The organism is Flavitalea antarctica (assembly GCF_054461535.1).
This window is the reverse complement of the sequence record NZ_JBTLQG010000031.1, coordinates 1-57671: the sequence shown is the minus strand read 5'-3', so window position 1 is coordinate 57671 and position 57671 is coordinate 1. Positions and strand designations below refer to the sequence as shown.

Annotated in this window: 40 protein-coding genes, 4 tRNA genes and 2 pseudogenes (1 of these 46 running past the window's edge); 43 read left to right on the top strand and 3 right to left on the bottom strand. The window is 43.1% G+C overall.

Annotation, left to right across the window (positions count from 1 at the left end; genetic code table 11):
* From ACX0G7_RS21340 to ACX0G7_RS21220, 25 genes and pseudogenes are all read left to right on the top strand, one after another.
* On the top strand, positions 1-1589 hold the 3' portion of the coding sequence (locus ACX0G7_RS21340) for a SusC/RagA family TonB-linked outer membrane protein (protein WP_458925550.1). It extends 1429 nt beyond the left edge of the window; 1589 of the gene's 3018 nt are visible here — the last part of the coding sequence; the start codon falls outside the window, past its left edge; it ends in the stop codon at positions 1587-1589.
* Positions 1590-1599: 10 nt separating this feature from the next.
* Entirely contained in the window at positions 1600-3063 is a 1464-nt protein-coding gene (locus ACX0G7_RS21335; protein WP_458925549.1) for a RagB/SusD family nutrient uptake outer membrane protein, read from the top strand.
* 163 nt (positions 3064-3226) lie between these two features.
* Positions 3227-5392 (top strand): DUF6259 domain-containing protein, encoded by a 2166-nt coding sequence (locus ACX0G7_RS21330; protein WP_458925548.1) that lies wholly within the window; start codon positions 3227-3229, stop codon positions 5390-5392.
* Positions 5393-5395: 3 nt separating this feature from the next.
* Positions 5396-7522, top strand: coding sequence for a DUF6259 domain-containing protein (locus tag ACX0G7_RS21325; protein ID WP_458925547.1), 2127 nt, complete (start codon positions 5396-5398; stop codon positions 7520-7522).
* Positions 7500-8279: an SDR family NAD(P)-dependent oxidoreductase gene (locus ACX0G7_RS21320; protein WP_458925546.1), complete on the top strand. Its 780-nt coding sequence runs from the start codon at positions 7500-7502 to the stop codon at positions 8277-8279. Before ACX0G7_RS21325 ends, ACX0G7_RS21320 begins: the two co-directional genes overlap by 23 nt.
* 2 nt (positions 8280-8281) lie before the next feature.
* A complete protein-coding gene (locus ACX0G7_RS21315) occupies positions 8282-9547 on the top strand; it encodes an MFS transporter (protein ID WP_458925545.1) in 1266 nt (421 codons plus the stop codon).
* Between the two features lie 310 nt (positions 9548-9857).
* Positions 9858-11201: a DUF4380 domain-containing protein gene (locus ACX0G7_RS21310; RefSeq protein WP_458925544.1), complete on the top strand. Its 1344-nt coding sequence runs from the start codon at positions 9858-9860 to the stop codon at positions 11199-11201.
* Entirely contained in the window at positions 11188-11715 is a 528-nt protein-coding gene (locus tag ACX0G7_RS21305) for a hypothetical protein (protein WP_458925543.1), read from the top strand. The genes ACX0G7_RS21310 and ACX0G7_RS21305 overlap by 14 nt, the downstream gene beginning before the upstream one ends.
* 124 nt (positions 11716-11839) lie before the next feature.
* Positions 11840-13009: a galactonate dehydratase gene (gene dgoD / locus ACX0G7_RS21300; RefSeq protein WP_458925542.1), complete on the top strand. Its 1170-nt coding sequence runs from the start codon at positions 11840-11842 to the stop codon at positions 13007-13009.
* Positions 13010-13146: 137 nt separating this feature from the next.
* Positions 13147-15330 carry a hypothetical protein gene (locus ACX0G7_RS21295; protein ID WP_458925541.1) on the top strand — a complete coding sequence of 728 codons (2184 nt, stop codon included), beginning with the start codon at positions 13147-13149 and terminating at the stop codon, positions 15328-15330.
* Between the two features lie 69 nt (positions 15331-15399).
* The gene (locus ACX0G7_RS21290) at positions 15400-16755 is read left to right on the top strand and encodes an alpha-L-fucosidase (RefSeq protein ID WP_458925540.1); all 1356 of its coding nucleotides are present in this window, start codon (positions 15400-15402) and stop codon (positions 16753-16755) included.
* A 39-nt stretch (positions 16756-16794) separates the two neighbouring features.
* Complete coding sequence (locus ACX0G7_RS21285) at positions 16795-19221, top strand: hypothetical protein (protein WP_458925539.1); 2427 nt, start codon at positions 16795-16797, stop codon at positions 19219-19221.
* 36 nt (positions 19222-19257) lie between these two features.
* Complete coding sequence (locus ACX0G7_RS21280; protein WP_458925538.1) at positions 19258-20130, top strand: AraC family transcriptional regulator; 873 nt, start codon at positions 19258-19260, stop codon at positions 20128-20130.
* A gap of 189 nt (positions 20131-20319) precedes the next feature.
* Positions 20320-22764, top strand: a pseudogene (ppsA, locus tag ACX0G7_RS21275) (phosphoenolpyruvate synthase).
* Between the two features lie 276 nt (positions 22765-23040).
* Positions 23041-24306 carry an L-fucose:H+ symporter permease gene (gene fucP / locus ACX0G7_RS21270; protein ID WP_458925537.1) on the top strand — a complete coding sequence of 422 codons (1266 nt, stop codon included), beginning with the start codon at positions 23041-23043 and terminating at the stop codon, positions 24304-24306.
* Between the two features lie 89 nt (positions 24307-24395).
* A complete protein-coding gene (locus ACX0G7_RS21265; protein WP_458925536.1) occupies positions 24396-26027 on the top strand; it encodes a UxaA family hydrolase in 1632 nt (543 codons plus the stop codon).
* A 10-nt stretch (positions 26028-26037) separates the two neighbouring features.
* A complete protein-coding gene (locus tag ACX0G7_RS21260; protein ID WP_458925535.1) occupies positions 26038-26829 on the top strand; it encodes an L-fucose dehydrogenase in 792 nt (263 codons plus the stop codon).
* A 15-nt stretch (positions 26830-26844) separates the two neighbouring features.
* Entirely contained in the window at positions 26845-28239 is a 1395-nt protein-coding gene (locus tag ACX0G7_RS21255; RefSeq protein ID WP_458925534.1) for an alpha-L-fucosidase, read from the top strand.
* 121 nt (positions 28240-28360) lie between these two features.
* Positions 28361-28735 (top strand): SDR family NAD(P)-dependent oxidoreductase, encoded by a 375-nt coding sequence (locus ACX0G7_RS21250; protein ID WP_458925565.1) that lies wholly within the window; start codon positions 28361-28363, stop codon positions 28733-28735.
* Between the two features lie 4 nt (positions 28736-28739).
* On the top strand, positions 28740-29489 hold the full coding sequence (locus ACX0G7_RS21245; protein ID WP_458925533.1) for a (Fe-S)-binding protein: 750 nt from the start codon (positions 28740-28742) through the stop codon (positions 29487-29489).
* Positions 29474-30853: a lactate utilization protein B gene (locus ACX0G7_RS21240; RefSeq protein WP_458925532.1), complete on the top strand. Its 1380-nt coding sequence runs from the start codon at positions 29474-29476 to the stop codon at positions 30851-30853. Before ACX0G7_RS21245 ends, ACX0G7_RS21240 begins: the two co-directional genes overlap by 16 nt.
* On the top strand, positions 30846-31442 hold the full coding sequence (locus ACX0G7_RS21235; RefSeq protein ID WP_458925531.1) for a LutC/YkgG family protein: 597 nt from the start codon (positions 30846-30848) through the stop codon (positions 31440-31442). Before ACX0G7_RS21240 ends, ACX0G7_RS21235 begins: the two co-directional genes overlap by 8 nt.
* A 115-nt stretch (positions 31443-31557) precedes the next feature.
* Positions 31558-32781, top strand: a complete 1224-nt coding sequence (locus tag ACX0G7_RS21230) for an alpha/beta hydrolase family protein (protein WP_458925530.1) — start codon at positions 31558-31560, stop codon at positions 32779-32781.
* Positions 32782-33090: 309 nt separating this feature from the next.
* On the top strand, positions 33091-33300 hold the full coding sequence (locus ACX0G7_RS21225) for a hypothetical protein (protein ID WP_458925529.1): 210 nt from the start codon (positions 33091-33093) through the stop codon (positions 33298-33300).
* Positions 33301-33520: 220 nt separating this feature from the next.
* Positions 33521-35923 (top strand): ABC transporter permease, encoded by a 2403-nt coding sequence (locus tag ACX0G7_RS21220; RefSeq protein ID WP_458925528.1) that lies wholly within the window; start codon positions 33521-33523, stop codon positions 35921-35923.
* Positions 35924-36043: 120 nt separating this feature from the next.
* Here the strand turns inward: ACX0G7_RS21220 and ACX0G7_RS21215 are convergent, their stop codons facing one another.
* A complete protein-coding gene (locus ACX0G7_RS21215) occupies positions 36044-36172 on the bottom strand; it encodes a hypothetical protein (RefSeq protein WP_458925527.1) in 129 nt (42 codons plus the stop codon).
* Positions 36173-36711: 539 nt separating this feature from the next.
* On the opposite strand from ACX0G7_RS21215, the gene ACX0G7_RS21210 reads away from it, so the two are divergent.
* Positions 36712-37170, top strand: coding sequence for a hypothetical protein (locus ACX0G7_RS21210; protein WP_458925526.1), 459 nt, complete (start codon positions 36712-36714; stop codon positions 37168-37170).
* 481 nt (positions 37171-37651) lie between these two features.
* On the top strand, positions 37652-37945 hold the full coding sequence (locus tag ACX0G7_RS21205; RefSeq protein ID WP_458925525.1) for a putative quinol monooxygenase: 294 nt from the start codon (positions 37652-37654) through the stop codon (positions 37943-37945).
* Between the two features lie 313 nt (positions 37946-38258).
* On the opposite strand, the gene ACX0G7_RS21200 is transcribed toward ACX0G7_RS21205, so the two are convergent.
* Both ACX0G7_RS21200 and ACX0G7_RS21195 read right to left on the bottom strand, forming a co-directional pair.
* A complete protein-coding gene (locus ACX0G7_RS21200) occupies positions 38259-38702 on the bottom strand; it encodes a nuclear transport factor 2 family protein (RefSeq protein ID WP_458925524.1) in 444 nt (147 codons plus the stop codon).
* Between the two features lie 321 nt (positions 38703-39023).
* On the bottom strand, positions 39024-39863 hold the full coding sequence (locus ACX0G7_RS21195) for an alpha/beta hydrolase (RefSeq protein ID WP_458925523.1): 840 nt from the start codon (positions 39861-39863) through the stop codon (positions 39024-39026).
* A 1258-nt stretch (positions 39864-41121) separates the two neighbouring features.
* Between ACX0G7_RS21195 and ACX0G7_RS21190 the strand changes: the two genes are divergently transcribed.
* From ACX0G7_RS21190 to ACX0G7_RS21115, 16 genes and pseudogenes are all read left to right on the top strand, one after another.
* Positions 41122-43554, top strand: a complete 2433-nt coding sequence (locus ACX0G7_RS21190) for a TonB-dependent receptor (RefSeq protein WP_458925522.1) — start codon at positions 41122-41124, stop codon at positions 43552-43554.
* A gap of 94 nt (positions 43555-43648) precedes the next feature.
* Positions 43649-44278: a Crp/Fnr family transcriptional regulator gene (locus tag ACX0G7_RS21185; RefSeq protein WP_458925521.1), complete on the top strand. Its 630-nt coding sequence runs from the start codon at positions 43649-43651 to the stop codon at positions 44276-44278.
* A 249-nt stretch (positions 44279-44527) separates the two neighbouring features.
* Positions 44528-47140 (top strand): PAS domain S-box protein, encoded by a 2613-nt coding sequence (locus tag ACX0G7_RS21180; protein WP_458925520.1) that lies wholly within the window; start codon positions 44528-44530, stop codon positions 47138-47140.
* 9 nt (positions 47141-47149) lie between these two features.
* Positions 47150-47623, top strand: a complete 474-nt coding sequence (locus ACX0G7_RS21175; RefSeq protein WP_458925519.1) for a sensor histidine kinase — start codon at positions 47150-47152, stop codon at positions 47621-47623.
* A 165-nt stretch (positions 47624-47788) separates the two neighbouring features.
* Positions 47789-49756, top strand: coding sequence for a PAS domain-containing sensor histidine kinase (locus ACX0G7_RS21170; protein WP_458925518.1), 1968 nt, complete (start codon positions 47789-47791; stop codon positions 49754-49756).
* Between the two features lie 125 nt (positions 49757-49881).
* Positions 49882-50664 carry a copper resistance protein NlpE N-terminal domain-containing protein gene (locus ACX0G7_RS21165; protein ID WP_458925517.1) on the top strand — a complete coding sequence of 261 codons (783 nt, stop codon included), beginning with the start codon at positions 49882-49884 and terminating at the stop codon, positions 50662-50664.
* On the top strand, positions 50661-50816 hold the full coding sequence (locus ACX0G7_RS21160) for a hypothetical protein (RefSeq protein ID WP_458925516.1): 156 nt from the start codon (positions 50661-50663) through the stop codon (positions 50814-50816). Before ACX0G7_RS21165 ends, ACX0G7_RS21160 begins: the two co-directional genes overlap by 4 nt.
* 83 nt (positions 50817-50899) lie before the next feature.
* A pseudogene (locus tag ACX0G7_RS21155) lies at positions 50900-51136 on the top strand (ATP-binding protein); the annotation flags it as partial.
* A 530-nt stretch (positions 51137-51666) separates the two neighbouring features.
* Positions 51667-52644: an HAD family hydrolase gene (locus ACX0G7_RS21150; protein WP_458925515.1), complete on the top strand. Its 978-nt coding sequence runs from the start codon at positions 51667-51669 to the stop codon at positions 52642-52644.
* A 313-nt stretch (positions 52645-52957) separates the two neighbouring features.
* Positions 52958-54505, top strand: coding sequence for an arylsulfatase (locus ACX0G7_RS21145; protein WP_458925514.1), 1548 nt, complete (start codon positions 52958-52960; stop codon positions 54503-54505).
* Positions 54506-54656: 151 nt separating this feature from the next.
* On the top strand, positions 54657-56072 hold the full coding sequence (locus tag ACX0G7_RS21140) for a DUF1254 domain-containing protein (protein WP_458925513.1): 1416 nt from the start codon (positions 54657-54659) through the stop codon (positions 56070-56072).
* A 184-nt stretch (positions 56073-56256) separates the two neighbouring features.
* On the top strand, positions 56257-56499 hold the full coding sequence (locus ACX0G7_RS21135; RefSeq protein ID WP_458925512.1) for a hypothetical protein: 243 nt from the start codon (positions 56257-56259) through the stop codon (positions 56497-56499).
* A 537-nt stretch (positions 56500-57036) separates the two neighbouring features.
* A tRNA-Ser gene (locus ACX0G7_RS21130) sits at positions 57037-57125 on the top strand.
* 12 nt (positions 57126-57137) lie between these two features.
* A tRNA-Tyr gene (locus ACX0G7_RS21125) sits at positions 57138-57220 on the top strand.
* 155 nt (positions 57221-57375) lie between these two features.
* Positions 57376-57448, top strand: a tRNA-Cys gene (locus ACX0G7_RS21120).
* 19 nt (positions 57449-57467) lie between these two features.
* Positions 57468-57540 (top strand) — tRNA-Phe (locus ACX0G7_RS21115).
* Positions 57541-57671: the final 131 nt, after the last annotated feature.

Sequence of the window (57671 nt, the reverse complement as noted above, 5' to 3'; positions counted from 1 at the left end):
GTAACTACAACTTCCCGTTTCCTGTTGCATCCGTGAGCAATACCTATGACAACAACTACCTGATTGAAAATATCTTCAATTATAGTCACAGTTTTAAAAGCCGTCACCGCATCAATGCTACGGCCGGCTATACCTGGCAGAAGAATGTTAGCCGTTTTTTCCAGCAAAGTGGTACCGGCTTCCAGTTTGATTTTGGAACTGATAACCTGGGAGCAGCCGCAGTCACTAACCCCAATGTCTCGCAAAAAAACGAGTGGGCCCTGCTCTCTTACCTTGGCCGGTTCAATTACATCTTAGACGATAAATACATTGTTACCCTCACGGGCCGGGCAGACGGATCTTCCCGGTTTGGGCCCAACAACAAGTGGGGATATTTTCCTTCTGGTGCGGTTGCCTGGCGGGTATCAAAAGAAAAATTCATGGAGGATATTTCCTTCATCAGTGATTTGAAATTGAGAGCCAGTTATGGCTGGACAGGCAACCAGGAAATCGGCTTGTACAACTCCATATCAAGGATGGGCTCTGTGACGACTGTTTTTGGTAACCCTCTTGTGGCAAATATAGCCTACGTACCAGTTTCACTGGCAAACCCGGATCTTAAGTGGGAAGTCAATAAGCAATTTGACCTGGGTTTGGATCTGGGTTTATTTCAAAACAAACTAAGCTTGGTATTGGAATATTATCACAAGCGGACAGACGACTTGCTGGCCAACTTACCCATTGCCGGCTCTTCCGGATTCTCGAGCATCCTGATTAATTCTGGAAGCATTGAAAACAAAGGATTCGAAGTGTCCGTCAATTCGACAATAGTGGATAAAAAAGATCTCAACTGGTCTGTTAATGCCAATTTTTCAAAAAATAACACCAAGGTGCTGGACCTGGCAGTAAGCAGCAATGAGTTTTTTGCCCCCAATCTGCCATCAGCCATCGACGCTCCGGTTAATATCATAAAAGAAGGAGAGGTGCTTTCCGCTTTTTATGGGTATAAGGAGGATGGGCTGACGGCTACAGGCGATATTAAATACGTGGACCTGAACAAAGACGGAAAAATTGATGGAAGTGACCGCACAATTTTAGGCAGTCCTTTTCCGGACTTTATCTATGGCTTTAGCTCCAATTTAACTGTAAAGGATTTTTACCTTACCGTTTTTTTGCAGGGAGTGTCAGGGGTACAGGTTTTCAACAGCAATGACTTTCTCCTTGCTAATTCATTTGTTCGTCCATCGCAGCAGTTGAAGGAGGTGACAGAACGCTGGACGGCTGCCAACCCCAATCCTAACGCTAAATACCCGAGGACAAGCGCCATCCAAAACCTGATCTCCGAGCGCTTTGTGCAGGATGCTGATTATTTGCGGCTACGCAATATTGTATTAGGGTATAACCTGCCGGTTGCTAAAATGAAGGTGGGTTGGCTTGATGCTGCCAGGTTCTATGTAAGTGCTCAGAATCTTTTCACCATCACCGATTACCATGGCTATGACCCGGAAGTTGCCAGCACCAGTTCTTCTTCCCTGGTGAAGGGTGTTGATCGATTTTCTTATCCTTCGGCAAAAACATTTACTGTAGGCTTTAACGTCACATTCAAATAAATTAAGTTTTATGAACACTACGAGAACAGCAAAAAAAATATTTACGGTGGTATGCCTGTTTTCAGGGCTGCTTTTTTCGGGTTGCACCAAGGATTTGGAAGAAGAAGTGTATTCATTTGTGGCTGTACCCAACTTTTGGAAAACGGCTGCCGATGCTGAAGCCGGTATAAAAGGCGTTTATGCAAGTTTTTATCCGCTTATGAATTCAAATTATTGGGTAGTTCTGGAGCAGCCAGCAGATTTTACAACTATCAATAGAAACGATACTCACCAACAGCTTGACCGCTGGGATCTACCATCAAATCATCCCTTTGTTACAGACCTGTGGAATGCTATGTACCAGCAGATTGCCAGGGCTAATGGCGTTATTGCTAATGTGCCTGGTATCAACATGCCGGATGCTGCAAAAAAAGGGGTTTTGGGAGAAGCGAAGTTCCTGCGGGCATTTGACTACTTTACCATCGTCAGGATGTTTGGAGCAGCTCCGCTCGCGCTTACTGTTGTGCAAGGTGCGGACTCGGCCTCATTACCAAAAACCCCGGTGGACGCCATCTATGCGCAAATCGAAAAGGACCTCAAGGAAGCAGAAGTGGAACTGCCGGCGACCCGGTCTGGTGCAGAAACTGGTCGTGCCACGGCTGGTGCTGCCAGGACACTACTGGCCTGGGTTTATCTAACCCAAAAAAAATGGCAGCTGGCTTCCGACAAAGCAAAAGAAGTGATGAGCAGCGGCCGGTATAGTTTGCAGGCAAAATTCGGCGATGTGTTCAGCGTAACCAACAAGAATAACAGCGAGATTATTTTTGCAGTACAGTTTGACGGTAGCACACGCGGAAGCAACCTTTCATCTTTTGCCAACATCGGCGGTTCGAATAGCCCTTATGCTGCAAACGGTGCATTAGTGTGGTCAGTAGATCCAAAGTCTGATATCTGGACAAAATGGGATGTCACAGAAGACAGAAGAAACTATTCGGTCTATAGTTCTGTTGTAGGAAGAAATGGAAATTTAATAACAGCAGATCCTAATTTTCCATCTTATGGCAAGTGGAGGGATCCTACCGAACCAAACCAAAACAGTTGCAAGATAAACCCTCCGCTGCTCCGGTATGCCGATGTTCTTTTCATCTTTGCTGAAGCTGAAGCGCAGGCAAAAGGAAGTCCGACACCTGAGGCATATGAAGCCTTAAATCAAACCATCCGCCGGGCCTATGCACTGCCCGTTACCGCAACATCAGCGAAAGATGTCAGTGGCTTAAGTCTGCAGGCCTTTACGGACAAAATCATAGAGCAACGCGGCTTTGAATTTACCATGGAGGGTAAGCGTTTATATGATCTGATGAGAACCGGAATTTTTCCGGCCAAAATTAAAGAGGTTGGAAAGCCTGCACCCAGGGGTAATCTTTTCCCGATACCGCAAAGCGAAATTGATGCCAACGAGGCCATCAGCAGTTCCGATCAAAACCCTGGTTATTGAGTGTCTTCCTGGTTGTTATTTCTAAACTAATTGGTAATAGTGGTGATGATATGATAAAATCTCCATTATTACCAACCTGGTCTCATGGAAGTCATAGAATCATAGAAACAGAACCAAAGCTACCGCGGGTAAGCATCATCGACCTGAAAATCTGTGCACGGTTATGAAGTTAAAAATATACTTGTTACTTGTTTTTTGTCATATTTCCTTTTTGCAATCAGGCGCACAAAAGACTTATGAATTAAAAAACGATCAGATAGAAATAATTATTGACGACAAGGCAAACCTTACAGCATTAAGAAATTTACAAACAGGTAAAAACTATGCATCGGGCAAACAACTTTGGAGAATGTACTATGATGATTCAAGACAAAAAGACAAGGAAATCCAGGCCGGTGATAGTGAACCAGATATTGAGCAACAAAATGATACAATTTCAATAACCTATCAACAATTAAGCTATAATGGAACGGCCATTTCATTCACCCTTAATTTGGAGATTACACTAGAAGATCATTTGGTTCGTTTTTCCTCCTCAATCGTAAATAAACAACCGCATACTATTATCAGAGAACTGCAATATCCACTGATAGGAAATTGCCAGCTATCCAAAGATCAGCAACTGTTAACGACTTATTGGGGTGGGCAGATTTATCAGAATCCGAAAAAGCAGATTGCTGCTTACAATGCAACATATCCCCCTTACTACCCACCATCGCAAAAGTTCCTCCAAATGGATCAGCGTTATCCAACCGGTTGGGCTGGAGGCGGCTTATCTGCTAATTGTTTTGCTTTCGTAGGGCAAAATGAAGGTTTATATTTTGGCAGTCATGACACTACCTTCCAGGATACCGGACACGGCCTTAGGCTTTATCCAGGCAAAGGATCTGTGTTTGATGAATTGGAAGCTGGCTTTTATAAATATCCCGGTTGCTTATATGGCGAGACCTGGTCATGTAATGCTAATGTTATCAGTCCTTATTCCGGCGATTGGCATCGTACCTCTAAAATATATAGGGAATGGTCTGATACCTGGTGGCATCATAATGATGAACCGGCGTGGGTTAAACAAATGAAAGGATGGCAGCGCATCATTATGAAGCACCAGTATGGTGAAGTGCTTTTTCCTTACAGTACTTTGAGTAAAAGGGTAAAATCAGTAGGAGAGAGTGTCGGTTTAAAAACCGTACTGATACACGGCTGGCATCTTGGTGGTCATGATAATGATTATCCCAATTATATTCCGGATTCGTTACAAGGTGGTGAGAAAGAATTTAAAAAGCAGATTGCGGATTTTCAAAAAGATGGTGGTGCAGTCTTATTGTACTATAGCGGCCGGTTGATGGATAAAACATCTGAGTACTATAAAGGTGAAGGCAAACAAATTTGTCTGCGAGACAACACAGGAGCTGAGATAAACGACTCTTACCGTTTTAAAGGGCCGGGTACATTTACCGGCACCTATAATTCCCGGACCTTTGCTATTGCTGATTTTCGGGAAGTTACCTGGTTAAATAGGCTAAAAGAGATGGCAGACCAGGCCATTGCCTATGGTGCAAAAAGTGTATTTTATGACCAAATGGGTTGGGGTGAGCCGGCAGACTGGGACCTGTCAAAAGAATTCCCTGTGCCTTACCTCTCCACTATAAAAGACAAAGCAAATGCACTAAAGCAGTTACATCAGTACATTAATGAAAGAGACAAAAATATCGCGTTAGGAATTGAGCTGCTCACGGATGTTACGGCACAAAATGTAGATTATATCCATGCGCGTTATGGCGCTACGGAAGTTTTGAACCCAGATTGGGAGCAGAGAGGCGAGCAACCCCGAAGGACCAATTTCATCGACTGGTTCCGTTTTACTTTCCCGGAGATTATTTTGTCGGACAGAGATATACGTGACGATTTTGACATTGAAAGAAGGGTAAATCACACAGTTCTTAAAGGCTTGCGTAATGATGTTGAAATTTACCGGTGCCGGGGATTAATTGACGAAACACCACATTACCAGCAATATCTTACAAAAATCAATAAGCTGAAGGAGCGGTTTGCCGAATTGCTTTTGCTGGGACGCTATACTGATACCGAGGGGTTGGAAACAGACAACAAACAAATAGAGGCAAGGCGTTTTGAAAATAAAAACAAAGCGGCTGTTGTTCTCACACAAAGCTTCCTTTCGTCAGCAACAACAAAATTGAAAATACCGGCAGGATATTATTACCGTGAATCTGGTTTTGTCGGTGGTGTTTTGGTTAATCCTGGTAAAGGTTTTATAGAGGTCAGTATAAAAAAGAATGGGCTGGCTGTAATTGTACTGGAAAAATTATAAAAAATGAAATTAATCGTTCCTGAATATTTGTTTAGTTTATTGATACTGTGGACTGCTTGTTTTATCTCAGCAAACACAACAGCCCAGACACGGTATTCATTGGAAACCGCGAATGCAAAACTTTCTGTCAATCCAGATGGTGTTATTTCAATTAAATCAGATAATACCGGGCAAATTATTAACGGCGATATCAGAACTCTCTGGTCTTTGTCTCTAAGAAATATGACAGAAGGCAGTGATGTAACTCCCAAAATTTACCAGGTTGCACCAACTAAAGAATTTGAAGTTAAAAAAACAGCCGGTAAAATTTTGATCAGTTATCACAACCTTTCAATTGATAAAAGAAAACTTCCAATTAACATCGTCCTAAGTATATCAGCTGAAAAGGACCATTTTTCATTTAGTGGCAATTTGCAGAGCGGCACAGAGGAGTGGCAATTGAGAGATTTTTCGTATCCGATCCTCGACAATGCTGGCCCGATGCAGCAAGATTTCAAGCTATATATTCCAAATGGTTTAGGACAATCGTTTGAAGCATTCGGGGCAGGCAAGCGAAGTTTTGATTATCCGAGTGGCAAAGGTAGTATGCAATGGCTTACTATTAATAATGGTACCACAGGCTTCTACCTGGCCAGTTATGATACTTCCCGCGGGAAAAAACGATTTGAAATTTCCTTCGATACAGTCCGCCGATTATATCATTCTTTGCTTACATTTCCAATTTACACTCAGAGCTTTGAACTGCCGCCGGTTGTTGTTACCTGTTATGAAGGAAAGTGGTATGAAGCGGCTAAGAGGTACAGGGCGTGGTATGACAAGAGTTTCAAAATTCCGGATTTACCTGGATGGGTTAAGTTGGATGCAGGTTGGGTGTTGGCCATACTCAAGCAACAGAACGGCTATGTCATGTGGAAATATTCCGATCTCGACAAGCTTTGTGATATTGCTGACAAGCTGAACCTGAAAACAATAGGACTCTTTGGTTGGGCAAACGGTGGTCATGACTACCTGTACCCAAATTATATTCCTGATGATTTAATGGGGGGAAGAGATGGTTTGCGGGATGCCATTCAGCGGGCACATAAACGAGGATTCAAAATCATCCTGTATGCAAATGGAACAATCATTGATGCATCTACTGAATACTACCGCTATAATGGCAATAGCACATTAGCACTCAAGGAAGATAAAGAAGCATATACAAGCAGTATACGTAAGTACAATAGTTCCACGCCGGTTGTATTTGTTGAAGCTTCATACAGTTCTTCTCTCTGGCGAAAGACAATGTTAGACCTCGCGCTGCAGGCGAATGAACTTGGTGCCGATGGTATTTTGTATGACCAGGTGGGAGTAAAGGGCGCAACACTTAATTTTTCTAAAATTCAGGATCATAAATTACCACAGGAGGCCGGTACTTTTTATCGTTATATGATGCTGAAACAGATTCGTACTCAACTTAAAAATATCAATCAGGATTTTGTGGTTATGACTGAGGGGGTAAATGATGGAGTATTTACTGATATTGATTATTACCACGGTTGGGGTGAAGGTTCTTTTATGGCGCCTGATGCCTGCCCGGAGCTTTTCCGGTATACATTTCCGGAATTGGTAAAAACGCAAAGGCATTCCTCCCCGATGTTACCAAGAACACAGGCAAATTACGCAGCGGTTTTTGGCTTACGACATGAAATTGAAATAAGATGGGAAGCAGATGTCGATTACATATTGAAAGGAAAACTGCCCGATCAGCATAGTTATTCAGACGAAGCTTATTATCCTCCGGATTATAAAACTATAAATTCCACTCCACAGGAAGTAGCAACCCGCTATGTTCATGAACTAGTCGCTTTTGAAAATAGATACGCTGAATTCTTTCGAATGGGGAAATTTGTTGATGAAGAAGGGTTTATTGTTACAGGAAAGGATATCGTAGCTAAGGGCTTCGTTAATAAAGACAGGCTGGGAATTGTGATATGGAACAAAAATGAAAATAAAGAACAGCCGTTTAAGATCTCGGTGCCTGGCTATAGGTGTATACTCAGCGCAGAGCCGGCTAAAGAAAAAGTAAAATCTACCAACTTAATGGAAGCCAATTCGATCCGGCTTCTTGTTTATACTAAAACTAAATAAAATGAATTTACCGTTAAAAGGAAAAGTTGCATTGGTAACTGGTGCTGCAAGGGGCCTCGGAAAAGGAATCGCCCTTGTATTAGCAGAGCAGGGGGCAGATATAATTGTTAATGATAAAAAGATGAATAATGAGGGCGAAGAAGTTGCCAGGGAGATAAAAAACTTAGGTAGGCGGGTGTTACTGGTGGAAGCAGATGTAAGCAAGGGCAAAGAAGTCGATGCTATGTTTCAGGCTATTAAAAAGGAATTTGATCAATTGGATATTTTGGTTAACAACGCAGGCACTTCGCAGGCAAAGGATATTTTTGAAAGTTCGCTTGATGATTGGCAGTATATAATTGATATGAACCTTACAAGTTGTTTTTTATGCTCAAAATGTGCAATGGAAATAATGGCTATCCAAAAATATGGACGCATTATCAATATTAGTTCTGTTGTTGGCGAAAGAGGTGCATTATTCGGACATGTGCATTATGCGGCTACCAAGAGCGGTATGTTGGGAGTAACAAAAACGCTGGCCAGAACAGGTGCTCCGCTTGGCATTAATGTGAACGCGGTAGCGCCTGGCGTGATAGAAACTGAACTATTGCTTAAAACGCATGGTGCGGAAGGGGTGGAGAAATTGAGTGCTACCGTCCCTTTGGGGCTTGGAAAGCCAAGGAGTATTGGATTAGGGGTGGCTTATTTATGTGGTGAGGGTGGTGATTATGTTACGGGCGCATGTTTAGATATAAACGGTGGTATCAATATGAGATAATAATGAACAAAAACAACTTCTATAAATGGGAATTATTAATCTGGCTTTGGCTGGCTTTCTTTTTTAACCAGGCTGATCGCCAGATTTTCAATGTGGTTTTGCCCTCTATCAAAACTTCACTGGGGTTAACAGATGCGCAATTGGGAATGGTTGCTTCTTTGTTTGTGTTGACAGTGGGCGTTTTCATTCCTATCGCTGGTTTTGTGGGAGATCTTTTCAGCAGAAAGAAGATCATCGTGTTCAGTCTTTTGTTTTGGAGCATTGCCACGGCACTTACCGGCACAAGCAATTCATTGCTGGCGCTTATATTATTCAGAAGTATTGCAGTGGGTGGTGGAGAAGCTTTTTATGCACCGGCTGCCAACTCTTTAATTGGACAATATCATCAAAAGACAAGAGCAATGGCTATGTCTATCCATCAAACTTCTTTATATTTTGGAGTTATTTTAAGTGGATGGTTGGGAGGTTATATAGGTGAGCACTACGGTTGGAAGACTACTTTTTATCTTTTTGGAGGCGTAGGTATTATCTTATCATTGCTGTTGGCGTTTCGTTTGCAGAAAACAACAAAGGCGATCTCGAACCTCACAGCGGAAGAACAAAAAGGGTTTATCAAAAAAGCATTCCTGGCGATTGCAAAAAATCCAACCGCCTTACTATTGATCGTCGCATTTGCGTGTATGGTATTTGTAAATGTCAGTTATCTCACCTGGATGCCCACTTTCCTTCATGAAAAGTTCGGTCTTTCATTAACGAACGCTGGGTTTTCTTCAATGTTCTATCATCACATTTTTGCATTTGCGGGTGTAGTATTTGGCGGATGGCTGTCGGATCGCGTTGCATTAAAACGGCCGAATAATCGTTTTTTTGTCCAGGCCTTTGGTCTTCTGCTGGGTGCTCCCTTTATTTATTTAATGGGCCAGGCTGATAGTACTATTGCTACTTATATCTTTCTCGGAGGCTTTGGTTTCTTTCGGGGTGTTTACGATGCAAATATTTATACCACTTTATTTGAAGTAATTCAGCCGGCTTACCGGGCTACGGCTGCAGGCTTGTCCGCCATGTTTGCTTTTATTGTTGCTGCTATCGCTCCTTTTTTATTGGGATACCTCAAGCCAACCCTTGGATTGTCAAATGGATTGTCGTCTTTGTCCGTTGTATACCTGTTAGGAGGTATCAGTATATTGATTGCTGTTCTAAAGTTTTTTAGTAACAACATTAATTTAAAACAAGTGGATCATAAAGATTACCTGGTTGGGGCAAAGTAGTTATTCCGGAAAAAACGGACGTTGTTTTTATCGTTATGAACGGGGAGTTGGGAAATATAAATGTAGATGAGGCCATCAAATTAGTGGCGTGTTGATCCATCCTTAGCCATCCCTATGCATTGTGGAATGTTTGCAGAAAACACGGAAGACCCTGAACTTTTTGTGAAGGATGCCGGAAGAAAGGTGTGGGTACAAAGCTGCTGACGGTTGGCGAAGACTTGGATCTATGAAGAATCGATGGTAGTTGCTTTTCGTTCTTCGTCCGTTCAAATGGTTGGACAAATTTCTTTTTGTTAAAGCTGTAAAAGAAATGATTGACTGTAAGATGGATAAACCTCTGCCACAAATTACGAAAGGAACATATAACGGCTGGGATGTTCACCTGCTGGAAAATGAGTGGGTGAAACTCTTTGTTGCACCACAGTTTGGGGGAAGATTGATTCAATTGGAATTGGACAATCACCAGTTTTTCTTTTGCAACAAGAAACTAAAAGGGATAAGCCCGGATGATACCAGGTTGGGCGAAAATGGCAGCTGGTTGAATTACGGCGGAGAAAAAGTCTGGCCCGCGCCACAAGGCTGGAACTCCCCAGGCAGATGGCCAGGTCCACCCGATCCGGTGTTGGATGGAGGAGAGTATCAGTGTGACCTTATAGCCGGGGAAAGCAAGAATCAGGAGTTACGCTTAGTTTCGCCGTTTGATCCTTTTACCGGCCTGCAGATTGAGAAAAGAATAAAGCTTCACGCGGGGAGTACAGCGATCGACATCCGTGTGTTGTTTCACAATATGTCGGACAAGCCTGTTGAGTGGTCTGTATGGCCGGTATGCCAGCTTGATGCTCCTGATCGGGGTCCTGAAAATCAGTATTACATTGTTTGCCCATTAAACCCGGCAAGCTTGTTTGAAGGCGGTTACAAGGTGATGCATGGTTTGGTAAACAACCCTCAGAACGAATTAGATGCTTATGGGAACCTTATTGTCAATTTCAAATATCTGGTCGGAAAACTGGGGCTGGATTCGAACGGCGGATGGATCGCGTATCATGCCCGGAACGAAGGCAAAGTGCTCGTCTTAAATTATCAATACCAGGATGGGGAACCCTATCCTGATAACACGAGTATTCATATTTGGACGCAGGGAAAAGGCCAGATTTTTTCAAGAAACCGCCTGATGGACTTTGCCGATGACCAGGAACTTAATCCGCCGTATTTGGAAATGGAACTGCTATCACCTTTAAAGGAAATTTTTCCCGGTGGTGTATTTGAATTTAACTACCAGGTGCAGACCTGCACTGTTCCTACCGGCGTGTCAATTCAACGCGTAAATGAGCGGGCCGTTATTTGCGAGCCATTACAGATTTCCTTTCGTGAAGAGGCGTATTTCATTACCGGGCAATATGGTTTGTTCCAAAAAGGAACGCTCGTTATTAAAATCGAAGACGAAAATGGCAGCACGATTGAATTTGATTGCGGGGAGGTATCGCCGTTACAAGGAGTGCGGGTGGAAAGACTTATTTACCACAATACGATACCGGCAGCTCCTTCCGAGATTTCGCTTTTACTAGTGGGTAAAAAGCAGAACTTAATTGGAATAATCGATAGATCACCTTTTATAAACAACAGACCTGTAAATAGTATCTATGCCATCAAATAGAAGAAATTTTATACGAAATGCGGAACAGCAAATCAACCTTGTTAGTAATCCTCTTTTAAAAAACCAGGAAGTAGTTAAAAACTATCGATCGTCACTTCCGATATCACCTGTGTTTCATATCAACGACAAAAATGTAATTCCCCTGGGCAAATATGATCATTCGGGTAAAGTGGCTTTTGGTTGTACAAAGGACAAAAACCATCAATCATTTTACAGTGTGCTGGGTGGGATGCCAGCATCAATATTGCGGGAAGTGGCAAGAACCGCCGGTGTGCACATTTATTATGAAGGAACCAATACAGTACATATTAACAATCGTTTAATTGGGGTTCATTTTCAGCATGAAAATAACGTCGAAATCAAACTTCCTTTTAAAAATCAATGCAAGCTAACGGAACTGTATGATGGAGGTGAGGTGACAGCAAACAATGGACAATGTACGCTGCCGTTAGATCCTGGCGTTGCAAAACTTTATTTTTTAGTAGACGGAGAAAACACTGTGATAAAAACATAGGCAGCTCCCGGAAGCGTATGTCGTATTTATAATCGTTTCATTTTTTGTCAGCTTTGAAAGTCGAGGGTAAAGTATCGAAGGAAACAAGCGCCAATTTTACAAGTTTTATTATTCAATTATTCAAATGAAAATAACAGGAATAAAAACATTTATCTGCCACGCTTACCGCACTAATTGGGTGTTTGTAAAAGTCGTCACAGACGTAGATGGGCTGCATGGAGTAGGGGAGGCAACATTGGAGTATAAAGAACATACGGTAGCAGAAGCCTGCAAAGAACTCGAAAGAGCATTAATCGGAAAAGATCCGCATCGCATCGAGGAATTTTGGCACAGTGCTTACCGCGACGCCTACTGGCGAGGAGGTGCTGTGCTAATGACTGCAATCTCCGCTATTGAAATGGCGCTCTGGGATATTAAAGGGAAAGACCTGGGTGTGCCGGTATACCAGCTGCTCGGAGGTAAGGTCCGGGATGAAGTGCCGTGTTATGCCAACGGCTGGTTTGCGCCGGCCAGGCGACCTGATGAATTTGCGGCCAAGGCTAAGGAAGCAGTTAAGCTGGGATTCAAGGCGCTGAAATGGGACCCTTTTGGCTCCGCCTACCTGCAGATTGAACGGAAAGCCCTGAATGAAGCCATAGAGTGTGTAAGCGCTGTTTACGATGCTATTAAGGACGAAGCAGATATCATTATTGAAGGACATGGGCGGTTTGATATTCCTACCGCTGTTCGTATCGGTCATGCCCTGAGCGCGTTTGATATTTTATGGTTTGAGGAACCGATACCTCCACAAAACCTGGAAGGCCTCGCCGAAGTAAAAAGGAGGATTCAAATTCCTGTTTCCGGCGGCGAACGCCTGTACAATCGGTGGGACTTTCGCACTCTCTTTGAATTGAAGGCGGTTGATTTTATTCAGCCGGATGTGAGCCACGCAGGTGGAATTATGGAGTTGAAAAAAATCGCTGCAATGGCAGAAGCTTATCACATTCCCTTTTGTCCGCACAATCCAAGCGGGCCGGTGGCTAATGCCGCTACGCTTCAACTGGCAGCTTGCACCCCCAATTTTCATTTATTGGAAACAATGAGTTCTGATGTTCCCTGGCGTTCGGAAATCAGTACAGAAAATGTGACGTTTGTGGACGGAAAAATGGCTATAGGTGACAAGCCTGGTCTGGGCATAGATATCGTTGAAAAAATGATTGCAGAACATCCTTTCGAACCCAAAGAGTTGAGACATTACAAAGGCTCTCTGACGGATATCCGGCCCGCTGATGCAAAATCTTATTTCTCAAAATAGAGAGAAAACCACCGATGAAAATTGGCCGGATGGGAAAGTGATTGTTGCAAAGAATCGGCTGTCATTCATTTAGCCAAATAGTCAAGCTGAAAAAAGACAGCGTTTTTTAATAGTAAAGAAATGAAAAAATAAGAGAAATGGAAAGTACGCGACGTAAATTCTTAATTGATTCTTCCCGGGCGGGTCTCGGTGTGTTTGTCTGTTCCTCTTTGCCAGGCTTAAGTTTTCTGGAACCATCTAAATCAAACCTTGTAGCCAAAATTGTAGAGGACAAAGGTGTTTCGAAAATTAGCATCAACGGCAAAATCTTCGAGTCGCTTTCATTTCGTTCGTTTCGTCCTGAGGAAAGGAATATCAGTGAATTCTATGGTGCCGGTATTCGCTTAATGAGTGTCTTGCACACTGGCCTGGATTGCACATTGGATGTACCTTATTCTCCCTTCGGTGAATCATGGAAAGGACCGGGTCAATATGATTTTTCGGTGATTGACAAGCAAATGGATTTGTTCATTAAACATGCCCCGGATGCCTATTTCAATATTATGCTGCAATTGGATACGCGGGACTGGTATGTGAAATCAAACGAATGCAATTCCAACTCTTATTGGAACCTTGTAGAAATGGTTGGGCATCAACCCTGGCGCGAAGACACGGCTCGTTTCTTACAAGACATGCTGCGATACTTCGAAAAAAAATATGGAGATAAGGTTTTTGCATACAGCCTGTTTTGTGGGGCTTCCACAGAGTGGTATACAAATTCGCAAGGCAATGGCCGCCCTGAAGCGATGATCCGGTATCACCCTTTGAAAGAAGCTGCGTATAGAAAGTTTACTGGCGATCCTTCTTTGAAATTACTGCCCCTTGATACACTGCATAAAACTACAAACGGTGTGTTCAGGGATCCTGTTGCTGATGCAACCGCATTAAAGTACTGGCATTTTCATCATGAAATCATCGGTGATGGCATTCTGTACTTTTTGAAAAAATCCCAGGAAGTTTTGCATCACAAAAAACTCCTGGGAGTATACTACGGCTACCTCACGCAATTAGATAATAAGCGGCTGTTGGAAGAGGGCCATTTAGGCTATGAAAAGGTTTGGTCTTCACCGGACATTGATATGATTTTTGCTCCCGCAAAATATGGTAAGCCCAGAGATTTTGAAGGCGAGAGTGGCTTCCTGCTGACTTTGGATTCGTTGAAGCTGCACAAGAAACTACTTTTCCAGGAAATCGACCATACTACCTATATCGCCCCACAAACCGTAGAAAACGGTCGTAGAATACCAGGCTCTAACACAAAGCTCAAAGATGAATTCCAAACCGTTCATGTATTAAGGCGTGAGTTTGTTCTGACCCGCGTTAAGAATGCTTCGCTCTGGTGGTTTGACTTTTTCGGCGGGTATTTTTATGCAAAACCATTGATGAATGAAATAGAGAAGATGATAAGCATGCAACAGGAACATCTCCGCCATTTGCACCTTGAATCCATCGCCGAGATTGCTGTATTTGGGGATGTCAAATCCATGTATTATACGCAGGCTTTTTCATCCCTTGCCACTGATCTTTTAGTAACACCGCCTGATGAACTGGCGCGGATAGGTGCTCCTTATGATATTTATAATTTCTCTGATATTGATCATCCTGATTTGCCCTTAGAACGTTATAAGCTGATAATAATCCTGAACGCTTTTGAAATTGCTCACGCGAAAAAAGAATTCATTAAAGCAAAAATGCAAACTGGCGGCAGAACGGTCCTGTGGATGTATGCGCCAGGTTACATCCAGGACAAAAAGTTTTCTTTAGAGAGCATTAGCAGTACCACTGGCTTCGCCATTAAGAGAAGAGAAGCCGCTGACAGCAGGGTACAGGTTACAGCTCAGAATTTATCATCACAATTTCCTACTGATATAACTTTTGATTTTACCAGGCCTATTAAGCCTTTGTTTGAGTTAGCAGAGGCTAACGCTGAGATTTTGGGCACCTATGTAAGTGATGGTAAAGCGGCTTTTGCCCGTAAAAAATTCAGCGGCTATACTTCTGTTTACTGTGCAGTTGGAGGAGTGCCGGCAAAGGTGCTCCGTGAAATTGCCCGTACCGCAGGTGTACATATTTTCTACGAGGGAAGTGATCCTGTTTATATCAACAATCGTTTAATTGGCATTCATATGCAAACGGATGTGACGCACAGATTAACATTAAAAACCCGGAAAAATTACAAGCTGCAGGAGCTTTTTGACGGAGGCACGATAAACGTAAAAAATGGAGAGTGTGTGTTGCCGCATCGGGCCGGATATACAAAACTCTATTTATTAAATTCATGAAAAAGGCATGCTTCCAGAGCTGGTAGATATCAAAATAACAATTTCATTTATGAATTTAATTATAGAGGCATGAAAGCAATCTTTTTACTCACCAGTTTTTTCGTTTCTTTTTCGTTCTCTTTTGCGCAGTCGGCTCAGAATGGCAACAAGCCTTCCCGTGTATCCTGGTTCCAGGATTTAGGATTCGGTATGTTCATTCACTGGAACGTGGATGTTACGCTGGGCGTAGTGATTTCGCATTCCCTGGCGGGTGCTTCAAAAGAGTATCGTGAAAAGTATTTTAGAGAACTCCCATCTTACTTTAATCCCAAAAAGTTTGACCCGGATGAATGGGCGACGCTCGCAAGGCTTGCCGGAATGAAGTATGTCGTATTCACCACCAAGCATCATTCGGGCTTTTGTATGTGGGATACAAAGACCACTTCGTTCAATGTGATGAACACACCCTTTAAGAAAGATATTTTGCAGGAAGTAATCACTGCATTTCGCAAGCAGGGCATTGCTATCGGCATATATTTTTCGCCTGAAGATTTTTATTATTTCCATAACAACAATATCCCGGTCGGAAGGCTGCAGCACCCGCAACATTATCCTATAAACAACCCGGGTTTAATGCAATACGACCAGGCTCAGTTGAAAGAATTGCTCACCAACTATGGTAAGATTGATATTCTTTTTATTGATGGTCCAGGCGATGGACTAAGGCAGTATGCGTGGAAACTTAACCCGGATTTGATCATTACACGAGACGAGATGAAAACTCCCGAACAGGTAACGCCTGATGCAGCTTTGCCTCGTCCCTGGGAGGCGTGTTATACGATGGGTACCGATTGGGGTTATAAGCCCACCAATGACCCGCATAAATCAGGGACAGAGATCATCAATAAACTTATTGAGATAAGAGCCAAGGGCGGTAATTTTCTGCTTAACGTGGGACCTAAGCCTGATGGAGAGTTGCAGATAGAGCAGCAGGACCGGCTACGTGAAGTAGCACTTTGGAACTTTGCCAATGCAGAAGCGGTTTATAAAGTGAAACCACTCCCCGTGATAAGAGAAGGAAATGTCTGGTACACACAATCCAATGATGGTAAAACTATCTATGCCTATGTGCTTCGACAAAGTGCAGAAGACTGGAAGTGGGGCGAACGAAAAAATATGGTGCTGACCCACATTGAAGGCAGTGCCGGCACTAAGGTTAGTATGCTGGGCTACGGCGAAGAACTGGTGGAATATAAAGAGGGACTGGATGGTAAAGTATATGCCTCCACTACGCCCCAGGGTTTGCAGGTCAGTGCTGTAAGAGGGCAGCGATTTTACACTAACTATTTGTGGCCTAATGCCGTTGTGTTAAAAATACAGGGCGCCAGATTTAAACCAAATCCTGCAAGCAGCAACACTCAAAGTAGTATTGATGGAGCCAAATGAACTGTTTCACTTTTTTAACTATCGATAACACCTCTAACAATGAATATCAATCGTCGACATTTTGTGGCAAGTATGACAGGTGGGATGCTCGCATTAAAAGCAAGATCACAGTCAAACCAATTTTTCCTGAAACCAGAAGAAATTGTTTCTGAGTTAAAAGACGGAGAGGGGTGGCTTCGCCTCGTACAAAAAGATAAAAACAAGTTTGAAATACATGGTGGATACAAAGAGCAGACCACGGTTTTGTACAGGGAGCCCCTCGGCGTGCGCTGGTATCGTAATAACGGTAACAATCCTGATGGTGAACGAAGAGTTGCCTGGACTAAAGCGGACAAGGTCGAAAAAGGAGATATTTTGTGGACGCTTTATGCAACAATTGATGATACGCAAAGCGGTACATGGGAAGCGATCAGCCATGTGAAAAAAGATGCCGGGGGATATCGGCTCACAACAGAAATCACACGCCGTGGTCCGGCGAGATCCGCCTCGGTTCGGGTTCATACATTTTTCACGGCACCTCCGGCACAAGCTTTCACTTTGATACCAGGCGTTGTATACAATGGCAATAAAGCAGACGCCATTGTACCGCGTGGCTATTGCCCGATGATCACGGACTATGAAGTGAAGACCAGGGAGGCCGGATCGAACAGGAGAGTCATTGCAGATCTTCCCCGGCAGGATGCTTCTACCTGGTATACTGTTCATCTATGGGGATACCAGGCGGCGTCTGCAAGTGTTAGTGTATTCGAACCAAACAAGAAGGCCGGAACGCATTTGGGCTATGCCCGGAAAGAAAAAAGCCGGGTGCTTGGTGTTATTCATACCGCCGATCCTGTTACTAATTTTCACGAGGTTACCATAGAAAATCCCTGCGTGCGGGAACGTCGTTTCCGTAATTGCACCTGGGTCTCTTCTCCGGATCGGCCTTATGAATTTAAGGATGGCGAATCCGCAGTTGTAGAACTCAGGTTGATGCCCGTAGGTGCCCCGGATATTCCCTCTTTTGTAAGCACCTGGACAGGTGAGCGCTCTTTACGCAGAAAAGGACTGGCGCCAGGGCAGGATGGAAAGGTTGTTTCCACCGCTGACCTGGTGCCGAGAAGTTACGCTTCGGAACTTGCAATCAATTGGAACAACACAAGCTTGTGGGAAGAAAACAAAGGCTACTATCGCACAGTACATCACACTGAAAATCATCCAAGGGAATTAATTCTTGGCTGGGGCTCGGGTACCATGATGATGCTGCCCATGTTTATCAATGGAGATGCAGAGATAAAAAACAGGATCCGGACTATGACCCGATTCTACATTGAACATGCCCAGGCGCCCGGCGGTTTATTTTATGGTGTGCGTATGAAAGACGGCAAATGGATCACCGCAGATGGCAATCTTGATTTCTTTTGGGCAATGAATTCCCTTACTCCGCGACGCACGACGGACACGGTGTTTTATGGTCTGAGCCTCGCCGACACCTTGCGTAATGAAAATGGCACCGGTGATAAAGCCCTGGCCGATCAGTTAGACAGATCACTTGAAAAAGCCTGCGAAGCGTTAGCCAGAGTTTGGAAGAAGGAAGGCAATATTCCGTTCCTGCTGAATCCTCACACAGAAAAAACAGTTTGGTCCGGAGCCTTTGGCGGCGCAAGGGCGATTAGCTGTCTCGCACTTGGGTCGAAGCGTTTCAACCGCCCCGATTTTTTGCAAACAGCTAAAGACATAGCCTTTAAATACGTTGCAGATGGCCTCATGAAAGGCGAAACCTGGGGTGGGCCTACCGATACGCTTCAGGGCACCGCAGACAATGAAAGCATGACTGCCATGGCGGAGGGATTGACCCTGCTGTATAGCATTACAAAGCAGCAACAATTTTTGAAGTGGGCGAGTCAGATGAGCGACCTGTTAGCAACATGGGTGTTAGATGAACGAATTGATTTTCCCGCTGATAGTGTGCTGGGAAAAAATGGGATCCAGCCTTTCGGGGCAATGATCGCTAATACTCAAAATGCGTGGGGCACACCGGGTATGTGTGTTAACAGCGGTCGCTTTCTTCTGGATCTGTACGAGTTTACAGGAGAGCGCCGTTTTATGGATTTGCTGTCCGATATTGTTCGTGTGCCATTGCAAATGATGGTGCGTCCTGGAATAAAATGGGGCAACCTGGAACCTGGCCAGATGACAGAGTGTGCATCATTCAATGATGTTCCCGATGAATTTGGGCATGCTTACCTGAATAGCGCTACCTGGCCCGTAAACTCTATGCTGTTAGGAAACATAGAATTGCCTTCCATCTACATAGATGGCGAACATATCTGGAGACTGGATCACTTGCAGGCGGAATTGAATGATAAAGGAAACCTGGTGATTATAAACCCCACGGAGTACCCTGCTAATGCGTTGTTGCGCTGGCGAAATGGAAAAACAAAGTCAGTAGCACTACCGCCAAAAGAATCAAGGCTGATCTCCTGAATTAGTTATTAAAAGTATCATTATTTTTAAGATGTTATGAAGCCACTTCTTTTAAAAGTTCCGGTTGGTCCTCAATATTCTTTTAGCATACGTAAAGACTGCGTGCCGTACTTTTATAACAGGTTTCATTTTCACCCGGAAGTCGAAATAGTTTATATACACGAAGGAAGTGGCGCACAATTTATTGGCAGCGAGATCAGTCGTTTTATGCCGGGAGATATGGTGATTGTTGGGCCAAATCTTTCTCACATGTGGCGTTGCGATGAAGAGTATTTTCTGAAAGATGATTCAAAAAAAGCAGAAGCCACCGTAATACATTTTCACCCCGGCTTCCTGGGCGATGTTTTTTTAAGTTTACCTGAAAACCGGCCAATTGTTAACCTGCTTAACAAAACACAACAGGGTTTGCGGGTTACCGGGAAAACAAAAAAAGTGGTTGCAGGCTTGATGGAAAGGTTACTTAAGGCTAAAGGGGGCGACCGGATTATCGTGCTTTTACTCATCTTAGGGTATATCTCAAAATCCAGGGAAATAGAAGTCATTGCACAGTCAGATTTTGTTTTGCAGACTTCAAAAGACCAGGCAGATAAAATGAACTCAATCTTTCAATTTGTTTTACAAAACTTCCAGGAAAATATAACCCTGAACCAGATTGCTGCAGAGGCAAACATCAGTCCAAAATCATTTTGTCGTTATTTCAAAAGGCATACAAGAAAAACCTTCTCCGCCTTCCTTGTTGAAATTCGCATTACCCACGCATGTAAACTCCTGCAACAGGAAGACAAAGCCGTGTACGAGGTGTGTTATGAAAGCGGATTCAACAACATCTCCAACTTCAACAGGCTGTTTAAAAAACAAACCGGCAGAACTCCGATGGTATATAAAAAAGAGCACGGTGTTTTCGCCTGACAGTGGATCAGAGTGTGCTAATTTTCCGCATTTTCGATCTGAACATACAGAGCACCTTCGGTTCAACACAAAACGATAAGTGCCGGGGTGGCTTATTCAAAAGGTGAACATTGTATAAAGATGAGAGAAGTTAGAGGAGATTTTAAGATTATCCGGGTGATAACTTTGAAATGATCCAAAGCTTCGTTTATGGCAACAATCACAATGAACAGTTTTACACTACCGCTTGAGAAGGTCAATATAAATGACCTGGACAGGGTAGGAGGCAAAAATGCTTCTCTCGGAGAAATGCTCCAGAATTTATCTTCATTTGGTATCAATATTCCTGGCGGTTTTGTCATCACCGTTGACGCTTATAAAAACTTTATAGAATACAATAACCTTGAAAGTATTATAAAACACATTATTGAAGCCATTGACTATAATAATCTGGAATCCCTGCGCCGCGGTGGATCGCAGGTAAGACTGCTGATAAGTAACGGCAGGTTCCCAAAAGAAATGAGCGAGACGATTATATCTGCCTATGAAAATTTATCGGCCAGGTATGGACAGGAGTACACAGATGTGGCGGTACGTTCGTCTGCGACCGCTGAAGATTTACCCGATGCATCTTTCGCAGGTCAGCAGGAAACCTATTTAAATGTAAGGGGCCCGGCAACCCTGATGGATGCTGTCAGAAATTGTTTTGCTTCTCTTTTTACCGACAGGGCTATTAGCTACAGGCAGTCTTTTGGCTATGACCATTTTGTTATTGGTCTGAGTTTATGTGTTCAGAAAATGGTCCGCAGCGACCTGGGTTCTTCTGGTGTTGCTTTTAGTCTTGATACGGAAAGCGGCTTTAAAGATGTAGTTGTGATCAGTGGCTCTTACGGCTTAGGGGAAATGGTAGTGCAGGGAGCTATATCACCCGATGAATTTATTGTTTTTAAACCTACGTTAAAAAAGGGATTTGATTCCATCATTGAAAGAAAGTTGGGAGTGAAGGATAAATTGATGGTCTATAGTGATAAGTCGGACGAAAGAGTGAAGATCATACCGACGGAAAAAGCATCGCAACTCCGTTTTTGTATCAGCGATCAGTATGTGCTACGCCTCGCAAACTGGGTTTGCCAGATCGAAGAATATTATACAACTATCAAGGGCAAGTGGACACCGGTAGATGTAGAATGGGCTATTGATGGAGAATCAAAGGATCTGTACATTGTTCAGGCACGCCCCGAAACGGTTCATTCGCGCAGAGATCATAATATAGTGGTTGAGTATTCAATCAAAGAAAAAGAGGAGAACAAAAAAATAAGGGTTGCAGGAATTGCAGTTGGTGATAAAATTGCCTCCGGAAATGTAAAAATTTTATATTCTTTGGATAAGCGGTTGATAGAAGGCACTGAGTTCCGCGAGGGCGATGTTCTTGTGACGGACATGACACACCCCGACTGGGAACCGATTATGAAGAAGGCTGCTGCAATTGTTACCAATAAAGGGGGACGCACTTGTCATGCTGCAATCGTTGCCAGGGAAATGGGGCTTCCTGCAATTGTTGGTTGTGGAAATGCAACGGAGCTGTTAAACGATGACGAATTGATCACCATCAGTTGTGCGGAAGGGGAGACTGGTTTTGTTTATGAAGGACAGGTTGCTTTCACTAAATCAGAGTATGACCTCAATACCCTTCAATCTGTAAGAACAGCATTGATGTTAAATGTAGCAAGCCCCTCTATGTGCTTCCAGTTTTCTCATCTTCCAAACAGGGGAGTAGGCCTTGCGCGGGAAGAATTTATTATCAACAATTATATCCAGGTACATCCGCTCTCGTTATTGCATCATAAAGAAATTGGAAATGTCGAATTGACAAAGGAAATACAGAAAAAAATTACCGGCTATGAGAATGAGGAAGATTTCTTTATTAAAAAACTCTCTTATGGAATAGCTAAAATAGCTGCTTCTTTCTATCCGAATAACGTCATCGTTCGTTTTAGTGACTTCAAAAGTAATGAGTATGCTAATTTACTCGGGGGAGAATTCTTCGAACCATAGGAGGAAAATCCGATGCTAGGATGGAGAGGTGCGTCCCGTTACTATTCGATGAAATACAAAGCTGCATTTGGTCTTGAATGTAAGGCCATTAAGATCGTTCGGGAAGAGCTTGGCCTTGATAACGTGATTGTGATGATACCTTTTTGCAGAACTGTAAACGAATTATTAAAAGTTTTTGAGGTGATGGACGAATTCGGTTTAAAAAGAGGTGAAAATGGGTTGCAGGTTTACTTAATGGCCGAACTTCCCTCAAACATTATCCTGGCCGATGAATTCGCGCAGCATATCGATGGCTTTTCCATTGGTTCTAATGATTTAACCCAGTTAACATTGGGACTGGATAGAGATTCATCCCTGGTTGCACATCTATACGATGAAAGGAATGAAGCAGTAAAAAAAATGATCTCTCTGGTAATCGCAGCAGCCAAACGCAATAATGTAAAAGTTGGTATTTGTGGACAGGGACCCTCAGATTTTCCAGACTTTGCACAATTTTTAGTTTCAGAAGGAATAGATAGCATATCGGTGACGCCCGATTCTGTACTGAAGACAATTCAGGCCATCAGTTACATAGAAAAGAGTATAGACCTTTCGGCTTAACATGAATCTGTTACCCATGCACTATTCGCTTACAGAGCACCGGTTAAATAAGCCCGGGCTATCTCAATCGGGCCTGACATGAATAGCATCCGAACCCAGGCGTGTTCATTATGGAGAGAAGATAGTATCAGGAAATACCATTTTAATGGAGTTTAGTAAGGATCCAAAGGTTGACATTTGTTCAGAAATAACAATTGAAATAAGATTTCATATAGCAAAAACCAAACGACTGTCACCCTTGTGTCTACAGGGGTATTTTTTTAACAACCGCTGTGTATGAATAAAAAGAATCTAGCGCTGGTACTCATTATTTGTTTATTTTTTCTGTGGGGATTAGCGCACAACCTTAATCCTATTTTAATTCCGCATTTAAAAAAAGCCTGTCAGCTCACAGATTTGCAGTCTGCCTTTATCGATTCCGCCTTCTTTATCGGATATTTTACCATGGCCCTGCCTGCTGGTTTGGTAACGAAACGATTTGGATATAAAAAAGGTATTCTGTTCGGTCTTGTTTTATTTGCCGGAGGGGCTCTTCTTTTTGTTCCGGCAGCAAACGCAAGAATTTTCGGGTTATTTCTTTTTGCGCTTTTTATAATTGCTTCCGGGCTCACATTTTTAGAAACCGCTGCTAACCCTTACATTGTTGTTTTAGGTGAGGAGAAGACTGCGGCATTTCGGCTAAACCTGGCCCAATCATTCAATGGCCTGGCTGCGACCCTGGCACCATTGATAGGCGGGCTTTTCATTTTGTCCGGCAATTCATTAGAACAGGCGCAATTAGCTGAATTGAGCTCGATCCAGTCAGATGCGTATTTTGACCAGGAGGCCGCTAATGTTAAGCTGCCATATATCGTCATTTCCATCATTGTGTTGATTGTCGCCCTTATCATATGGCGCGTCCCTTTGCCCGAATTCAAGAATGAAAGTTCCGTCAAACAAAAAATAAGTACCAGTATCTGGAAGCAGGGAAATTTGATAACAGGAGTAGTTGCTCAATTTTTTTATGTGGGAGCACAGGTATGTGTTTCAAGTTTTTTCATAAGGTTTCTAAACAAGACGGCAGCCATTGGCGAACAATCTGCGGCATTCTATTTATCATTAGCCCTTTTCTTTTTTATGATTGGGCGATTTGCGGGGACATTTATTATGAGATTCATCCCGCCAGAAAGATTGCTGTTCGTATACACCTTGATCAATATGTTGCTGTTGAGTCTTGCAATCAGTTTCAATGGTATGCCAGCGGTGTATTGCCTGATCGGAGTTCAGTTTTTTATGTCTATTATGTTTCCAACAATTTTTTCGTTGAGCATACGAGGCCTTGGAGAACAAGTTAAGTTGGGATCATCCCTGTTAATAATGGCCATTGCAGGCGGGGCAGTCTTGCCCGTCATCATGGGAAGCCTATCTGATGTGAAAGGCATCCAGGCGGCGTATGTTGTGCCGGCGATTGCTTTTTTACCAGTACTTTATTTTTCCATTCGTACAATTAAATTTAAAAAGAAAGAGTCCGGGGATTACGATACGGTATTGTTACATGTTTAAGACGTGGATGGTGGTACAACAGGAAAGTATCCGCAAAGGGTCCCAATCAGAGATCACAAAAATCTTTTTAAAAAAAGTACAATAGCACAATGGCTGAATTTATTCAAATTGATAGAAACGATAATGTCCTGGTCGCTTTAAAAGACCTGAGGAAGGGAAGGGTAGTTGTTGTGAAAGGAGAACAATTAACGTTGCAGGAAGACGTACCGGCAAAGCACAAATTTTTTGTTTCCGACCTTTCTCCGATGGATCATATTATAATGTATGGCGTATTGGTGGGAAAGGCGCAGGTTCCGATTTCAAAAGGGATGCTAATGACAACAGTCAACACAAAGCACGCCACTGAAAAGTATAGTTTCAGATCAGCAAACTTTACATGGACCGCCCCCGATGTTTCAAAGTTTAAAGGAAGAACATTCAATGGTTATGAAAGAGGCGACGGATCTGTGGGCACTGCTAACTACTGGCTGTTTATCCCGACTGTTTTTTGCGAAAACAGGAACCTGGATGTAATCAGGGAGGCTTTGCAAAATGAGCTGGGTTATGGGGCCAGTGATAAATACAGAAAAGAAGTTCGCTTCCTGGTGGAACAACTATCAGTGAATAAGGGAGAGGTTACGGAACCAAAATCATTCAGCCTTCCAGCAGACAGGGTGTTCAGGAACATTGATGGCATAAAGTTTCTAAATCACTCCGGTGGTTGTGGGGGTACGCGACAAGATGCCGCCACCTTAAGTAAACTCCTGGCTGCTTACGCTGATCATCCCAATGTTGCCGGGATTACCGTACTGAGTCTCGGATGTCAGCATTTACAGGTTGAACAATTGTTGTTTGATATTAAAGAAAGAAACCCTTCCTATGATAAACCAACATTTGTGTTTGAGCAACAAATGGAAAGTAGTGAGGAAGCTTTAATTATAGGAGCAATCAGAAAAACTTTTGAAGGTCTCATCCAGGCAAATACAATTGAAAGAAAACCTTTTCCACTGACCAGGCTGTCTATTGGAGTAAAGTGCGGTGGCAGCGATGGATTTTCCGGAATCTCCGCAAATCCTGCTGTGGGCCACGCTGCCGATATTTTGGTTGCTCTGGGAGGCAAAGTATTGTTGGCAGAATTTCCGGAATTATGCGGCGCAGAACAAGGAATTATCGATAGGTGCAAAAATGAACAGGTCGCCAGCCGTTTCATCGAGTTGATGCAGGAATATGATGCATTGGCACACCTTGTTGGCTCCGGCTTCGAAGCTAATCCATCACCTGGCAATATCAAGGATGGATTGATAACGGATGCAATCAAGTCAACAGGAGCCGCAAAAAAAGGTGGAACTTCTGCTATTGTCGACGTGCTGGATTATACGGAAAAGGCGAATAAGCCAGGTTTGTCTTTAGTGTGTACCCCGGGAAATGATGTAGAGGCAACTACAGGGAAGGCGGCAAGCGGTGCTACGTTAATTCTATTCACAACAGGGCTTGGAACCCCAACCGGGAATCCGGTAGCACCCACCATCAAGATATCAACGAATTCCTTGCTTGCAAAAAGAATAAGCGATATCATAGACATTGATACCGGAGATATTATCAACGGAGACAAAACAATTGAACAAATGGGTGAGGAAATTTTTGAATATTGTATTCAGGCGGCAAGTGGCCTTGTAGTGCCAAAAGCGGTTGAATTAAACCAGGACGATTTCATTCCATGGAAAAGGGGAGTTTCACTTTAAGTTATCATCGATGGATCTGCGCTTGAAGAATAAAGTAATTATTGTAACCGGAGGGGCCAGGGGAATCGGAGAAGGAATTGTCAGGGTATTGGTCAATGAAAGTGCTATTCCTGTTGTGATAGGCAGAGATATGACGGACAACCAAAAAATATTAGAGTACATTCAAAAGAATAATGGGGAAGGTTTTTACGTAACTGCGGAATTGACGCGCCCGGAAGAGTGCAAATGTGCGGTGCAATCTGTCATAAACAGATTCGGTAGAATCGACGGACTGGTAAACAATGCCGGCGTAAATGATGGAGTCGGGTTAGAACATGGTTCTTATGCGGGATTTATAGAGTCATTGCACAAAAACCTGGTGCATTATTATTTAATTGCTCATTACTGTTTGCCCGAGCTTATCAAATCGAGAGGCCCGATCGTAAACATAACTTCCAAGACAGCTGAAACGGGCCAGGGGGGCACCTCCGGATATGCCGCAAGTAATGGTGGACGAAATGCACTCACAAGAGAATGGGCAGTCGAACTGTTAAAATATGGGATCAGGGTAAATGCTGTTTCAGTTGCAGAATGTTTCACCCCCTTGTATGATCGTTGGATCAACACGCTACCAAATGCTGAACAAAAATTAAAAGAGATAAAGTCTAAAATTCCGTTGGAAAATAGAATGACAACAAGCGAGGAAATTGCCAACGCTGTGGTTTTCCTGCTGTCTCAAAAGGCAAGTCATACAACAGGGCAAATTTTATATGTCGATGGTGGTTATGTTCACCTGGACCGAGCCCTCTTACCTAACTCATAAACATACAAACAGCACATGAAACACCGATTGCTTTTTCTATTATCATGCGTCCTTTGGAATATTTCTCTCATCGCGCAGCAGAAATATTCTGCATCCTGGGAGTCAATAGACAGCCGGCCGATTCCTAAATGGTTTACGGACGCGAAGTTTGGGATATTTATTCACTGGGGACTTTATTCGGTTCCGGCCTGGGCACCTGTAGACCCCAAATTAAACGTAGGCGCCAAGTACTCAGAATGGTATTGGTGGAGAATAGACGGCGACAAATCACCTGTAGGCGATGCGTTTAGAAATTTCCACAAGGCAAAATATGGCGACAAATTCCGCTACCAGGATTTTGCAGGAAGTTTCAAAGCTGAGCTATTTAAGCCGGAACAATGGGCTGAACTTTTTGTAAAGGCAGGAGCCAAATACGTTGTACTTACCTCGAAACATCATGAAGGCTTTGCACTTTGGCCCAGTAAAGAATCCTGGAATTGGAACGCTGTTGATGTAGGCCCCCACCGGGACCTTGCAGCAGATCTAACAAAAGCAGTGAAAGGACAAGGATTAAAAATGGGTTTCTATTATTCACTCTATGAATGGTTTAATCCACTATATAAAACGAATGTAAACAGGTATGTGGATGAACATATGATGCCGCAAATGAAAGACTTAGTCATGTCTTATAAGCCGGATATTTTTTGGACAGATGGCGAATGGGAACACCTAAGTGCGACATGGAAAAGCACTGAATTTTTATCGTGGTTGTATAACGAAAGCCCTGTTCGTTCCGATGTTGTTGTAAATGACCGTTGGGGCAAAGAAACCCGCAGCAAACATGGAGGGTTTTATACAACTGAGTATGATCTGATCCATGATGCCAATAGTAAAGAAATAAAAATCGCTCATCCATGGGAGGAATGCAGGGGGATTGGAAGTTCGTTTGGATATAACCGAAATGAAAATCTTTCCGAGTATGAGTCGTCTGAATCGCTTGTGCATATGCTGATTGAAAAAGTGGCCAGGGGTGGAAATCTTTTACTCGATATCGGCCCTGACGCAGATGGAACTATTCCAGTTATAATGCAACAACGATTGCTTGATCTTGGCAACTGGCTTACTACTAATGGTGAAGCTATTTACGGAACCACTTCGTGGAACGCAGCCCCGGTTGTCAAAAAAGAAACGAAGGTTTTCTTCACGAAAAAAGGCAAAGATTTGTACGTGCTTTTGACCGAACTCCCCACAGGTGTAATTAATATTCAAAATATAAAAAAACCAACAGCGATATCTATGGTAGGTATGAATGCTAATGTAGGTTCCAGTTACTCGGGTAACAATTTGAAAATTACATCGCTTAACTGGAGACCAGGCGAAGACAGGAGCAAATACGCCTGGGTTATTAAATTGGAAAATGCAGTTCAGTAAATTTTACAAAGTCTGTTCTAAAAGAAACATGTTTTCACTAAACAACAAAACGTCTGCAGTTACAGGAGGAGCCTGCGGAATTTGTAAAGCCATTGCGAACTTATTTGCTTAGGCCGGCGAAATCGTCCATATCATAGACATCTCTTCCATTGCAGCTCATGTCGGGATTGAACAAAGGTTTGCCCCCATGAGTAAAGTAGCCCTGCACGCTATGACCCTTTCGGTGGCCCGGGACGATATAAAGCACGGCATTCGTGCTGTAAGTATTTTTCCTGCAAGAATGCATACACCATTCGTCGACGGCTTCATTAACAAAAGCTTTCAAGGGAAGGAGGAAGAAATATCTGGAAAGCTATCAGCTTCCCAGCCTATTGGCCGGATGGGCAAACCCGGGGAAGTGGCAGCACTGGCTCTGTACCTGGCAAGCGACGAAGCTGGATTTGTTACGGGCTCTGATCATGCAGTAGACGGCGGATTTATAAAACTAAATAATTAACAGCATGCTGAAGGTTGGCCTTTTTATTCCCTGTTACGTCGACCAATTTTATCCTGATGTCGCGATCGCTACACTCGAACTTCTTCAAAAGTTGGGGTGCCAGGTTCATTATCCTTTGAATCAAACCTGCTGCGGCCAGCCAATGGCAAACACAGGCTTCAATCATTACACCAGGGGGTGCAATAAAAACTTTTTTGAAAACTTCGCAGACTTTGAATATATAGTTGCTCCTTCGGGTAGTTGTGTTCTTCATATCAAAGAACACCTGGCACCTGGTTCAGGTTTTGAAGACACCGACAATGTAAAAGGCAGGATTTTCGAGCTGACAGAGTTTATCACCGATGTATTAAAACTTAGCGCAACCAATTCTTTTTTCCCGTACAAAGTTGGGCTGCATGTTAGTTGCCATGGCCAGAGAATGCTGCATCTTTCATCCATGTCAGAGAGAATGGAACCTGGTTTTTCTAAGGCAGAAACGCTTCTAAACAATGTTAGGGGTTTGCAGTTGATAAAGGCTAAACGATGGGACGAATGTTGCGGTTTTGGTGGCACATTTTGTGTCACCGAGGATGCCGTGTCTGTCGCCATGGGCAGCGATAGAATAAGGGAGCATGAGGCCAGTGAAGTTGAATATATAGCTGCAGGCGATATGAGCTGCCTCATGCACCTGGAAGGAATTCTCCGGCGGAAAAACAGTCTTATCAAAATTGTTCACTTTGCTCAAATCTTAAACAGGCAATGGACACTAAGCTAAAGGACCATAGCAAAGCTGCTGCTCAATTTCAGGTAAACCAGGAACGGGCTGCCTGGCATGATGAAACACTTTGGTTCATCCGGGAAAAGAGGGATAAAGCGGCATCACATGTTTTTGACTGGGAGGGATTGCGTGAGCGCGGCTCAAATATAAAGGAGCACACGCTGACCTACCTGGATAAATACCTGGTTGAATTTGAAAACGCGGCAAAAAAGAATGGCGTTCATATTCATTGGGCGCTGGACGCATTGGAGCATAATGAAATCGTTTCTTCGCTGCTTCGTAGCCGTAATGCAAAAAAGATTGTGAAGAGCAAGTCCATGCTAACCGAAGAATGCGGGCTAAATCATTTCCTGGAAAAAAGGGGGATAGAAACTGTGGATACCGACCTTGGTGAATACATCGTTCAATTAAGAAACGAGCCACCATCTCACATAGTACTGCCTGCCATTCATTTGAAAAAGCAGGATGTCAGTGAAACTTTTCACCAACACATCAAAACAGAAAAAGGGAATTACGACCCACAATACCTGACAAGAGCAGCAAGAGTAGTATTGCGAAAAAAATTTTTCCGTGCCAATGCAGCCATCACCGGGGTGAACTTTGCAGTTGCTGAAACTGGTGAAATTGTGATTTGCACCAATGAGGGAAATGCCGATTTAGGTGTACATGCAGCACCGCTTCACATCGCTTCGATGGGCCTCGAAAAACTTATCCCAAAAACTGAGGACCTGGCTGTTTTTCTGGGGCTTCTGGCCCGGAGTGCGACAGGTCAATCCATCACAACTTATTCGAGTCATTTTAGAACGCCACGGGAAGGGCAGGAAATGCACATTATTATAGTTGACAATGGCAGAACAGCCCAATTGGCGAGGCCACACTTTCGCAGCTCACTGAAATGTATCCGTTGTGCGGCCTGCTTCAATACCTGTCCTGTATACCGGCGAAGCGGCGGGCACAGCTACCACACATCGGTGGCTGGACCAATTGGTTCTATTCTTGCGCCAAACTTTGACCTGAAAAAAAACAAGGACCTGCCATTTGCTTCAACCCTTTGCGGTTCTTGCTCCAATGTATGCCCGGTTAAAATCAATATCCATGAACAATTGTGGCACTGGCGACAGGTTGTAGCCAAAAAGGGTGAAAGTGGAGTCATGAAAAAGCTCAGCATGAAAACGATGGCGTTCGTGCTCTCTTCGCCTGGCCTTTATCGCAATGCTGGCCGGCTGGCTAGAAAAATCATGAACAATTTTCCGGGGCTCTTCGAAAATAAATTAAATCCATGGTATAAGGGACGGGAAATGCCAAACGCTCCGGCGCAAAGCTTTAGAGAGTGGTATACCAAACAAAAGACCAATGGCTAGCCGGGACGTGATATTAAATAGCATAAGAAGGATTAACCTGGAGAAGGTTGAAATAAGTAATCAGCCCCGCACCCCCATAAAATATAAGGGTGATCTGCTATCTGGAATGATTGAAAAATTGCTTTCAATTGGTGCTGAAGTGCTGGTTTTTGAAAACGACGTGGAGCTCGGGAGTTATGTAAATACAAACCTTGTCGGAAAGGGTGTATTGGTGAATTCCGTGCCAACGCTTCCCAATGATAATGTCAGCGACTGTATGTCTTTAAAACCGACTGAGTTGAGTTCGGTAAAGATTTTTATCACAAAAGGTAGCATTGGCGTGACCGAAAGTGGTGCTGTTTGGGTAGAAGAAAATAGCATGAAGCTTCGTTTACTGCCATTTGTCTGTGAGCATCTATACCTGGTGCTAAACGAACAGGAACTGGTATTTGATCTTGATGAAGCCTATCAGAAGATAGGAAAGCTGTCAGGCGGTTACGGAGTTTTTATCGCCGGTCCGTCAAAAACCGCTGACATCGAGCAGTCGCTGGTTATCGGTGCACATGGCCCGATTAAATTAACTGTCTTATTTGTAAGAAAACACCCCTGATTATTATGAAATTATTTCGCTTCGGAGAAAAAGGCTGTGAAAAGCCGGGAGTCTTGCACGAGGATCTCCAACTTGATGTGTCCTCGTATGTTGATGTATTAAATGTGGAGTGTTTATGAAGTTGTTTCGCGTATACATAGCCTGTATGGTTGTCTTTTGTACAATCAGCAACACAACAGCACAATATTTTGAAATTGAGATATTGCCGGGGACAAACGATCAATTTAAAAAGGCGAAATACCGTATCTGGCTTCCTGAAGGTGTCAGACAAATCAGGGGAGTCATTGTCCGCCAGCATGGATGTGGCCTGGCTGCTTCTTCTAAAGGTCTTGATTATGCGAATGATTTACAATGGCAGGCCCTGGCTAAAAAGTTCGACATGGCGCTGCTGGGCACTCAATTGGAGAATTATGAAAATTGTGCTCAGTGGTTTGATACCGAAAGCGGTTCGGAACGGGCTTTCCTGGCGGCTTTGAAGGAGTTGTCGGTCGCTTCATCGCATCCGGAGATCGAGATGGTTCCCTGGGCTCTTTATGGTCATTCAGGCGGTGCCTATTGGTGTACAAATATGCTCTTTAAGTACCCGGAAAGAATATTAGTAGTTATTAACCGTTCGGGAGGTATTTCCTCTTCGAAGTGGGTGAAGAAGGTAATCGGTGTTCCTGTTCTATGGGTGGCCGGAGAATTTGACATTGTAGACGGTCTTGATTATGTTAAAGCTTTAACCATAAAATCATTCGGTGTTTACAGGAAGTTCGGGGCTCCATGGAGTGTAGCTATCGATCCTAAAGCTGGTCATGAAAACAGGCAAGGGAGAAGTTTTTATATTCCGTATATGGATGCCATGCTTTCTTTGAGATTACCTGCAGAAGGTTATAAATGTAAGTTGATAAACGTCAATAACGGCTGGCTGGGAAACTGGAAATCAAAAGAAATATTTTCCTTTACACCCGACACCATCATCACTGATTATTGTTGGTTTCCTGATCTGTCCACAGCGGAAAAATGGAAAGAATTCATTACCTCGGGTTCCGTAAACGATAATTCACCTCCACCTGCACCCTACGCCGTGCACACTATTACACTGAACAAGGAAACATATCTCGAATGGTCAAGTCCTATCGACCTTGAGACCGGTATCAAACAATTTAATGTATATAAGAATAACCAGCTGTTTGGTTCATTCAGCGGTCAAACCCCCAATCACGGGGATGTTGCGCAGCCTGTAATTGATAAATTCCGTATGTTAATTAAGGGTGAGAAAGGCGTGTTTGCCGTAACATCTGTCAATCATCAGCATGCAGAAAGTATCCGCAGTCAGGAAATAAATATTAACTGATCCAAATTTTATTCCGGATGATATCAATACATGATAATGCACCGCGGCAATTTAAAACAACAAAGATCATCCATGTAAATCTTCAAAATTAAACATTGAACATAAACACTATTCAAAAAAATCTATCCACCCTGGGGTATGTTTTTGACGTCAATGACCTACTGCTCTATAATATCGCTCTGGTTCCAGGCCTGAAAAGCAAAGGGACAAAGCTTAGAACCATATGTCCTGGCCATTTACACGACAGATTATGATGAAGATGTTCCCGGGAAAGTAAAAGGGTTTACAGGAAAATCATACACTGACGGAATGAGGCTTTCCTGGAAGGCAAATACAGAAAAGGATTTTTGTTACTACCGCGTTTACAGGGGTAACCGGGCAAACTTTAAGCTATCGAAGGCCAGTCAGATCGTTTCTACTATTGGTACAAGTTTTACAGATAAGGAAAGCACTATTGGCTTTTATCGTGTAACTGCCGTTGACAAATATGGAAACGAAAGTGAAGCTGTAAGTCAATAACTGTACCCGGATAGGGGCGGTGTATAGGTATCTTAGGATTTTCTTCTAATCAGGTATAGCTATATCCGGACGATACAACTTGTAGCAGAACCGTACAGCTCATTGACCGAATCCGAACAGCCTCGCAAATTCCTCTCCCGCTAACGCTTTAAATTCAGTTCGTTAGGATTTGGCACATTATTTCACATTAATGGCGACTAGCTTCACTAATAATCATTGTATGATTGCCACATTTATTACAAGCTGCTTTAGAAATATCAAACGTCACAAAGGTTTTACTTTCATCAATATTGCCGGACTAACACTCGGGCTGACCGCCTGTATTATGATTGGGCTTTTTGTCAGGGATGAAAAGCAGTACGATAAATTTATCCCTGGCTCAGACAGGATTTACCGGGTTTATCAACGATCAGAAGCGGATGTTACCAATATTATTGCCTCGGCACCACCTGCCTTTGCTACAACATTAAAACAAAACTATCCCGAGGTTGGGAGAACAGTGAGGGTTGTTGGCATCAATGCAAGTGTATTATTTGAGGCAGGCAATAAGAAGTTATATCAACAAGGTGGGTTTATCGCTGACTCCAATTTTTTTGATCTGTTCCCACTGCGCTTTAGCTATGGTTCACCAGCTCGGGCTCTGGAGGATCCAAATTCAATCGTCATATCGACAGACATGGCCAGGCTGTTTTTCGGTGATCAGCACGCTGTTGGCAAGGAAATCTTAATGAATAAGTCTGTACTGACTGTCAAAGGAGTCATACAGGCGAATCAGCAATTTCACCTGCCCGTCAATTATATGATTTCTATGTCGCAGGCTGGATACAAAGGCGACATTATGCAAAGCTGGCAATGGTATCCTTTCCACACCTATGTCATGCTGCAAAAAGAGGCGAGCGTGCAGCAACTGGAGAAAAAGTTTCAAGATGATACCAAGCCTTTGTTAAAGGGTGATGGTCCTTCAAATGTACCCTACTTCCAACCGTTGCTTGATATCCATCTGCACTCTTCAGATTTCAAACACGATATTTCGGACCGGGGAAATGTCACTTATGTCAATGCGCTTACGCTCATTTCTATTTTCATTTTATTAATTGCTTGTTTCAATTTTGTAAACCTGGCAACTTCCAAATCAGTGCATCGGGCTAAAGAGGTGGGTATCAGAAAAACGATCGGTGCTGGCAGAAAGCAGTTGATGCTCCAGTTTATAGGTGAAACAGTGTTCCTTGCTTTACTCAGTATGATAATGGCTGTTGCTGCGACTTACATGCTCCTTCCTTCTCTCAACCACTTTACAGAAAAAAATATTGATTTCTCATTTTTGACAGATCCCGCCATTACCTTTTTAATTATTACAGTTGCCGTGGTGGTGGGCATCTTAGCTGGCTTTTATCCAGCTCTTGTGCTGTCTTCTTTCAGGCCGATCAATGTATTGAAGGGAAATATAGTAGTCGATACGGCATCGGGTAGAACTCCATGGTTGAGGCATGGCCTTGTAGTGATTCAATTTTCACTTTCAGTGCTATTAATAATCAGTGCCATCGTGGTAATAGGGCAGGTGAATTATTTACACAACAAAGACCTTGGGTTTAGAAAAGAGCAGATCATGTTCTTTCCCATAAAGGGGCAGGCATTGAGCGAGAATTACGAAAGTTTTAAAAATGAATTGTTGACCTACCCGGATGTAGTTAATGTTTCGGTTGGATATGGTTTCCCGGGTGACATGTTTGGCGATGGCATGATCACAGTAAAAGAAAAACCGGAGTTGGGGCCGGTACGGGCTACCCAGCTTATGGTTGACGAGGACTATATAAAAACGTTGGGCTTAATACTCATTGCAGGAAGGGATTTCTCCAGAAACAATAAAACTGATGAAAGTGCCTGGATCATTAATGAAACTGCGGTGAGGGAGCTCGGACTGGGCATCAGCCCGGAACTTGCAATTGGAAAAACATTATCATGGCCAACATGGAGAAAATCTGACTCCTTAAAAACAGGACCCGTGATTGGGGTTGTGAAAGACTTTCATTTCAAAAGCTTACATCAAAAGGTGGAGCCGGCGGTTCTCCAGATTTATCCACAGGCTTATTCCAAGATCGCTGTAAAAATAAAAGGAGCAAACCTTGAAAAAACGATTGCAGGGATAAAAACTTTATGGACAAAGTTCAGCCCTGACTACCCAATTGAGTATAGCTTTCTTGATGAAAGTTTTACAAAAATGTACAAAGCAGAAGACAAGCTTAAGACATTAATCTTGTTATTTACGGGCATAACCATCTTTGTAGCCTGCCTTGGATTGTTAGGGCTCGCAACTTATTCTGCAGAGAGCAGACGCAAGGAAATAGGCATCAGGAAGGTATTGGGTGCTTCGGTAGAGGGCGTGGTGATTTTACTATCCAAAGATTTTGTAAAACTGGTGCTTGTAGGTTTGGCTATTGCTTCTCCCATAGCCTGGTATTTTATGACTCAATGGCTTGCCACTTTTTCTTACCGGATAGACATCGGGTGGTGGGTGTATGCTGTTGCAGGCATGATAGCTGTTGGGCTGGCATTGGTTACTGTAAGCGTGCAGGCGGTAAACGCAGCCCTGGCAAATCCGGTAAACAACTTGCGAAGCGAATAACTTCGGGTACTGTGCTGTACAGGTGCTAAGGAAGTGCCAGGGTTTGTAAATATTCATCGTTTGAAGCCTGAGTAGCCAGCCGTTTCTCCATACGAACTTATGGCCGTTTAAAGTAATGTGCTATTTAGCTTTTTGGCGGCTCGCAGGCGCTTTTTTGGTCGCAGCCTTTTTGCGTTTTTGATAAGCTTGTTCATGAGGTTGCTGGCTCACACGTTTAGCGTCTGCTTTTTTCTTGTTTGGGTTGTCCATATCATTTATTTTGGTTGATAAAAATCAAATAAAAACTGTGCCACCAGGTTAGTGGCTGTAGCTGACTTCAATATTTTCTACTCATGTGTTGGCATGGTTTTATAGCCAGGTATAATCCAACTCAAGTCCCTATATTATGTATGTGGATATGAAGTCCCGGTTGCAGCGAGCATCGAAAATGTCGTGCCCCCCGTTTCTGACTTTAAGTTTATCGATTGGAAAAGTGACTATTGATCGTAACTAATATGTACTGCGTGCTGACACCGGCCTCAAATCAATCTATGGCCTGAAGATGCATCCGAATCAAATGGAGCTCCTGGTTTGCGTCGGTGACGCCAGTTACAGTAAATTTCCTTCGCCGGATACGATGAATGATTGCGTTTTCGCATATTATTGACTTGTATTAACGGTTCAAATATTTCTCGTGTTTATCACACACTGTCTGACCCACCGGGCATGTAGGTTCAACTGGAACACCCGGGTGGAGTGTGATTGTTTGATGGAAACAGGGTAGGCGCTATTAATATTAAAATATTTCAATGATGGATCTGCTTCTATTTACTTTCTTTGGAGGGAGTCTTGCCACCACGGTCATGACGCTGTGTGTATTTATTATTTTACGAATTTTCCGGCAGATGTGGAATCTGATTGCAATACTTGGCGCAATGCTCACCGGACACATTACACAATCCGGGCATTACACTATCACGCGCGGGAGTTTATTGACCGGGATTATTACACATTATACAGTCGGATTTTTGTTCGCGGCCATTGCTGGATGTATCTGGAACTTCGATCTGTGTAAACCGGTGATATCTGGCGCAATATATTTAGGATCAGGTATGGGCATAATTGGCGCTGTTGTTTGGCGCATATATTTTGCTGTCTCGAGGTATCAGGTGCAGGTGAATAAAGTAATTTGGATGATTTCTATTTTCATCGTACATATAATCTTTACGTTAGTTTTGTTAGGATTGTATCATCAATATCAGCTTTAAATCAGTGATTGGCTTCATCATAACATAATACGTAGTTTTTAGCTGTCACTTGCTCTGATCATAAATGGAAGTCCTTAGACAACCTTCGAGGCCCCTCTCACGGTGTCACCAGCTAACCATCTTTTATTAATCGTTCTTTTAGTTTGCTTTTCGATAATTCATATCCCCCTAAACTAAAATACTAAGAGGTACGCGCCATAAACAAATAGTTAATGCGGCCAGGTGCAGGGCTGGAGCAATAGCATATTCCTTTGTATGAGAAGCGATACAAAGACAATTAGCACAACGGAAAGATCGGGCCGTTGTCCGTTATGTTTCCAGTTCTTAATCATGGCCTTCAAATAAAATGCTTTTCAACTCTTGCCCTAAACCCCAGAACACGGCGTGAGAACTGAACGGGATCTTAATGTGACAATGTAATTGGATTAGATTACCTTTCACTAGGATGTTATTTTTTTACACGCATTCTAAAAATTAAATAATGGAAAAATTCGGAATCTTAGCAAGAGTGGAAGCTAAACCAGGTAAGGAAACTGAAGTTCTTGAATTTTTAAAATCGGCTCTACCCCTTGCTCAGGGAGAACCGGGAACTTTAAGATGGTATGCCTTACAAATTGGACCATCAACTTTTGGCATATTCGATACATTTGAAACAGAAGAAGGTCGGATGGCACACCTTAATGGTCCAATAGCAGCTGCATTAATGGCTAATGCTTCATCACTTCTAGCCAAAGATCCTGTTCTTGAAAAAGTTGACTTATTAGCTATTAAATAATTGTAACAATTGAGTTCTATCTGCCTTTGTTGAGTGTCTTGTGCGAAAAATGAATGGACAACATTACATTGCAAGCAAATTGGGGTGAGATGCAACTTGCAATCATTAGATAGCTATTCAGCGTCCGTATGGGCTTTATCGTTCTCGTAATCCGCCGAACTGCATGATGAAAAGTAGTTATGCAGGCTCGCTACTTCGTGGTTTTCAAAAAAGTTGCAAGTAGGAAGAAATATATTTGATGCAGTCAAGATTAGAAAGTACAATACCAGATTTAAAAAGCAAATACAAGAACCAATTTTTGTGAGCGGCTGTCTCAAAGTGAGCCCTCGTTGTTTTGAGTTTCACCAATCCCAGCCCATTCAAAAGCCTTTTGGTTGTCCGGAAAGGAATGGAATTCTTCAACCCTGCCATCTTTTATTATAAACCCATCTGCTATTCGGCAGTCGATCCATTCCGGATTATTTTTAAGCCGGACATGGATATGAACTTCAACAATTATTTTATTTCCAGCTGTAAAAAAATCGACAGGTTCACATGCTCCTTCTGCCCAGGTGCTTCTACCATTGTTCAGGTGCTGTCGCATATCAGTGTGACCCCGGTAGGTGCCGGCTGTCGGAAATCCTGCAGGTTCAATACGGGTGATATCGTGATCCATCAGGGTCAATACAAAATCGATATCGTTTCGATTTATGACGGAATAAACCTGTCTGATGATTTCAATATTTCCTTCAGACCCCGAATTATTCGATGATGTCATTTGATCCTTGTAAAGTTTTGATTATTCAAAAAGCGATTTGTGAACAGCTCCTGCCCATACGAAAAGTCCAATTACGGGAAAGACAATTGTCTTTGCGATAAAATTACTGGTTTCACAATTGAGTGTGTTAATTCAGTACCCCGAATTCTTTTGCCGAATATCCGGTGTTGCTTTTAAACACTTTTGTGAAGTGTGAGGAGCGTTTAAATCCTAATGGTATGCGATCGAATTGATAGGCGTTTCGGTAATTCCATTTCCTTTGAACCTCGTGTTATTGAATCAAAGTCAGTCAATCCTGAGTGTACTGTATTCACATACCCGTTAGTCTTTCTGTGAGCGCATTGCTTTTTGTAAATTGTTTGAGTTTTGAGACTCCAAATTAGTTGCTGTATATTGACTTTCGTACCAATCCAGGATATAGTCCGCTACTTTTTCCCATCCCGGCTCCCCGCAAATAAAATGGCTTTTGTCTTCAAAGATCTTGAGGTCAACAGTACTTCTCTTGTCTGTGTATTTCGAGGCCAGTGTTGTTGTGAGAGAGGCAGGAAAGATATTGTCATTTCCGCCGCCAATAAATAATATTGGTCTGTGAGTTTTCTTGAAGTCAATATTGGAATAAGATTTTAAGACCAATTCCCTGCTTACTTTATAACTTTCAGGGACTGCAATGCTGTCGAATGCAATTGCCCTTTCGTTTTGAGGCAATGTATTAAAAAAGCACCTGTCATACCATGCACGGCTGCCCATAAAATAAGGTTTTAAAGAAAAAAAACCAAATGCTGGCAGCACAGCTTTTAAAGTTGTAACTGGCGGAAAGACATTTTTTGGTGGAGCGCCATCTATGCTTACCGCTGCACTGACCTTGTCCAATTCCAGTAATTTCATTGCAGCCATACCGGCCATTGAATGCCCGATCACCAATGGTTTTTCCGGTAAACTGTCAATTAATTGCGCGATGTTAGTTACTACTTCTATAAACCCTGTTTTCTTAAGGTCAGGGTGCACTTGTTTTCTTAATTCAGCAGGTTCGCCGTCATGGCCCGGGTTTGCTGGCGTATAGACCGTATAGCCTTTTTGCTCATAACGACGTTTCCATTCTGCCCAGGTTTTATTGTTCACGAAGTTTCCGTGGATGAGGATGATTGAAGTTGATTTTGCCATGTTGTTTAGTTTTTATTTTTGGGGAAAATGATCTGGTATTGAGGATTGCTGACGGGATATCCTGTTTCCAGCTATCTTTCTTTTCACAAGGTTCTGAATAATTCCGGTCTGAATATTCTTTTCTGCGATTCTATAAGCTTGAACCCCAAGTTGAACCAGATTTAATAAGGGTGACTGGCAACTTTTTAAATTTTTCGGTTCGAATTTAACAATTATTAAATCAATAATCATTGGCATTTTTATTGGCCAGCCTGCCGGAAATTAAATGTCTGCAGGTTCATTCCAATCCAGAAACCCTTTTTCATAGAAACAACATCCTATATTTCGATTCTGGAAATATAGCACCTGTCACAGTGGTATTTAAAGATCATCCACGGAGCCAATGCCTAATGGCAAGGGCAAGTTTATCCAGCCATCAGTAACATTATTTAAGATGCCAGCGTGTCTAAATTGCAAGAGCAGCTTTTGAAATAGGCCATAAAGTGGTGGCAACAGCGCGTGTTAGGCAGGTACTTAACTCTTACGAACCGATACTAAGTTAAATTCACCAGGTGCTACCGCTGTAGCATTCTGCCAGGGAGCATGATGATACCCTTCAGTAAACCAAAAAATCCATCCACTGCAATACCAAGTAACCGGAATGGGATTGTAAGTATCCAGAAAGCAGGATATAGTACCAAAGCCAAAATAGCCACTGGCCAACAAAGAATAAAGAGTATGATCCAGGCAATAAAGGTAATCATGTTGTGAAGATAATTACTGCTTGCACGCTGTCAAGGTGAAATTCCATAAACGGCAGGCGATTCAACGACCGTGTGCATTTTTAAAGTCCTTGAGTGAGGGTCTTTCCATCATAACGATAGCGCTCAGATCCAATCCAAATGCTTCCGTCATTAGCTCCTGACATCCCAAAAAGGCGATTTCTACGCCCTTCAGCTGTGTCGGTCATCTGCGTGGCATTCACAATGACTTATTGGGGCCGGACTCATTAGCTTCGGGATAAAAATCAGAGTTATAAGGCAGTTTGAAAGGATAATGAAAGTTCCTTTAATGGCAGAATGTGCGCACTTTGTCCATTTGCGAATATGGTATATCTATGAACTGTCAACCACTTGTAAGCTTCCTGACATTCGAGTGAGATTACCCTGAGTGTATGCTCAACAAAATTTCTTTTTAGCGATATTTCCTAACCAACGTCAATATTAATTCTTAGTTGAAGGTCTTGCTTTGCACTATCTAATAATTTAAACATTTTTAAATGAACTGGGTAGGCGCAATAATAATGATGTTGTTATTTTTTCCAGGAAACATTCTTGGGCAGGAGTTTAAGCAGACGATAAGAGGTAATATCATTGATGTCGACAGTAAGTTGCCGCTGCCAGGGGCAACTGTTACCATTTTAGAAAAAGGTGCAGCCACAATATCAGACAGGCAAGGGAGCTTCAGTTTGCCCAATGTCCCGGTGGGAAGAGTGACCTTGCAAATATCATATATCGGGTATGAAACCATAATCCTTACTAATGTGATTGTTAATTCGGGCAAAGAAGTTGTACTTAGCCTTAACATGCAGCAGGCCGCTGTGCAATTGAAAAATGTTGTAATAACCTTCAATAAAAATGAAGCGCAGGCATTAAATGATATGGCAATTGTAAGTAGTCGGTCTATTTCCCCCGAACAAACCAATCGATACGCAGGGGGATTTAATGACCCTTCCAGGATCCTGTCAAATTTTGCAGGAGTTTCAAATTCGCAGGATGGAAGTAATGATATAATCGTACGTGGCAACTCACCAAAATATGTTCAATGGCGCCTTGAAGGCATACAAATTACAAACCCCAACCACTTTTCTGATCAGAGTGCGGTGGGCGGCTCAATCAGTGCATTAAATAATAATTTACTCGCAACGTCTGATTTTTACACTGGTGCTTTTTCAGCTGAGTACGGCGACGTCCTTTCCGGGGTATATGATGTAAAGCTGCGCCAGGGAAATAACGAGAAGTTTGAGTCAATATTTGGATTTGGCATTACCGGTACGGAGCTTACTCTTGAAGGGCCGTTCAAAAAAGGGTATAAGGGATCTTATTTGGTTAACTACCGGTATTCCACTGTTTCATTACTAAGCAAGCTTGGCCTGTTCAGCGATCTAAATGGGACTTTAAATTTCCAGGACGCTGCTTTTAAAGTTGTATTGCCCACCAAAAAGATGGGATTGTTTTCTTTTTTTGGCCTGGGAGGCAGCAGCAATTTTATGTTTAACGATGTTTCACCGGCACTCTGGCAAACCCCGGGCACCCGGTATGTAACTAACAAAACAAGTGAGGATTACAAAAAAGGTTCTCATTTACTTAACCTGGGGATGAACCACACCTTAACGCTAAATCGGCAAAGCCATATAAATACTGCATTAGCGTTTTCAAGTGAAGGAATAAAAGATGAAGTTTTTGAAAACTTTCTGTTTACCATATATAATAACAGCGGTGCTTATATTAAAGACTCCATTGTCAATGACGCATTAAACTTTGATGGTCGCTTAACAAAATCAACATACAGGGGTGAAATTACTTACAGCAATAAAATAAGTCCAAAGCATAAAATTCAGATTGGCACCAAATACGCTTTACACAATTATGATTTTAAGCAAAGCATGTTCCGGGATAGTATTTCCTCAAAATTCACGCTGGTTAATTTTAACGAAAACGTAACTACGGTCAGAAACTTTGTAAACTGGAAATACAGGCTTAATCAAAAGATTACTGCTGTAGTGGGCATGCACAATGTGAATGTACTGCTAAACAAAAAGAGTACCATAGAGCCGAGGATGGCTGTTAACTGGAATCTTAATAAAACCAGCTCTATAAACGGAGGCTATGGCCTGCACAGTGCTATGGAAAGTATTCAGCACTACTATACAAAAGTAAAATTGCCCGACGGCAGTATTGTTGAACCAAATACTGACCTCGATTTGTTGAAGGCACATCATTTCGTGCTGGGCTATGAAAAGCGTTTCAGTAAATATATGATGGTAAAATTGGAAACCTATTATCAGAAACTGTATAATCTGCCGGTAGCGAATTCGGATACAAATCTTTTTGCGACAATTAATGAGGGGCTTGAATTTCAATACCTCGACCTTGTGAACAAAGGAACTGGTGAAAACTATGGCATTGAAGTAACAGTTGAACGTTTTTTTAATAGTAATTACTACTATCTCGCAAATGCTTCTGTTTATAATTCAACATATAAGGCACTTGACGGGGCCGAACGCAATACAAGGTTTAATGGTAACTATCTTGTCAATGTGCTTTTTGGGAAAGACTTTCCAAAACTTGGTGAAAAGCAGAATAAGACAATTGGATTGAATTGCAGGGCCTTTTTTGGAGGTGGTAAAAAAATAATCCCTTTACTCAGGGGGGCAGATGGTAACCTGGCTGTGGACCCCGCAAGCAACCGGTTCTATGATTACAAAAGGGCCTATCAAAATGACATCGACGATGTTTACCAGATAACCATGTCAGTTAGTTATAAAGTCAATAAACGCAAAACAACACACGAACTATTTCTTAATATTGACAATATCACCAATAACAGGGCTAGGCTTACAGAGTTTTATGATCCGGGTGAACCTGGGTCCGTTGGTTATATGAAGCAGTCCCCTGTGTTTCCAAATTTGATGTACCGGGTGTATTTCTAATCGATATTGCTAAAGATCAAGTCCCGGGCAATTTTTTACAAACGGGATACAGTTTTTGCACAATAGACGTATTTTTATATTCAAACTTCAGGGAATGAGTATAAAAAAAGTCAGGGAGGAGCATGATATACATGAAATCGTGAACGCTGTAGATTTTCAGCATGTACTTTCCGAGGAAGAGGCAGCCTTTTTTTCTGAGTTCAATAATGTAATAAAAGTGAAGAAAGGTCAATTATTGCTCCGGGAAGGACAAATAGCGAGGAATTGCTACCATATATACAAAGGATGTGTAAGGGAATTTTGCCTGAAAGATGGAGAAGAAATAACTACAGAATTTTACACGGTGGGAGATAGTATTAGCGATGACATAAGTAAACTACAAAATATTCCAACCCAGCTTAACTGGGAGTGTGCGGCAGACTGCATCGTGTCTGTTGTTCCTGTTGAAATTGAAAAGGAAATGTATAAGCGTTTTCCAAGGTTAGAAGCCCTGTGCAGGATTGAAGCTGAAAAAAAAGCGAGCGGTTACAAGCAGACCGTATACAATTACCTGGCTTCCACGCCTGAAGAAAGGTATGAAAACCTCAGACTCAACCGGCCCGAATTGTTTGATCTTGTACCCCTGTACCATATCGCGAGCTATTTAGGCCTAAAACCTGAATCTTTAAGCCGGATCAGAAAAAGACTGCAAATCAAAGTCAAGCGCGCGGCAAAAATCGCATAGAACCTGGAATCGTTATTTTTTTTACGGATGGTAATCATCCAATCCATTTCTTCGTTTTCTCCGCTAACAATTAGTCCTGTCTTTCACAGCAGTCCTTCGCGGAATTAGCTTCTTTTTTAAGGCATTTCTAATTAACAAGACAAGATATTGATCTTTTAATCTTAGTTAAGGGGAAAGGTGACTGGACGCTTTTCTTAGCGCATTAAATTTTAGTCCTTTTTTTCTTAACTTCGATGTTACCCTTTGAGTATGAGTGTGTCAGTCTCCGTTAGAACATCGATAGATCTGCAAGTTTTTGAAGCAATGCCTGGCAATAGTATTGTCTTACTTCCTAATTCACCTTTATTTACCATTGTAGCTGTTACGGACGACTACCAAAAGACCTTCCGACGATCAAAGGAACAGTTGATTAACATAGGTATGTTTGATGCTTTTCCTGAGGCGCCCGACGATTCGCAGCAAACCGGTGTAAAGCAATTCAGGGCATCGCTGGAAAAAGCTATCCAGCAAAAGGTGCCCGACCAAATGCCCCTGGTTCGGGACGACCTCGCGAATGAAGATGGAACCTTCTCTGAGCGCTACTGGTCAGCAGTGAATAAACCTGTTATAGGTCAAAACGGCGAAGTGTCGTATATCATTCATACAGCAGTAGAGATGACGTTGCAGGGGAAAACGGAACACCCGGTAAACCGGATAAGCAGCCTTGAGACATCCTATGATCTTTTTATGCAGGTACCTGTTACTATTGGTGTAGTGAAGGGACCTGAATACATAATAGAATTGGCAAATGATAACCTGCTGGAGATATGGGGCAGAACGGCAGAGGTGCTAGGTAAATCGCTTTTTGAGGCAATACCTGAGTTGAAAGAGCAGGGATTCAAAGAGCTCTTAGATCAGGTAATTCAAACGGGCAACCCATATCATGGACATGAATATCCTATCCTGTTAAAACGCCAGGGCAAGGAAGCGGTGTTCTATTTTGATTTTGTTTACAAGCCTTATTATGAGAACGGGCAGATAAAGCCAGTTGGAGTTCTTGCGGTTGGTCATAATGTTACCAGGCAAGTCGAGTCTCGTCATAAGTTTAAAGCAGTTATTGAAGAAGCAAAAGACCCAATCCTGATTCTAATGGGAGAAGACCTCGTGCTGGATACAGCCAACCAGGCTCTTTTTGATCTTTGGCAGGTAGGGTCAGATGCGATAGGAAAGACTTTTCTTGAGCTCTTGCCAGAAATGAAGGACCAGGGATTTCATGATCTGCTCCTTGAGGTTTTACATACGGGCGAACCATTCTACGGCCAGGAAGTTCCTGCCACGTTCACCCGAAAAAGTGGAGTGCAGGAAACGGTATATTTTGATTTTTCCTACCAACCGTATCGTAATGTTGATGGAAGCATTGTGGGTATCCTGGTCATGGCCCGAAATGTCAGTGTGAATGTCCTGGCAAGAAAAAAGATAGAAGAAAGTGAGGCTTACTTTCGCCGATTGACTGATACGGTACCTGCGATTATCTGGATCACCAGGTCCGATGGATATTGCACTTATCTGAACAGGAATTGGTACGATTACACAGGTCAGACACCAGGTGAAGCCGAAGGCTTTGGCTGGTTAAAGGCGACGCATCCTGACGATGCGAAGGAAGCCGGGCGCCTTTTTCTTGAAGCTACTGAAAAGCAGCAGCCGTATTCCTTCCTTTACCGCCTGCGGCATAAAAGCGGCGAGTACCGGTGGGCCCTTGACCGGGGCGAGCCGAAGTTTGCACCAGATGGTAGTTTCGAAGGTATGATTGGTACGGTACTTGACGTCCACGAGCAAAAGCTGGCAGAGGATAAAATAAGGGAAAGCGAGAAGCGCTTCCGTTCTATGGCCGATGCATCGCCTGTTATGATCTGGACGCTGGATGAAAATGGAAACTCTACTTACTATAACAGCAGAGCGCGGGAGTTTACCGGGCATACTGAAGATGACCTGGAGCAAGGCAGGAGCTGGCAAGTTGCTATTCACCCGGATGATATCGTGTTTGCGGGTGGGGTGGTTCGAAATGCCGCTATCAACCGCATTCCTTACCAGATGGAATGCCGGATGCAAAGAGCAGATGGCGAGTGGCGATGGCTGTTAAGCCACGGTACTCCTCGTTTTGGCAGTGAAGGTGAATATTTCGGCTTTGTTGGTTCCTCTGTTGATATTACAGACCGCAAACTGGCAGAGAATGCAATTATCTATCGTAAGGCACTTTTGGAAGCACAGAATAATGCCATCCCAGACGCCATTTTAATTGTAGATACGAAGGGTGCAATGATATCCTTTAACCATCATTTTGCTAAACTTTGGAACATTCCGAAAGAAATAATTAATGCAAAAGATGATTTCGCTGCCTTGGAATTTGCAATGACCCAGGTATCTGACCCGCAAGCTTTTAGAGCACGTGTGGCGTACTGTTATGAACATCCCGATGAAATTGCACATGAGGAAATTCTCCTTGCTGACGGTCGCATAATTGAACGCTATGGCAATGCTGTAACTGGAGACGATGGGACGAATTATGGCTGGATCTGGTATTTCAGGGACATTACACAACAAAGGCATTTTACTGAAAGGTTAGAAAAACTCGTTACAGAAAGAACCAAAGCATTACAACTATCAAATGACAACCTTCAGCAATTTGCACATGTTGCCTCGCATGATCTGAAAGAACCAGTGAGAAAAATTAAGACCTTCGCCAGTCGCCTGGAAAATGAACTCCAGGACGTACTTGATACAAAATCCCGGGTATACCTGGATAAAGTAAAAAAAGCTACCGATAGAATGTTTATTATGATCGAGGGCGTACTCAATTTTTCTACTATTGACGCTTCGAAATAAGTTGTGGAGATGGTGAACCTGAATGATGTCTTTAAAAATATTGAAATTGATTTGGAAGTCTTGATCCAGCAGACAGGAACACGGATATTCTACAAAGACTTACCGTCTGTGGAAGGTTCTTCGATTTTACTTTACCAGCTTTTTTACAACCTCATGAACAACGCCATAAAGTTCGCAAGAAGTGGCGTGCCTCCTATCATATCTATAGGGTCAGCAATAGTTGATAAGGGGGGTAAAGAGTCCGCTCAGATTTTTTTCAATGATAATGGAATAGGCTTCGATCAGGAACAGGCAGAAAAAATATTTGAGACGTTTACCAGGCTTCATTCAAAAGACAAATACGAAGGAACGGGGTTGGGACTTTCACTTTGTAAAAGGATCGTAGAAAGGCATGGTGGCAGTATCCAGGCAAAAGGGCGAATAGATGAAGGGGCAACTTTTATCATTTCGCTGCCGCTAAAACAAACGTTGATAGGGATATAGACATTCAAGCTATCGGATAAACCGACGGCGAAGCTACTCTTTACATAACAGAAACGCGATCAGGCTATGCGCGGGCAACTTATCAATGGAATAAAATTTTAATAGTAACTTACTACGTTTTATTTAATGTTAACCTCAACCGCAACAATTACTAACTGACTGACTTTGAGTAATCATTACCCCGGCGTTTACAAGTATAAGCATTTGCCAATTTTGGCTCACTTCATACTGGATGAACATATTCAGACTTTCGCGGTGGAACAACTCCAGCTCGCAAGGCAGTACAACATTCCTTTATTGAATTTCCTAAGACACCTGTCTGATGAGGCAATAATAGACATTGCGTTGACATCTCTACGTGAAATATTGTGGTATCTGGTGAATAACAATGCCGAAGAACAAATTTCGGTTTCTACCGAAAGGTGGCTCACTAACCAATTACAGGTAGTAGGAAAGTATGATATAGCAGCAGAAGACATAACGTTAATAAATCATGTAAGAGGTAAGTCTTTAAAAAGCTTTGCTTTCAAACTCTACGAAGACCGTCTACAACTACACGAACTGCTTGATGAAATTGACGATTTTATCCTGGCCAGTACCACAGTCTCCGCCAATACGTACATTGCTATCCTGAAAGATCAATTGCGTCAACAAGAAGAGTTCCGCTCGAAGCTATCCAAAGCGGTTCCAGGGTTTATGTATGTCCGGAATGTGCCAAACAAAATGGAGACTTTCTCAAACGGCAAATTGGCTGAACTATTGGGGTATTCGACGCAGGAGCTAAAGCGATTGAGTAACAATTTCTATCAGGCAATTACTAACCCTGACGACTGGGCGAAATCGGAAGACTGCAGAACAACCTTTTCTGACGGGACCGGATCAATTTGTTCCTTTGAGAGCAGGGTAAAAGACGCGAGTGGCGCGTACAAGTGGCTACGCTATTATGAAACGATTCTTCGTAAAGGCCCTGCAGGCACAATCGAGGAAGTGGTCGGGGTGGCGTTTGACGTTACGGGAGAAAAGGAAATCAGTGAAGCGCTTGCCATACGCGAAGCTCAGTTATTGGAAGCGCAAAGCATCGCCTACATTGGAAGTTTCGAATGGTACATAGCGGGTAATAAATCAACTACAAACACGCCGGAGATTTATAGGATTTTCGAAATGGAGCAAATGGAGAAATTCGAACAGTTCATCCAGCATGTTCACCGGGACGATGTCCAAAAAGTTCAGGAGGCGATGAGACAATCCTTTCAAACTGGTATTTATGAATGTGTTTACCGGTATTTGCGAAACCAAAAGGAAAAAATCATTTGGTCAAAAGGTGTGGTAACGATGGAAAATGGCAAACCGTTTAAAATGGTGGGCACCGTACAGGACATTACGACTATCAAACGCATCGAGGAAGAGCTGAAACGGAAGACCATACAACTCGAAAAATCAAATGAGAATCTTCAACAGTTTGCAGCCATCGCCAGCCATGATCTCAAGGAGCCACTGCGGAAAATATCTATCTATGCCTCCAGGGTTTTGCAGCTCGAAAAGGATAAATTGGCGGAGATGTCATATACGGCACTTAACAAAATATCTGACAGCACGTGGCGGTTGCAACGGATGGTGGATGACATCTTAACGTTTTCCTTTATTGACGCTGAGCAGCAGAAAACAGAAGCAGACCTGGAGGAAATCCTGAGAGAAGTAAAAGATTTACTCTCCGAGCAAATTATAGCCAAAAAGGCAGAAATTATTTCAGATGGATTGCCTTTGGCCCGTGTGATCGTTTCGCAAATGAGGCAGCTTTTCCAAAACCTGCTTGCCAATGCACTTAAGTTCTGCAGAGAAGGTGAGGCACCGCGCATTACCATCACCCATAATTACGTGGTAGATAAACCGACACCGTCAGTAATCAACCAAAACCTGGAGATCTGTATTGCAGACAACGGAATCGGATTTGATGACAGTAACAGTGAGAAAATCTTCCATACATTCCACCGTTTGCATTCCAAAAACGAATTTGAGGGAACGGGGCTGGGGCTGTCAGTATGCAGAAAAATAGTGGACAATCATGGAGGAACCATCAAGGCGAAATCGAAGTTGGGCGAGGGTGCAACCTTTGTAATACAATTACCCCAATAGCAACTCCGACATGGGTCCATTACTAATCCGTGTCTTAGATCAAACCTTATATTGTGCATGATTGTATAAGTGGGTGAAAGTTGAAATTTGTAAGAAATCATCATCTGCTTGTAAAAAATCTAGATATGAGAACATACACACTTATCCCTTTCCTCCTGTCTCATCTCATGCTGATATTAGCATGTACCAGTCAGTCCAAGCCAAAGAACACCAGTATGGAAACTACAGGTGATAATAGCCGCAACTCACTCGATTGGGATGGAATCTACCGGGGCGTGACACCCTGCGCTGATTGCATGGGTATCCAAAAAACCATCTTTATAAATAAAGACCTTACCTATCGGGTAAAAGTTAAGTACCTGGGGAAAGATTCCACAGCCACCGAGTATGCCGGTAAAATTGCATGGAACGAAAAGGGCAATGCAATCGAATTGACAGAAGGACAACAATCACAAGCGTATGCAGTAGGCGAAAACGCTCTAACGCAATTAGACCAAAGCGGTAACAAAATTACCGGTGATCTTGCACATCGATACGTCTTCACCAAACAGAACTATGCTATCCTCGAAAAATACTGGAAGTTAACCGAGCTGAATGGGAAGCCGGTTCTGATCGATAGTGCCTCACGTAATGAACCACACATCATTTTTAAAGACGAAGAGGGCAGGTTTGTCGGGAACGGAGGCTGCAACAGTTTCTCAGGAAATTTCGAATTAGACAGCAGGAACAAAATTACTATGTCAAAGGCCATCGTTACACAAATGGCTTGTACAAACATGGAGATCGAGTCCCAACTACTAAGGGTATTGCAAATGGCCGACAATTATATTCTGAATGCGGATACGCTGATCCTGAACAAAGCCCGCATGGCACCACTTGCAAGATTCAAAGTTGTGTACACAAGATGAACAAGGATCAAAATAACAAAAAAGACAGGACGTCGCTCAAAGCAGCTGACGTTGTTTCGAAGCAATTGACAAAAAATGGATTCATCCGGTTAAGAACGTTAAAGATCTTCTTTCCCAGAACTGGCACCCATATTCACAAACCAGGTGTTTAAGTTTTCAGTCAAAAAAGTCAATAAAAGTTAAACAATTTCACATCTTTATACACCCGTGATTATCCACCAGCAAAAACTACGGTCATATCAGTGTTGCCAATAACGGAATTGGTTTCAACCCTAGGTTTAAGGACCTGATCTTTGAAGTTTTCCAACGGCTGCATGGAAAGGACAGATATAATGGAACACGTATCGGGCTTGCCATCGTAAAGAAAATAGTCGACAACTACAAAGGCGGAAATTTAGGTGCTGAGGAGTGCCGGTATAATCCAGTGTTTTTTCCGGGTTTTGCAAAGAGCTTTAACGGATGTATAGAATAAGGCTACTGCTGATAAATAGTGTCTCCTGCGTCTGTTTCGCTGTGACAATCAGATATTAATTGCAAGAATTTGGCGCTTTGTATTGCCTGAAAACACCTCTTGCTTACTTAATCAGAAAATAACCAATTGTTCTATTGTTGAGTGTTTTTTCGTATGGTGGCGGAAATGCACTTGCACACGTGTCTTATCAAAATGTATGAGGATATTTAAAGAAACTTAACACATTGTACGGCCCGGATTGCTGATAGTTAAACAAGATCCAATCCAACTGACATCACCATGAGGTTATTTCTTTTCATAGCCGCATCGCCACTTGATATTTTCATACGAGGGCTAGGTTTTATCTTTGTGCCCTCCTGGTTTTTTGATCCTTCCTCTATGAGAATCCTGTCGTCTTAAATTGGTGAAACAGGGTGGATCTGATTTTTCATGAGTTGTGGCCGGGTAGCGGCGTCCTCAACGGGATTGCGTATAAGGCTATTAGTTACGTACTGTCAATCTTCCCGGTGTTAGAAAACAATATATCCGTAATGCGAAAGAATTTTCATAAGGTGTTTGTTTTTCTCTTTGTCTTTACTGTTGGCCAATCGCTGCCTGCGCAGCAAAATAGCCAGGATCCTCTCCCGTCCTGGGCTGAAGGCAATGTAAAAAAGGCTATCATCACTTATATAGAAAAAGTGGTCGACAGCCAGAGCTCCGGTTTTATTCCCGTAAAAGATCGTATAGCCACCTTTGACAATGATGGCACACTATGGGCCGAACGGCCCCTTGTACAGGAGTTGTTTGCATTTTACCGGGTTAGAAAAATGGTTGCAACAAACCCGGCATTAAAGTCTCAACAACCTTTTAAAGCCGTGCTCGAAAATGATAAAGACTATTTCCAAAGAAATGGTGAAAAGGGTATTATGCAAGTGCTGGCTGCCACACATACCGGCATGACCGAAGACGAATTTGAAGCGTCGGTAACGGATTTCTTTGCAACTGCAACCTACCCGGGAAAAAATGTTCCGGTCAGGCACATTGTGTACCAGCCACAACTGGAACTATTGCAGTATCTGCGGGCCAATGCGTTTAAGATTTTTATATGCAGTGGAGGTACGGTTGAATTTGTACGAGGGATATCAGAAGAGTTTTATGGCATTCCTAAATACCAGGTCATTGGTACTACCTTCAAATACAAATTCATAGACAGTACCCTGAGCATTGTCAGGGAGCCCGCGCTGTTTCAAATTAACGATAAAGAAGGAAAACCTATAAGCATTCAGATGCATATAGGTCAGCGACCGGTGTTTGCATGCGGCAATGAAGGTGGCGAAGGCGATATAGCTATGCTGCGATACAGCAGTGGCAGCAAGTATCCCTCGTTTCAGTTGATGGTCAACCATGATGATGAAGCAAGAGAATTTGCTTACAGAGAAAAAAATGATGCTTCCATTAACGCGGCGAAAAAAAATAACTGGTATATCGTGAGCATGAAAAATGATTGGAAAACAATTTTTTCAAGATAAGTCAAGTTGTGAGTTGACAACATAAGTATTTCGCTTGTGAGCAACTAAGCAATTAAAAACCCAAAACATGCATTTGACAACATGATGTTCAGGGTTTTGCTTTCATAACTTCTGAAAAACAGCTTCCCAATGATAATAACGGCAACGGGTGTTCGCACCAGCCTGGTGCCAGCGCCATATGCGGTATACAGGGATCAAAACGCAGTTGCTTAAGACTGTTTCCTGTTAGTAGCCTCATAGCATAAACAACGTTGTATCAATAGGGTCCGTTAAAAAATGAATTAAACGATTCAAGTCAACTAAACAAATGATTATGGCAAAAGCAAGTAAACAAAATGGTAAACCCAATATCCTTGTCATCTGGGGTGATGATATTGGTATCTCGAACCTCAGCTGTTATTCTCATGGTTTAATGGGATATCAAACGCCGAACATCGACCGCCTGGCGAGGGAAGGAATGATGTTTACGGATTCATATGGTGAACAAAGCTGTACGGCAGGCCGTTCCTCTTTCATCACCGGGCAGAGTGTGTTACGCACCGGCTTGTCAAAGGTGGGTATGCCGGGTGCGCCGATTGGCATGACCGATAAGGCCGTTACCATTGCTGCATTGCTGAAGGAGCAGGGCTACGCTACCGGGCAGTTCGGTAAAAACCATCTCGGTGACCTGAATCGGATGTTACCAACCAATCATGGGTTCGACGAATTTTTTGGTAATCTGTATCATCTCAACGCAGAAGAAGATCCCGAGTCAGAAAACTATCCCAAGGATCCGAGGTTCAGAGAAAAGTTCGGTCCGCGGGGTGTTATACATAGCTGGGCCACCGACAATGATGATGCAACCGAAGAGCCGCGTTGGGGTCGTATCGGCAAACAAAAAATTGAAGATACCGGTCCGCTTACCCGGAAAAGAATGGAAAACATTGATGATGAAATTGTGCTTGCAGCCATAGATTTTATTAAAAAACAGGAGGACACCGGCCAACCCTGGTTTGTGTGGCTCAACACTACGCACATGCACTTCATTACCCATCCGAAGCCGGAGAAAAAAGGGAAGGCGGGTAAATGGCAGTCCGATTATCATGATACGATGGTGGACCATGACGAGAACGTGGGCAAGATGCTTGAGCTGTTGGATCAACTTAAGATTGCGGACAATACGTTCGTAATGTACTCAACCGACAACGGGCCGCATAGGAACTCCTGGCCCGATGCCGCCACCACGCCGTTTCGCAGCGAGAAAAATACGAACTGGGAAGGAGCTTTCCGGGTGCCGCTGCTGATTCGCTGGCCGGGCAAAGTTCCCGCCGGTGCTATCTCCAACGAAATCATACAACATCACGATTGGTTGCCGACTTTCCTGGAAATGGCAGGGGTGCCAAACATAGTTGAGGAACTAAAAAAAGGTTACACAGCTATTGGCCGCACCTTTAAAAATCACATTGACGGATACAGCCTGGTTCCTTACATTACCGGTAAGGAAAAAGAAAGTCCGCGCAAGCTTTTCGTGTACATCAGTGACGATGGAGACATCATGGGTGTACGTTATGAGAATTGGAAGATGGTGTTCCTCGAACAGCGGGCCCAGGGCACCCTTGGCATATGGCTCGAACCATTTACGCGATTGCGGGCGCCGAAGATCTACAACCTGCGAACCGATCCATACGAATATGCAGACATAACGTCTAACTCCTATTACGATTGGTACATGCGCGAGTGTGGTGCCTTCTTCCTTCTTGGGTCGGCGGCGGTGCAAGCGTTCGCTTCCACTTTTAAAGATTTCCCCCCTATTCAGAAGCCCAACACCTTTACAATAGACGATGCGATTGTAAAAATGAGCGAACCGGTAACCGGAGGTTAGTTAAGTGTAATTCCAGCCTGCTGGTTAATTCAGCAGTTTTGGCTATCCAGGCAGCGAGTGATTCATTATAAAATCATTCCATGGTAGAAAACAAGCGACAAGGCTGCAAATCGCTCATTGAGAAATTAAAAATTTACGATTTGAATTAATTATGAAGAAGTATTATTCACCATCGTCAGTGGAACTCACGGCAAAAGCGCAACCTGAAGCTTTTGTTTTTCAACCGTCCGGCATCCGGGAGCAAGTGGTTTTCAGTCGTGCCCTCCAGGCGGTGATATGGGGTATGCCCGCAGTAAATTATGACCTGATGCTCAGGGAAATGCTCACGAAAACATCCGCTAAACAAAACGAGGTTGTTTACTGGTCGATGCCTGTTGACTGGCACAATCAGACGCTTACACCGAATCCCGATGCGATATATTTTATGATCTTTTTCGATACAAAAGCTGCCGGGCCTTTGGTGATTGACGTGCCGCCTGCGGAAGAGGGTTCATTCGCCGCCAACATAGACAATGTTTTTCAAATGCCGCTTGAAGACGCCGGGCCTTACGGTGCCGATAAAGGGGCCGGCGGCAGGTACCTGGTGCTGCCTCCGGGTTACGGGCAACAGCCACCTGATGGATATATTGTCCTCCATGCTGATTTTTACGAGGGTTATGGCTTGTTCCGATCCAATCTGGCAACCCACAGTGATGCGGATGTTGCCAAGGCCGTGACCTACGGAAAACGGTTGAAAGTTTACCCCTTGTCCCAGGCCGGCAACCCAGTTGAAACAAGGTTTACGGACGCTAAAGATGTTTTGTATGATGCGACCATTCCCTACAACATAGAATTTTTTCGGTCCCTGGATCGCATTGTCCAAAGCCAGCCGTGGCTAACCCGTGATAAAGTCATGATCGACCAGCTCAAAACCATCGGCATAGAAAAGGGCAAAAAATTTAATCCAGATGCAAGAACAATCGAAATTATGAATGCCGCAGCAAAAGCGGCGCATGATTACATAGAAGTCATGTATGACGCCGGTTTTCCCCCATTAAATGCGGACGCGCATTGGGCAGTCCCGGCAATGCCCGACCTCATCAAGGCCGGCTCATCCGGTTACGTTGAAACCGATATTTACCCGGTGGATGCCCGCAGTCTCACGTATGCCATTGGATATATCGGCATCAAACGTTTGGGGACCGCACAGATCTATCTTATTTCTGGAAAAGACAAAGAAGGTAATTCTCTAAGCGGTGCAGAAACTTATCGTCTCCATGTTCCGGCAAATGTTCCCACCAGGCAGTATTGGTCGGCAACGGTGTACGACCGAAAAACACATGCACTGATCAAGAATATGTCCCGCGCCAGCCGTGCATCCAATGCGACTGAGGTGCAAAAAAACGCTGATGGATCAGTAGATATTTACTTCAGTGCCAAAGCACCTGAAGGAAAGGAATCCAATTGGATTCCCACTGACCCGAATGGCCATTTTGAAATTTTATTCCGGCTTTACGGCCCTGAAAAACCATTGTTTGAAAAAAAATGGAAGCTTGGGGACATCGAGAAACTTAACCACAACCCATAGACTATGTTATGAAAACTGCAGCACTTTTTCAGAGCTTCACTGTCCTTTACTGACATGTATGTACAGCCGCTGGAATCAGGCGGGCAAACAAAAAGGCAGATTTCACCTTTGGATATTCGTTTATATCTAACAGCTGACAAGTATGAACTTGGGGTGATGATAATTCCGGGAAAAACTCTCTCAGATGATCGAAGTCATATTTCCCCGGATACTGAAGATCCCTTTTCTACGTTATAAGGATATGAAAAAATATCAAACAGGTACCAGATGCCAACTATTTTTCGTTGTAGCTACTGTATGCGCATTGTGTTTCGCTTCGTGCACGAGGAACGTCTATGTTCATCATACGCCTCCTGGCCATGCTAAAAAAGCCAATGGGTCCAAATCAGCAAAGGCCTATGCACCCGGCCAGAAGAAAAAGCATTAAGGGTTTAACCTGTTAATCTAACATTGGTTGCTTGAATGGTGGTTTGATTTTGGACACATGAAGGCGTCCGCATTATGTCAAACTATCGATGGTCTTGAGCATCCTACCTGCTAACTTAATTGGAGGATGATCCCGAGACTAATGCTGCTACCGATAAGTTGTTAGCATTGATTTTTAAAGCACGTTGCAAGTCTTTACTCGGAAGATCGCAGTCAGACTGATTTTCAGAATTCTTTTTGTAATTCAGTAGAAATACTGATTGTCATTTTGAAAACACTTTGTATCTTTATATTGTTATGAAGCACACGTCATCATATAGTTTCTGTAGTTATCAGTGCAATTCACTGACCGGGAAACATATGTGCATGACCAAGTAAAATTTTCTAAGCATATTATATTACCCGGTAGGTTTAATCTTACCGGGTTTTTTGTTTTTGGACCAGTTGGAAGATTGCCAGAGTTGGTAATTGCGCAGTATTTAAATCTGGAGGCAGGTGACACTGACGGGGGACGTCTCCTCCATCTTCCGCATATATTGGAGAATTGTCAGAGGGGTTTAATGTACCACTTTGCTAAAGTGGAGGTCGGTGAAAACCGGTCCACAGGTTCGAATCCTGTATTCTCCGCAGATTAATTTTGGCTTTTTATACCGTAGGGGTAGCGGGACCGCCTGTAAAGCGGTTGTCTTCAGACTCGGGTGGTTCGACTCCATCAAAAGCCACATTGTGCAAAATTTGATTCAGGTTACGATTAGTAAAGGGTGAATCGAAGTGAATAACGTATAAGCTTTCAGCTCCTTTGCCAGAGTGGCGTAGATCGCGGCGTTTGGTACTATGTGGCTGCGGGTCGATCGCAGTCATTGTTATTGACATACATGGACGTGTAGCAAAGATGGTAATGCACCGGTCTGCAAAACTGGTATGCGGGGATTCGAGTTCCCCCACGTCCTCAGGTTTTTTATTATCAATGGTGCGGTAACTCAGTTGGTAGAGTGGCAGACTGAAAATCTGCAAGTCGGTGGTTCAAGTCCATCCCGTACCACAATATTTTTTTCATTAGTTGATCACCTTTGTGTCTTGTATAATCTTCGCGGGTATAAGTGAGGACAAGTCAGTTCTTCAAGGCTGGCAATGATTTTGATTTCCTATTCAGAAGTATTCTGAAGTTAAGCC

Coding starts and splice junctions, on each gene's coding strand:
- ACX0G7_RS21255 (WP_458925534.1), top strand. CDS start 26,845: ATGAAACACCGATTGCTTTTTCTATTATCATGCGTCCTTTGGAATATT.
- ACX0G7_RS21290 (WP_458925540.1), top strand. CDS start 15,400: ATGAAAGCAATCTTTTTACTCACCAGTTTTTTCGTTTCTTTTTCGTTC.
- ACX0G7_RS21285 (WP_458925539.1), top strand. CDS start 16,795: ATGAATATCAATCGTCGACATTTTGTGGCAAGTATGACAGGTGGGATG.
- ACX0G7_RS21215 (WP_458925527.1), bottom strand. CDS start 36,172: ATGGACAACCCAAACAAGAAAAAAGCAGACGCTAAACGTGTGAGCCAG.
- ACX0G7_RS21190 (WP_458925522.1), top strand. CDS start 41,122: ATGAACTGGGTAGGCGCAATAATAATGATGTTGTTATTTTTTCCAGGA.
- ACX0G7_RS21210 (WP_458925526.1), top strand. CDS start 36,712: ATGATGGATCTGCTTCTATTTACTTTCTTTGGAGGGAGTCTTGCCACC.
- ACX0G7_RS21160 (WP_458925516.1), top strand. CDS start 50,661: ATGAACAAGGATCAAAATAACAAAAAAGACAGGACGTCGCTCAAAGCA.
- ACX0G7_RS21205 (WP_458925525.1), top strand. CDS start 37,652: ATGGAAAAATTCGGAATCTTAGCAAGAGTGGAAGCTAAACCAGGTAAG.
- ACX0G7_RS21175 (WP_458925519.1), top strand. CDS start 47,150: ATGGTGAACCTGAATGATGTCTTTAAAAATATTGAAATTGATTTGGAA.
- ACX0G7_RS21195 (WP_458925523.1), bottom strand. CDS start 39,863: ATGGCAAAATCAACTTCAATCATCCTCATCCACGGAAACTTCGTGAAC.
- ACX0G7_RS21330 (WP_458925548.1), top strand. CDS start 3,227: ATGAAGTTAAAAATATACTTGTTACTTGTTTTTTGTCATATTTCCTTT.
- ACX0G7_RS21280 (WP_458925538.1), top strand. CDS start 19,258: ATGAAGCCACTTCTTTTAAAAGTTCCGGTTGGTCCTCAATATTCTTTT.
- ACX0G7_RS21220 (WP_458925528.1), top strand. CDS start 33,521: ATGATTGCCACATTTATTACAAGCTGCTTTAGAAATATCAAACGTCAC.
- ACX0G7_RS21145 (WP_458925514.1), top strand. CDS start 52,958: ATGGCAAAAGCAAGTAAACAAAATGGTAAACCCAATATCCTTGTCATC.
- ACX0G7_RS21235 (WP_458925531.1), top strand. CDS start 30,846: ATGGCTAGCCGGGACGTGATATTAAATAGCATAAGAAGGATTAACCTG.
- ACX0G7_RS21265 (WP_458925536.1), top strand. CDS start 24,396: ATGGCTGAATTTATTCAAATTGATAGAAACGATAATGTCCTGGTCGCT.
- ACX0G7_RS21230 (WP_458925530.1), top strand. CDS start 31,558: ATGAAGTTGTTTCGCGTATACATAGCCTGTATGGTTGTCTTTTGTACA.
- ACX0G7_RS21325 (WP_458925547.1), top strand. CDS start 5,396: ATGAAATTAATCGTTCCTGAATATTTGTTTAGTTTATTGATACTGTGG.
- ACX0G7_RS21260 (WP_458925535.1), top strand. CDS start 26,038: ATGGATCTGCGCTTGAAGAATAAAGTAATTATTGTAACCGGAGGGGCC.
- fucP (WP_458925537.1), top strand. CDS start 23,041: ATGAATAAAAAGAATCTAGCGCTGGTACTCATTATTTGTTTATTTTTT.
- ACX0G7_RS21135 (WP_458925512.1), top strand. CDS start 56,257: ATGATCGAAGTCATATTTCCCCGGATACTGAAGATCCCTTTTCTACGT.
- dgoD (WP_458925542.1), top strand. CDS start 11,840: ATGAAAATAACAGGAATAAAAACATTTATCTGCCACGCTTACCGCACT.
- ACX0G7_RS21240 (WP_458925532.1), top strand. CDS start 29,474: ATGGACACTAAGCTAAAGGACCATAGCAAAGCTGCTGCTCAATTTCAG.
- ACX0G7_RS21310 (WP_458925544.1), top strand. CDS start 9,858: ATGATTGACTGTAAGATGGATAAACCTCTGCCACAAATTACGAAAGGA.
- ACX0G7_RS21315 (WP_458925545.1), top strand. CDS start 8,282: ATGAACAAAAACAACTTCTATAAATGGGAATTATTAATCTGGCTTTGG.
- ACX0G7_RS21140 (WP_458925513.1), top strand. CDS start 54,657: ATGAAGAAGTATTATTCACCATCGTCAGTGGAACTCACGGCAAAAGCG.
- ACX0G7_RS21180 (WP_458925520.1), top strand. CDS start 44,528: ATGAGTGTGTCAGTCTCCGTTAGAACATCGATAGATCTGCAAGTTTTT.
- ACX0G7_RS21185 (WP_458925521.1), top strand. CDS start 43,649: ATGAGTATAAAAAAAGTCAGGGAGGAGCATGATATACATGAAATCGTG.
- ACX0G7_RS21200 (WP_458925524.1), bottom strand. CDS start 38,702: ATGACATCATCGAATAATTCGGGGTCTGAAGGAAATATTGAAATCATC.
- ACX0G7_RS21165 (WP_458925517.1), top strand. CDS start 49,882: ATGAGAACATACACACTTATCCCTTTCCTCCTGTCTCATCTCATGCTG.
- ACX0G7_RS21225 (WP_458925529.1), top strand. CDS start 33,091: ATGAGGCTTTCCTGGAAGGCAAATACAGAAAAGGATTTTTGTTACTAC.
- ACX0G7_RS21150 (WP_458925515.1), top strand. CDS start 51,667: ATGCGAAAGAATTTTCATAAGGTGTTTGTTTTTCTCTTTGTCTTTACT.
- ACX0G7_RS21335 (WP_458925549.1), top strand. CDS start 1,600: ATGAACACTACGAGAACAGCAAAAAAAATATTTACGGTGGTATGCCTG.
- ACX0G7_RS21305 (WP_458925543.1), top strand. CDS start 11,188: ATGCCATCAAATAGAAGAAATTTTATACGAAATGCGGAACAGCAAATC.
- ACX0G7_RS21245 (WP_458925533.1), top strand. CDS start 28,740: ATGCTGAAGGTTGGCCTTTTTATTCCCTGTTACGTCGACCAATTTTAT.
- ACX0G7_RS21295 (WP_458925541.1), top strand. CDS start 13,147: ATGGAAAGTACGCGACGTAAATTCTTAATTGATTCTTCCCGGGCGGGT.